Annotated in this window: 56 protein-coding genes and 1 pseudogene (2 of these 57 cut by a window edge); 27 read left to right on the plus strand and 30 right to left on the minus strand. The window is 67.2% G+C overall.

Annotated features, from left to right (window positions below; all coding sequences use genetic code 11):
- The 3 genes from VER16_RS04930 to VER16_RS04940 form a co-directional block, all read left to right on the plus strand.
- Positions 1-1,304, plus strand: partial view of a TonB-dependent siderophore receptor gene (locus tag VER16_RS04930; RefSeq protein ID WP_324805881.1) — the 3' portion only. It extends 886 nt beyond the left edge of the window; only the last 1,304 of its 2,190 coding nucleotides appear in the window; the start codon falls outside the window, past its left edge; its stop codon occupies positions 1,302-1,304.
- Between the two features lie 8 nt (positions 1,305-1,312).
- Positions 1,313-1,876, plus strand: a complete 564-nt coding sequence (gene pnuC, locus VER16_RS04935) for a nicotinamide riboside transporter PnuC (protein WP_324806279.1) — start codon at positions 1,313-1,315, stop codon at positions 1,874-1,876.
- 65 nt (positions 1,877-1,941) lie between these two features.
- On the plus strand, positions 1,942-2,094 hold the full coding sequence (locus tag VER16_RS04940) for a hypothetical protein (RefSeq protein WP_324805884.1): 153 nt from the start codon (positions 1,942-1,944) through the stop codon (positions 2,092-2,094).
- A gap of 60 nt (positions 2,095-2,154) precedes the next feature.
- Here VER16_RS04940 and VER16_RS04945 read toward each other — a convergent pair whose 3' ends face one another.
- The 3 genes from VER16_RS04945 to VER16_RS04955 all read right to left on the minus strand — a co-directional run bounded on the left by VER16_RS04945 (position 2,155) and on the right by VER16_RS04955 (position 3,796).
- Complete coding sequence (locus VER16_RS04945) at positions 2,155-3,129, minus strand: Dyp-type peroxidase (protein WP_324805885.1); 975 nt, start codon at positions 3,127-3,129, stop codon at positions 2,155-2,157.
- Between the two features lie 66 nt (positions 3,130-3,195).
- A complete protein-coding gene (locus tag VER16_RS04950; RefSeq protein WP_313144241.1) occupies positions 3,196-3,468 on the minus strand; it encodes a hypothetical protein in 273 nt (90 codons plus the stop codon).
- A gap of 4 nt (positions 3,469-3,472) precedes the next feature.
- Positions 3,473-3,796, minus strand: a complete 324-nt coding sequence (locus VER16_RS04955) for a hypothetical protein (RefSeq protein WP_324805888.1) — start codon at positions 3,794-3,796, stop codon at positions 3,473-3,475.
- A gap of 118 nt (positions 3,797-3,914) precedes the next feature.
- Between VER16_RS04955 and VER16_RS04960 the strand changes: the two genes are divergently transcribed.
- The 4 genes from VER16_RS04960 to VER16_RS04975 are packed head-to-tail and all read left to right on the plus strand — an operon-like array spanning position 3,915 to position 6,769.
- Positions 3,915-4,643 (plus strand): hypothetical protein, encoded by a 729-nt coding sequence (locus tag VER16_RS04960; protein WP_324805890.1) that lies wholly within the window; start codon positions 3,915-3,917, stop codon positions 4,641-4,643.
- A 12-nt stretch (positions 4,644-4,655) separates the two neighbouring features.
- On the plus strand, positions 4,656-5,159 hold the full coding sequence (locus tag VER16_RS04965; RefSeq protein ID WP_324805892.1) for a sigma-70 family RNA polymerase sigma factor: 504 nt from the start codon (positions 4,656-4,658) through the stop codon (positions 5,157-5,159).
- Positions 5,156-5,758, plus strand: coding sequence for a hypothetical protein (locus VER16_RS04970; protein WP_324805894.1), 603 nt, complete (start codon positions 5,156-5,158; stop codon positions 5,756-5,758). The genes VER16_RS04965 and VER16_RS04970 overlap by 4 nt, the downstream gene beginning before the upstream one ends.
- Before the next feature lie 48 nt (positions 5,759-5,806).
- On the plus strand, positions 5,807-6,769 hold the full coding sequence (locus tag VER16_RS04975) for a DUF6624 domain-containing protein (protein ID WP_324805896.1): 963 nt from the start codon (positions 5,807-5,809) through the stop codon (positions 6,767-6,769).
- Positions 6,770-6,886: 117 nt separating this feature from the next.
- Here the strand turns inward: VER16_RS04975 and VER16_RS04980 are convergent, their stop codons facing one another.
- Positions 6,887-7,459, minus strand: a complete 573-nt coding sequence (locus VER16_RS04980) for an Ax21 family protein (RefSeq protein WP_324806281.1) — start codon at positions 7,457-7,459, stop codon at positions 6,887-6,889.
- A gap of 269 nt (positions 7,460-7,728) precedes the next feature.
- Between VER16_RS04980 and VER16_RS04985 the strand changes: the two genes are divergently transcribed.
- Positions 7,729-9,051 (plus strand): chloride channel protein, encoded by a 1,323-nt coding sequence (locus VER16_RS04985; protein ID WP_324805898.1) that lies wholly within the window; start codon positions 7,729-7,731, stop codon positions 9,049-9,051.
- Here VER16_RS04985 and VER16_RS04990 read toward each other — a convergent pair whose 3' ends face one another.
- Complete coding sequence (locus VER16_RS04990) at positions 9,052-10,218, minus strand: MFS transporter (RefSeq protein ID WP_324805899.1); 1,167 nt, start codon at positions 10,216-10,218, stop codon at positions 9,052-9,054.
- 332 nt (positions 10,219-10,550) lie between these two features.
- On the opposite strand from VER16_RS04990, the gene efeU reads away from it, so the two are divergent.
- The 6 genes from efeU (at position 10,551) to VER16_RS05020 (ending at position 16,727) form a co-directional block, all read left to right on the plus strand.
- Positions 10,551-11,384, plus strand: a complete 834-nt coding sequence (gene efeU / locus VER16_RS04995; RefSeq protein WP_324805901.1) for an iron uptake transporter permease EfeU — start codon at positions 10,551-10,553, stop codon at positions 11,382-11,384.
- A gap of 9 nt (positions 11,385-11,393) precedes the next feature.
- Positions 11,394-12,590, plus strand: a complete 1,197-nt coding sequence (efeO, locus tag VER16_RS05000; RefSeq protein WP_324805903.1) for an iron uptake system protein EfeO — start codon at positions 11,394-11,396, stop codon at positions 12,588-12,590.
- Positions 12,591-12,594: 4 nt separating this feature from the next.
- Complete coding sequence (gene efeB / locus VER16_RS05005; RefSeq protein WP_324805905.1) at positions 12,595-13,956, plus strand: iron uptake transporter deferrochelatase/peroxidase subunit; 1,362 nt, start codon at positions 12,595-12,597, stop codon at positions 13,954-13,956.
- Positions 13,953-14,792, plus strand: a complete 840-nt coding sequence (efeO, locus tag VER16_RS05010) for an iron uptake system protein EfeO (RefSeq protein WP_324805907.1) — start codon at positions 13,953-13,955, stop codon at positions 14,790-14,792. The genes efeB and efeO (VER16_RS05010) overlap by 4 nt, the downstream gene beginning before the upstream one ends.
- Before the next feature lie 852 nt (positions 14,793-15,644).
- Complete coding sequence (locus VER16_RS05015; RefSeq protein ID WP_108763660.1) at positions 15,645-15,911, plus strand: hypothetical protein; 267 nt, start codon at positions 15,645-15,647, stop codon at positions 15,909-15,911.
- 120 nt (positions 15,912-16,031) lie between these two features.
- Positions 16,032-16,727: a L,D-transpeptidase gene (locus tag VER16_RS05020; RefSeq protein WP_324806283.1), complete on the plus strand. Its 696-nt coding sequence runs from the start codon at positions 16,032-16,034 to the stop codon at positions 16,725-16,727.
- A gap of 18 nt (positions 16,728-16,745) precedes the next feature.
- Here VER16_RS05020 and VER16_RS05025 read toward each other — a convergent pair whose 3' ends face one another.
- Both VER16_RS05025 and VER16_RS05030 read right to left on the minus strand, forming a co-directional pair.
- The gene (locus tag VER16_RS05025) at positions 16,746-17,618 is read right to left on the minus strand and encodes a methylenetetrahydrofolate reductase (protein WP_324805910.1); all 873 of its coding nucleotides are present in this window, start codon (positions 17,616-17,618) and stop codon (positions 16,746-16,748) included.
- Positions 17,618-18,529, minus strand: coding sequence for a LysR family transcriptional regulator (locus VER16_RS05030; RefSeq protein WP_324805912.1), 912 nt, complete (start codon positions 18,527-18,529; stop codon positions 17,618-17,620). Before VER16_RS05030 ends, VER16_RS05025 begins: the two co-directional genes overlap by 1 nt.
- Positions 18,530-18,604: 75 nt before the next feature.
- Between VER16_RS05030 and msuE the strand changes: the two genes are divergently transcribed.
- Genes msuE through VER16_RS05045 form a run of 3 tightly spaced genes read left to right on the plus strand, consistent with a single transcriptional unit; the run spans position 18,605 to position 21,266 of the window.
- The gene (gene msuE / locus VER16_RS05035; RefSeq protein WP_324805914.1) at positions 18,605-19,195 is read left to right on the plus strand and encodes an FMN reductase; all 591 of its coding nucleotides are present in this window, start codon (positions 18,605-18,607) and stop codon (positions 19,193-19,195) included.
- An 18-nt stretch (positions 19,196-19,213) separates the two neighbouring features.
- Positions 19,214-20,191: a DUF1852 domain-containing protein gene (locus VER16_RS05040; protein ID WP_324805915.1), complete on the plus strand. Its 978-nt coding sequence runs from the start codon at positions 19,214-19,216 to the stop codon at positions 20,189-20,191.
- A gap of 43 nt (positions 20,192-20,234) precedes the next feature.
- Complete coding sequence (locus VER16_RS05045) at positions 20,235-21,266, plus strand: methionine synthase (protein ID WP_324805917.1); 1,032 nt, start codon at positions 20,235-20,237, stop codon at positions 21,264-21,266.
- 80 nt (positions 21,267-21,346) lie between these two features.
- Here the strand turns inward: VER16_RS05045 and VER16_RS05050 are convergent, their stop codons facing one another.
- Complete coding sequence (locus VER16_RS05050; RefSeq protein ID WP_324805918.1) at positions 21,347-24,340, minus strand: TonB-dependent receptor; 2,994 nt, start codon at positions 24,338-24,340, stop codon at positions 21,347-21,349.
- Between the two features lie 802 nt (positions 24,341-25,142).
- On the opposite strand from VER16_RS05050, the gene VER16_RS05055 reads away from it, so the two are divergent.
- From VER16_RS05055 to VER16_RS05065, 3 genes are all read left to right on the plus strand, one after another.
- Entirely contained in the window at positions 25,143-25,700 is a 558-nt protein-coding gene (locus tag VER16_RS05055; RefSeq protein ID WP_324805920.1) for an HNH endonuclease signature motif containing protein, read from the plus strand.
- A 53-nt stretch (positions 25,701-25,753) separates the two neighbouring features.
- Positions 25,754-26,113 (plus strand): hypothetical protein, encoded by a 360-nt coding sequence (locus VER16_RS05060; RefSeq protein ID WP_324805922.1) that lies wholly within the window; start codon positions 25,754-25,756, stop codon positions 26,111-26,113.
- Positions 26,114-26,480: 367 nt separating this feature from the next.
- On the plus strand, positions 26,481-26,942 hold the full coding sequence (locus VER16_RS05065; protein WP_324805924.1) for a hypothetical protein: 462 nt from the start codon (positions 26,481-26,483) through the stop codon (positions 26,940-26,942).
- A 162-nt stretch (positions 26,943-27,104) separates the two neighbouring features.
- Here VER16_RS05065 and VER16_RS05070 read toward each other — a convergent pair whose 3' ends face one another.
- The 5 genes from VER16_RS05070 to VER16_RS05090 form a co-directional block, all read right to left on the minus strand.
- A complete protein-coding gene (locus tag VER16_RS05070) occupies positions 27,105-28,130 on the minus strand; it encodes an NAD(P)H-dependent glycerol-3-phosphate dehydrogenase (protein ID WP_324805926.1) in 1,026 nt (341 codons plus the stop codon).
- Between the two features lie 20 nt (positions 28,131-28,150).
- Complete coding sequence (gene secB / locus VER16_RS05075; protein WP_313207238.1) at positions 28,151-28,669, minus strand: protein-export chaperone SecB; 519 nt, start codon at positions 28,667-28,669, stop codon at positions 28,151-28,153.
- 100 nt (positions 28,670-28,769) lie between these two features.
- On the minus strand, positions 28,770-29,207 hold the full coding sequence (locus tag VER16_RS05080; protein WP_324805931.1) for a rhodanese-like domain-containing protein: 438 nt from the start codon (positions 29,205-29,207) through the stop codon (positions 28,770-28,772).
- Positions 29,208-29,264: 57 nt separating this feature from the next.
- Positions 29,265-29,696, minus strand: coding sequence for a hypothetical protein (locus VER16_RS05085; protein WP_324805933.1), 432 nt, complete (start codon positions 29,694-29,696; stop codon positions 29,265-29,267).
- Positions 29,697-29,728: 32 nt separating this feature from the next.
- Complete coding sequence (locus VER16_RS05090; RefSeq protein WP_324805935.1) at positions 29,729-30,196, minus strand: YiiD C-terminal domain-containing protein; 468 nt, start codon at positions 30,194-30,196, stop codon at positions 29,729-29,731.
- Positions 30,197-30,230: 34 nt separating this feature from the next.
- Between VER16_RS05090 and VER16_RS05095 the strand changes: the two genes are divergently transcribed.
- From VER16_RS05095 to VER16_RS05105, 3 genes and pseudogenes are all read left to right on the plus strand, one after another.
- Positions 30,231-31,019, plus strand: a complete 789-nt coding sequence (locus VER16_RS05095) for a uroporphyrinogen-III synthase (RefSeq protein WP_324805937.1) — start codon at positions 30,231-30,233, stop codon at positions 31,017-31,019.
- Positions 31,020-31,124: 105 nt separating this feature from the next.
- Positions 31,125-32,124, plus strand: a pseudogene (locus VER16_RS05100) (uroporphyrinogen-III C-methyltransferase).
- The gene (locus tag VER16_RS05105; RefSeq protein ID WP_324805939.1) at positions 32,121-33,416 is read left to right on the plus strand and encodes a heme biosynthesis protein HemY; all 1,296 of its coding nucleotides are present in this window, start codon (positions 32,121-32,123) and stop codon (positions 33,414-33,416) included. The pseudogene VER16_RS05100 and the gene VER16_RS05105 overlap by 4 nt, the downstream one beginning before the upstream one ends.
- Before the next feature lie 120 nt (positions 33,417-33,536).
- Here the strand turns inward: VER16_RS05105 and VER16_RS05110 are convergent, their stop codons facing one another.
- Entirely contained in the window at positions 33,537-34,832 is a 1,296-nt protein-coding gene (locus VER16_RS05110; protein ID WP_324805940.1) for an acetyl-CoA C-acetyltransferase, read from the minus strand.
- A 93-nt stretch (positions 34,833-34,925) separates the two neighbouring features.
- Between VER16_RS05110 and VER16_RS05115 the strand changes: the two genes are divergently transcribed.
- Positions 34,926-35,813: a hypothetical protein gene (locus tag VER16_RS05115; protein WP_324805941.1), complete on the plus strand. Its 888-nt coding sequence runs from the start codon at positions 34,926-34,928 to the stop codon at positions 35,811-35,813.
- Between the two features lie 105 nt (positions 35,814-35,918).
- Here VER16_RS05115 and VER16_RS05120 read toward each other — a convergent pair whose 3' ends face one another.
- The 11 genes from VER16_RS05120 to glnA form a co-directional block, all read right to left on the minus strand.
- Positions 35,919-36,548, minus strand: a complete 630-nt coding sequence (locus VER16_RS05120; RefSeq protein WP_324805943.1) for a superoxide dismutase family protein — start codon at positions 36,546-36,548, stop codon at positions 35,919-35,921.
- 31 nt (positions 36,549-36,579) lie between these two features.
- Positions 36,580-37,149 (minus strand): superoxide dismutase family protein, encoded by a 570-nt coding sequence (locus tag VER16_RS05125; RefSeq protein ID WP_324805945.1) that lies wholly within the window; start codon positions 37,147-37,149, stop codon positions 36,580-36,582.
- Positions 37,150-37,243: 94 nt separating this feature from the next.
- Positions 37,244-38,689 (minus strand): nitrogen regulation protein NR(I), encoded by a 1,446-nt coding sequence (gene ntrC / locus VER16_RS05130; protein ID WP_324805947.1) that lies wholly within the window; start codon positions 38,687-38,689, stop codon positions 37,244-37,246.
- Positions 38,682-39,743, minus strand: a complete 1,062-nt coding sequence (locus tag VER16_RS05135) for a two-component system sensor histidine kinase NtrB (RefSeq protein ID WP_324805949.1) — start codon at positions 39,741-39,743, stop codon at positions 38,682-38,684. The genes ntrC and VER16_RS05135 overlap by 8 nt, the downstream gene beginning before the upstream one ends.
- Before the next feature lie 112 nt (positions 39,744-39,855).
- Positions 39,856-41,901: a TonB-dependent receptor gene (locus VER16_RS05140; protein WP_324805951.1), complete on the minus strand. Its 2,046-nt coding sequence runs from the start codon at positions 41,899-41,901 to the stop codon at positions 39,856-39,858.
- Positions 41,902-42,037: 136 nt separating this feature from the next.
- The gene (locus VER16_RS05145; RefSeq protein WP_324805953.1) at positions 42,038-42,331 is read right to left on the minus strand and encodes a hypothetical protein; all 294 of its coding nucleotides are present in this window, start codon (positions 42,329-42,331) and stop codon (positions 42,038-42,040) included.
- Positions 42,332-42,439: 108 nt separating this feature from the next.
- Positions 42,440-43,594 carry a murein transglycosylase A gene (locus VER16_RS05150; RefSeq protein ID WP_324805955.1) on the minus strand — a complete coding sequence of 385 codons (1,155 nt, stop codon included), beginning with the start codon at positions 43,592-43,594 and terminating at the stop codon, positions 42,440-42,442.
- A 94-nt stretch (positions 43,595-43,688) separates the two neighbouring features.
- On the minus strand, positions 43,689-44,435 hold the full coding sequence (locus VER16_RS05155; RefSeq protein ID WP_324805957.1) for an N-acetylmuramoyl-L-alanine amidase: 747 nt from the start codon (positions 44,433-44,435) through the stop codon (positions 43,689-43,691).
- A gap of 154 nt (positions 44,436-44,589) precedes the next feature.
- Entirely contained in the window at positions 44,590-46,017 is a 1,428-nt protein-coding gene (locus tag VER16_RS05160) for an ammonium transporter (RefSeq protein WP_324805959.1), read from the minus strand.
- A 21-nt stretch (positions 46,018-46,038) separates the two neighbouring features.
- On the minus strand, positions 46,039-46,377 hold the full coding sequence (locus tag VER16_RS05165; RefSeq protein ID WP_004134334.1) for a P-II family nitrogen regulator: 339 nt from the start codon (positions 46,375-46,377) through the stop codon (positions 46,039-46,041).
- Between the two features lie 298 nt (positions 46,378-46,675).
- Positions 46,676-48,085: a type I glutamate--ammonia ligase gene (gene glnA, locus VER16_RS05170; protein ID WP_324805962.1), complete on the minus strand. Its 1,410-nt coding sequence runs from the start codon at positions 48,083-48,085 to the stop codon at positions 46,676-46,678.
- A gap of 223 nt (positions 48,086-48,308) precedes the next feature.
- Between glnA and VER16_RS05175 the strand changes: the two genes are divergently transcribed.
- The 3 genes from VER16_RS05175 (at position 48,309) to VER16_RS05185 (ending at position 50,710) form a co-directional block, all read left to right on the plus strand.
- Positions 48,309-49,103 carry an undecaprenyl-diphosphate phosphatase gene (locus VER16_RS05175; protein WP_079224666.1) on the plus strand — a complete coding sequence of 265 codons (795 nt, stop codon included), beginning with the start codon at positions 48,309-48,311 and terminating at the stop codon, positions 49,101-49,103.
- 74 nt (positions 49,104-49,177) lie between these two features.
- Complete coding sequence (locus tag VER16_RS05180; RefSeq protein WP_324805965.1) at positions 49,178-50,002, plus strand: META and DUF4377 domain-containing protein; 825 nt, start codon at positions 49,178-49,180, stop codon at positions 50,000-50,002.
- A 174-nt stretch (positions 50,003-50,176) separates the two neighbouring features.
- Entirely contained in the window at positions 50,177-50,710 is a 534-nt protein-coding gene (locus tag VER16_RS05185) for an NADPH-dependent FMN reductase (RefSeq protein WP_324805967.1), read from the plus strand.
- Positions 50,711-50,739: 29 nt separating this feature from the next.
- Here the strand turns inward: VER16_RS05185 and VER16_RS05190 are convergent, their stop codons facing one another.
- The 5 genes from VER16_RS05190 to VER16_RS05210 all read right to left on the minus strand — a co-directional run.
- Positions 50,740-51,348 carry a YbhB/YbcL family Raf kinase inhibitor-like protein gene (locus VER16_RS05190; RefSeq protein WP_324805969.1) on the minus strand — a complete coding sequence of 203 codons (609 nt, stop codon included), beginning with the start codon at positions 51,346-51,348 and terminating at the stop codon, positions 50,740-50,742.
- An 11-nt stretch (positions 51,349-51,359) separates the two neighbouring features.
- Positions 51,360-53,432 (minus strand): tetratricopeptide repeat protein, encoded by a 2,073-nt coding sequence (locus tag VER16_RS05195; RefSeq protein ID WP_324805971.1) that lies wholly within the window; start codon positions 53,430-53,432, stop codon positions 51,360-51,362.
- Positions 53,433-53,488: 56 nt separating this feature from the next.
- Complete coding sequence (locus VER16_RS05200; protein ID WP_324805973.1) at positions 53,489-54,523, minus strand: YheT family hydrolase; 1,035 nt, start codon at positions 54,521-54,523, stop codon at positions 53,489-53,491.
- Positions 54,524-54,530: 7 nt separating this feature from the next.
- Positions 54,531-55,322 carry a lysophospholipid acyltransferase family protein gene (locus tag VER16_RS05205; protein WP_324805975.1) on the minus strand — a complete coding sequence of 264 codons (792 nt, stop codon included), beginning with the start codon at positions 55,320-55,322 and terminating at the stop codon, positions 54,531-54,533.
- Positions 55,323-55,491: 169 nt separating this feature from the next.
- Positions 55,492-55,812, minus strand: the 3' end of a protein-coding gene (locus tag VER16_RS05210; RefSeq protein WP_324805977.1) for an MBL fold metallo-hydrolase. Its footprint extends 513 nt past the window's final position; the window shows 321 of its 834 coding nt (coding positions 514-834); its start codon lies beyond the right edge, outside the window; its stop codon occupies positions 55,492-55,494.

Here is a 55,812-nt window from a genome sequence, read left to right on the forward strand (position 1 = left end):
CCGCCCTGCACACCTACGATTTCAACGAACGCTGGCATTCGCGCGTGTCGGTGGGCTACAGCCGCTCGGTCATCGATGACAACGTGGCCTTCGCCTACGGCTGCTACTACACCGCGCAGTGCGCCGATGGCAGCACGCCGGGCAACTACTTCGCGCCCAATGGCGACTACGACATCTACGATTACCGCAGCCCGGACGACACCCGCCGCAACCAGCAGGCGCGCGCCGAGCTGCGCGGCCGTTTCGATACCGGCAGCATCGGCCATGAGCTGACCATCGGCGCCGACTATTTCCGCCGCACCGTCGACCGCCGCCCCAGCGTCAACGAGTACGTGGGCAGCGCCAACATCCATGATGCACAGGTGCCGGTGTACGAGCCCTCGCCGCTGCAGCCGGGCCCGTCCGCGCGCCGCCTGGACAGCCGCCAGACCGCCGTGTTCGCGCTGGACCGCATCAGCTTCGGTGATGACTGGCAGTGGCTGGCCGGTGGCCGCTTCGTGCGCCTGGACGAACGTGCCTATGACAAGCGTGGCAACCCGCAGCGACAGAGCCGCCTGTCGCGGTTCCTGCCGCAGACCGCGCTGGTGTGGAAGGCCAACGACCAGCTCAATGTGTATGGCAGCTACGTGCGCGGCATTTCGCTGGGCCAGGAAGCGCCGTTCTGGACCACCAACGCCGATGAATTCCTGCCGTCGGTGCAGTCGCGGCAGCTGGAAGTGGGCGTGAAGTACGTGCCGGTGCAGACCCTGACCCTGGGTGCAGCACTGTTCCGCATTTCCCAGCCGTACCAGTTCGCCCAGCCGGACGACAGCGAGGCGGGCTACACCTTCGTCCAGCAGGGTACGCAGACCCACAGCGGCCTGGAGCTGACCGCCAACGGCCAGCTGACCGATGCGCTGCAGATCGTCGCCAGCGCCAGCGTGCTGCAGGCACGCGCACGCGATGCAGGTACGCCGGCCTATGAGGGCCACCAGCTGGTGAACGTGCCCAAGGTGCGTGCCAGCGTGCACCTGGCCTATGCGCTGCCCTTCGTGCAGGGCCTGGATGTGACCGGTGGCTGGCGCTATGCGTCCTCCAACGTGGCCCGTGCCGATGGCAGCGTGCGTGCGCCGGACTACTCGGTGTTCGACGCTAGCCTGCGCTTCCAGCATCGCCTGCACGAGCGTGCGGTGACCTGGAACCTGTCGGTGGACAACGTCTTCAACCGCTTCTACTGGCGCGATACCGGCAGCAGCGGCGGTGATTACTACCTGTTCCCCGGTGCACCGCGACAGGCGCGCCTGTCGGTGACGTTCGCGCTGTGAGCGGCCCGCTGCTCGAATGGACCGCGGCGCTGTGCAGCGTGCTCGGCGTCTGGCTGATGGCCCGGCGCCGGCTGGCGGCTTGGCCGGTGGGCCTGCTGTCGGTGGCGCTGTACGGGCTGGTGTTTGCCGAGGCCAAGCTCTATTCGGACACGCTGCTGCAGGTCGCTTTCGGCGGCTTCCTGGTCTACGGCTGGGTCAACTGGCGCCAGCACGCGGCCGACGAGGGCAGCATCCGCATCGTACCGCTGGCGCACGGCAAGGCGCTGCGCGATCTGGCCATCGGCCTGTGTGGCGGCGTTGCCCTGGGTATGGCCATGCACAGCTTCACCGATGCGTCGCTGCCGTGGCTGGATGCGATGCTGACCGCGCTGAGCCTGGTCGGACAGTGGTGGCAGGCGCGTCGCCACGTGGCGTGCTGGTGGGTGTGGATCGGCGTGGACGTGGTCTATGTGGGCACGTATGTGTTCAAGTCGCTGCACGTGACCGCGGCGCTGTATGTGTTCTTCCTGGGCCTGGCCGTGTATGGCCTGCGTGCATGGAGCGCTGCGGCACGCGAGCAGGAGCTTCGGTAGCCGCCAACCTTGGTTGGCGTGCTTCTGCCAACCAAGGTTGGCATCTACCGGACGGCCATCCACGCATGGCGTGGATCTACTGGGCGGTGCATCCACGCATGGCGTGGATCTACTGGGCGGTGCATCCACGCGTGGCGTGGATCTACTGGGCGGTGCATCCACGCATGGCGTGGATCTACTGGGCGGTGCATCCACGCGTGGCGTGGATCTACTGGTAGGCGCCAACCTTGGTTGGCGCTCCCGCAGCGATCAGGCGTTCATCCACGCGTGGCGTGGGGTCATTCGCCCAGATCGGCAAGCACCCTGCGCGAGGGCGCGAAGAAGGTCACGCCGGTGATGGCAGTGGAAAAGTCCAGAATCCGGTCGTGCAGCGGGGCTGGGTTGCCGATGAACATGCGCTCGAGCATCTGCTCGATCACCCACAGCCGCCGCGTGTAGCCGATGAAATAGGTGCCGTACTCACCGCGCCCCGGGTTGGCGAACGGCATGTTGTCACGCAGGATCTCGTGCTCGCCGTCGGCATCCTCGATGGTGCACAGCGTCTTGTGTGACTTCTGCGCGTCGGCCGGTGCGTCGTCCAGCTCGATGTTGTCGTGCTTGGTGCGGCCGATGATCGCTTCCTGCGCTTCGGTCTTCTGCGCGCGCCAGGCATCGAGGTTGTGCAGGTACTTCTGCACCACCACGTAGCTGCCACCGGCATGCTCGGGGTCTTCATCGCCAACGATCGTGGCATCCGGCAGCGACAGCCCTTCCGGGTTGGCCGTGCCATCGACGAAATCCAGCAGGTCGCGGCCATCGAAGTAGCGGAAGCCAGCCACCTCATCCACGGTTTCCACGGCATCGCCGAAGGCCATCAGCAGGTTGCGCTCGAAGGCGACGATCAGGTCCATGGTGCGCGCGCGCACGTGGTACAGCAGATCCCCGGGGGTGGACACGGCGGTGTGGGTCGCGCCCTTGATCTCGCGGAACGGCTTCAGCTCGCGCGGTGGCATGCTGCCCACCACCGGTTCCCACACGCGGTGGCCGATGGCCACGTTGCAGGTGAAGGTGCGCTCGATATCGCGGATCGCGGTGTTCTTGATCAGGTCATCGGTGCTGCCCAGCACCTCGCGCACCCTCGCGATGGAATCCGCATCGTCCTTGACCTTCAGCACCAGGAAGGCCGCCGAGTGGGTCAACGGCGCAGTGATCTGCTGCGGCTCGTTGTCGCGCGTGTGGTTGAGGGCGGTGATCGGTGCGGGCTGGGAATTCACGGTACTTCCTGCTGGCTTCAGGCGGGCGATTCTAGCGGAAGCCTCCTGCCGACGACGGAGCGGTTCTCAGTTCGGCACGCCATCCAGCCACTGCGCCGCCAGCGCGCGCGCGTTCGCTTCGCTGTCGGTGAGCGAGTGGTCCCGCTGCACATTCCACCACGCCCCGCGCCATTGCGGCAGGCCGTCGCCACGCTGGTAGCGTTCAACCTGGTAGCGCGTGCCGTCGCGCAGGATCCGGGCAAGCCGAAGTCGATCCTGCGATACCAGGGTGTCAACGCAGCACCAGCGCGAGGACCCATCGGCCAGCAGCCACGCGCCGTCGATGTCGATCGTCTGCATGCGGCTATTGCCGGGTGATCTGGAACTGCGCTGGCCCCAGCCAGGCAATGCGCAGGAAGGGTCCGGCCAGCAGCCCACGCTCGCGCAGCCAGGCAAACACCTCGGCCGGGGACCATTCGCGGCCGGCAGCAAAAGCGATGCCCAGCACGGTCAGCGCAAGGAACAGCTGTGCCTTGTCCGCGTCGCCGTCGGTGTCACGCTGCAGCGCCGGGCCGTCCCCCCGGAAGCCCAGCGCCCGCAGCGCTGTGCGCGGGCCATCGTCGAGCAGCATCACCTGCACGGTGTCGCCGTCGGCGCGCTGCACATAGGCGGAAACAGGCGGTTCCATCTGGGGCATCTCCTTGGCTGCCTTCCAGTATGCCGCGGGACGGTGCTCTGCAGAGGGATGTCAGGTTTTTTCCGCCTGCGGCGTCTTCAGTCTCCAATACCTGCCGACTGGAGAGCACATGCACGCCACGGATACCGCCGACACCACCCACGCGACCACGCCCTGGCCGACCCGACGCCTGCTGCGCTGGCTGGCAAGCAGCGCGCGCATGCTGCGCAAGGCACCGCTGCGCCTGTTGCTGCTGGCCCTGCTGCCGATGCTGGTGGAGATCGCCCTGCAGCTGGGGGTGCCGGCCGCCGGTGTGGTGCTGTCCAAGCTGGTGGTGCCTCTGGTGTCGATGTGGGCCCTGCTGATGCTGGATGCGTTCGTCCGCGGTGGCCGCTTCGGCCCGTTGCAGGCGTGCCGTCGCCTGTGCGCACGGCCGGCGTCAGCCATCGCGCTGGCCTTGCTCTCGGCCCTGGTCTTCGCCAGCCAGGTCGCGATGGCCGGCGTGCTGGCCGGGCCTGCGGCCGCTGCGGCCTTCGCACTGGGCGACAGCGCGGTACTGGCCACCACGGTCACCCGCCTGCAGATCGCCCTGGTGCTGGCCAGCGGCCTGCCGCTGGGCATGCTGCTGCTGACCACGATGCCGCGCGCCCTGCTGGATGGCATTCCCGTGCCTGCCGCGCTGCGCGACAACCTGCGGCTGCTGCGCGACGGCTGGCGACCGCTGGGCGCGTACCTGCTGCTCAACGCCGTGCTGCTGGTCGCCCTGCCGTACCAGCCGTGGCTGCTGCTGCCCCTGCTGCTGCTCGGCTACGTATCCTATTGGGTCTACCGCGATGCCTTCGCGGACGGCATCGGCTGAGGAGCGGCACGGTTGCGCGACACGCAGTCCATCAACATCGCCGAAGTCCTGCAGGCGCACTGGCCGATGCTGGCGCGCATGGCCGGCAGCTATGCGCGGGATCCCGCGCGCCGTGATGACCTGCTGCAGGAGATCAGCATCGCCCTGTGGCAGGCACTGCCGCGCTGGCGTGGCGATGAAGGCACGCTGCGCGCTTTCATCGCCCGGGTAGCCCACAACCGCGCGATGGACGCACTGGCCAGCGAACAGAGGCACCGCGGCAACAGTCTCGACGAACATTTGCCCGACCCCGATGCAGATCCGCTGCAGCAGGCCGCACGTGCCCAGCAGCACGATGGTCTCCTGCTGGCCGTGCGACAGCTGCCACTGGGACTGCGCCAGGTGGTGCTGCTGGCGCTGGAAGGATTTTCACAACGCGAGATCGGACAGGCGCTGGCCCTGGAAGAAAATACCGTTGCCCAGCGCCTGAGCCGCGCACGACGGCAACTGCGCGAACGGATGGGAGGCAGCCGATGAACCCGGCAAGCGACAGCAACGAATGGAGCGATCTGCAGGCCCTGTGGCAGCAGCAGTCCGGCCCGCCTGCGGTGGATGTGGCCGCGCTGCAGCGCGAGGCGGAGCGTCGCAGCCGCTGGATCCGTCTGCGTTCAGCCTTTGAACTGCTGGTCACCACGGTGGCCGTGGCCAGTTGCGTGCGCGCTCTGCTCGACCCGCGCAGGCTGATTGCGCATGGGCTGCTGTGGGGCCTGATCGTGTTCGTGCTGGCTGTAGCCGGGTGGATCTTCGTGCAGCGGCGGCGGCAGTGGCAAAGCTGCCGCTTGGCCCCAGCCGCACTGCTGGCCTTCGAGCGCCAGCGCGCGCGCATTTCGATACGGATCTGGCGGCTCAACATCTGGCTGTCGCTGGCGGTCTGGACCGGACTGGTGTGGATGGCGCACACCGCAATGCAGGCTGGCCCCGACGCACCCGGGGCACTGCCACCACAGACCTGGGCACTGAACCTGGGGTTGAACGGCGCCGTGGTACTGGCCGCTGCGCTGGCTGGCGCCTGGGCCGGACGGCGCCGGCAGCGGCGCCTGAGCCGGCTTGCCGAGCTGGAAGGACAGCTTGAGTAGGGCGACGCCATGCGTGGATGATGTGTCCAGGACCACGATCGGCCACGCATGGCGTGGCTCTACTGCCTGCCCTTCAAGGAGGAAGACACGATGACATCCATCCGCACATCCACGCTCGCTCCGGCACTGCTCGCACTGCTGCTTGGCACGGCCGGCGGCGCTCATGCCGGCGAGGCCGGCACATTCTTCAGCGCCCTGCAGCAGTACCAGGACGACAACTTCAAAGGCTGTGCCGATACGCTTGGCGTGATGTATCAGCAGGGCGCAGGCTTTCCCGATGGCGGCGAACTGCTGCTGGTCGAGTGCGCCGCCGCTGCCGGTGACCACCCCGCCGCGATGGCCTATGCCGTTGCACTGGTCGAACAGGACCGGCTGCCCGTCGACGACCTGCTGCACAAGGACCGCCCTGGCCTGAACGCCCTGCGCGCCGAGGCAGCCTGGCAACCGCTGCTGGCGCGCGTGGATGCCGCACAGAAGCAGCGCGCCGCGCAGATGGACGAGCCGTTGCGCAAGGCGCTGCTCGAGCGTGAGGCCCGCGACCAGGCCGAGCAGCACGCGGCCATCGCTGACGGCGGCGGCGAAGCGTTCAAGCGCGTCGCTCCCGTGGCCCAGGCCAATGCGCAATGGCTGAAATCGGTGATCGCCGAGAAGGGGTGGCCGACACGTTCGAAGGTCGGCCGCGATGGTGCCAAGGCCGCCTGGCTGCTGGTGCAGCATGCCGACCAGGACCCCGCGTTCCAGGCAGAAGTGCTGCCACTGATCGAACAGGCCGCCAGGGCCGGCGAGGCCGACCGTGCCGACGTAGCCTTGCTGACCGATCGGGTGCTGGTGGCGCAGGGCAAACCGCAGCGCTACGGCAGCCAGTTCGTGCGGGGTGAGGACGGCGCGATGCGCTTGCGCCCCACCGAAGACATGCCTGGCCTGGATGCGCGACGCAGTGCGATGGGCCTGCCGTCGCTGGCGGATTACAAGGCCATGCTCGCCGAAACCTACGGCACGCCAGTACGCTGATCACCGCCGGGGGCGTGAAGGAAAAAAGAAGCCCGGCGCGAGGCCGGGCTTCGGGTGGCGTGCGGGAGAGAGAGAGAGAGCACACGCCGGTAACGCACTTTTACTGCACTGCTGTTCTTACCAGGTGAAGCGCGGACCCACGAACCACTCGCGGTCGCCGGCCTTGGCCAGCTTCACTTCGCCACTCAGGCCCCAGTTCGGGGTGAACTTGGCGGTGGCGCCGACGCGGCCGTAGAACTCGCCGTCCGGATCGATGCCGTGCTTCTTGCTGAAGTCCTCGTAGCCGGCCAGCGCGTAGCCTTCCAGGTACGGGTTGAAAGCGGTGCGCAGGCCCACTTCAGTGGAGTAGCCGTTGAAGTCCAGGCCGTGCTTCATGTCGAACTTCTGGTACGCAACACGGGCCACCAGGTCGGTGTTCGGTGCGATGCCGTAGTTGTAGCCGGCGCCGATGCGCCACTGGGCGACATCGTTCTTGAAGGTGTCGGTTTCCTGCTTGTTGTAGTCAGCGAAGACCGAGAAGTTCGGGTGCACGGCAACCGAGCCCTTGACACCCCAGCCATCGGCGTCGCCGCCCTTGGCATCGGTGTTCACATAACCGCCTTCAACATAGTTGTACGACAGGCCATCGGCAGCCGATGCAGCGAACGGCAGGGCAGCCAGCAGACCCAGGGCGAGCAGCGAATTCTTGATCATCGGGACACACCTTTAATTATTTTTGGTTTCGTCGGCCGCCTCCCGGGAGGGGGAGAGAAGAGGCGGTCGACAGGTGTGAATTATCCGTTTGCTGGTGAAATCGACCCTGAATATTGAACTGACCAGTACATGAATGAAGTTGCTGTTCAGGGAACTCTGATGATCACCGCACGACGCTGCCCTCAGCCCTTCCCACCGCTTCAGGCAAGGCCAACGACCCTGGCGCTGCCTTTCGCCCACGCGCCCTGCTGGCCATACTCATCGCCATGATCGACCCCCAACGACTCCGGACGCATCTGCTCACCCAGCTGCGCAGCGAAGCCTGGCGCCGCCGTGCTGCGTTATGGATCGGCGCGGTGGCGGTGGCCCTGGTGGCCATCCTGTTCGCCAAGACAAGCGATGCGGCCTTCGGTCTGTTCCGCCGCGCGATCGAGCATTCGCCCTGGTGGGCACTGCTGCTCACGCCCGGCATCTTCGCGCTGCTTGCATGGCTGACCAGCGGTGCGCTGCGCCCCACCCGTGGCAGCGGCATTCCGCAGGTCATCGCCGCGCTGGACAAGCCCGATGAGGCATTCCGGAAGACCAATCTGTCCCCGGCGGTATCGGCCGGCAAGCTGCTGCTGACTTCACTGTCACTGCTGGGCGGTGCCTCGGTGGGCCGCGAGGGCCCCACCGTGCATGTGGGTGCCAGCCTGATGTACCTGTTTGGCCGCTGGTTCGGCTTCAAGGACCCGCGCGAACTGTCGCACTTCCTGCTGGCCGGTGGTGCCGCCGGTATCGCGGCGGCGTTCAACACGCCGCTGGCGGGCATCGTGTTCGCCATCGAGGAACTGAGCGGCCGCTTCGAGCATCGCTTTTCCGGCACACTGCTGACGGCGGTAATCGTGGGCGGTGTGGTATCGCTGGGGCTGCTGGGCAACTACACGTATTTCGGCCACGTCAGCGCGCGCCTGCCGCTGGGCCAGGGCTGGCTGGCCATCCTGCTCTGCGGCGTGGTGGCAGGCCTGCTGGGCGGCCTGTTTGCACGCATGGTACTGGCCAGCGTGGCCGGACGTCCGCGCTGGCTGGGCACGCTTCGCCAGCGCCACCCAGTGCTGCTGGCAGCGGCCTGCGGGCTTGTGGTCGTCAGCCTTGCGCTGGTGTTCGGCGACGGTGCGTTCGGCACCGGCTACGAACAGGCACGCAGCCTGGTGCAGGGCCAAGCGGTGGTCGGCCATGAATTCGGGCTGATGAAGCTGCTGGCCAACCTGGCCTCTTACATCGCCGGCATTCCGGGTGGACTGTTCTCACCTGCGCTGGCGGTAGGTGCCGGTCTTGGCCACAACCTGGCCGTGCTGATGCCCGGCGTGGACCCGCGCGCGTTCGTGCTGCTGGGCATGTGCGCCTATCTCACCGGGGTGACCCAGGCGCCGCTCACCTCGGCGGTCATTTCGCTGGAACTGACCGACAGCGGCGATCTGCTGCTGCCGATCCTGGCCACGGTGCTGATTGCACGCGGCGTGTCCGGGCTGGTCTGCCGGGTGCCGATCTATCGTGGTCTGGCCGAGCAGCTGCTGCCGCCGCCGCACAGGACCGGGAGCGGCGCCTGATCAGCGCGCGTCAAACCGCTGCGCGCTGGCCGGGCTTGCCCGCGCTGCCAGCACCAGTGCGGCAGCGGTCACGCCGGCCATCGCCACCCACGCGACACTGAGGTCGCCCACGGTGTCGCGGATCGAACCGGCCACAAATGGCAGCACGCCCCCCACCAGATAGCCCACGCCCTGCACGAACGACACCAGGATGCCGGCCTTGGCCGGCTGGCTGCAGTGGTCCATCACCAGGATGAGGGTCATCGGGAACAGGCCGCCGATCGACAGGCCCAGCAGGCACATCAGCAGCCACGGCGCATGCATCGGCGCAAGGCCGATCAGCACATAGGTGAGCGCGGTGGCGGCCAGGAACAGCGCCAGCAGCACGCGACGGTCACGGAAGCGCGGTGCCAGCCAGGAAACCAGGAAGCCTCCGGCCACTTCGGACAGGCTCAACGCCGCCAGCATGAAGCCGGCCTCGTTGGCGCGCACACCTGCTTCCATCATGTACGGCGCGATCCACGCCAGGCACAGCGTGTAGCAGCTGCTGGACACGCAGAACAGCGCCACCAGCAGCCAGGTGCGGCCATGCTGCCAGGGACGGAATGCGGGGGGTGTGACTGCCTTGGCGGACGTGCCGGTGGAAGGTGCATCGGCGTGCCCGCTGTTGGGCAGCCACAGCACGATGCCGGCGATGGCCAGCACGGCCCAGAACGCCATCGTGCCCTGCCAGTCCAGCCAGTGCAGCAGGGCCGATGCGCTGGCGGCCGCCAATGCCGCGCCGCCCATGATCATGCTCACGTACAGGCCCATCAGCAGGTCGACGCGGTGCGGGAAGCGGGTCTTGATGTAGCCGGGAATGAGCGACTGCACGATGCCGATGCCCAGGCCGGCGGCCACGCTGGAGCCCATCAGCCACAGCGGTTCATGCGACGCCAGTTTGGCCAGCGCCGAGGCGGCCGTGAGGGCCAGGCCCATGGCCACGCCGCGCCGATAGCCCATGCGATAGACCAGGCCGCCGGCCATGGCGATCAGGCCCATGGCCATCATCGGCAGGCTGGTGAGCCAGCCGATCTGTTCGAAGCTCATGCCATTGCTGGCACGGATGGCATCGGTGAGCAGGCTGACCACGGCCAGCACGGGGCGCAGGTTGAGGCCGACCAGCAGGAGGGCCAGGACCGGGATCAACCCGGGACGCGAAGTTGCAGGTGGTTTCATTTCATGCGGCCGCAGGCAGCAGCCGGTCTTCCTTGTGCGATCGGTACGGAGCCGTGCGGCACGCAGTGCCGGAGAGAAAGGTGCGCAGGCGCACGCTCAGCATCAGAGGCGATGCCACGGGGCGCGCATGATACCAAACGTGGCCTGCACGCCCTTCCAGGGTGGCGCGGCCGTACCCGCGCACAGGCCGTTACAAAGTGTTCCGCCGTCCCCCCTGCGGAACGCCCCGGCAAGGAGTAGAATGCGATTCATTCGCATTAAGGCGCCATGGATGACCGGTGCCCCTTCCCCGGATTCCGTCCATGCTCGTTCCGTTCCTCATCATGCTCCGCGAGGGCATCGAAGCTGCCCTCATCGTCGGCATCATCGCCGGCTACCTGCGCCAGAGTGGCCGCCAGGGGTTGATGCCCTTCATCTGGGTGGGCGTGTTCCTGGCCATCGCACTGTCCCTGTTTGCCGGTGCCGCGCTGCAGCTGATGGCCGCCGAATTCCCGCAGAAACAGCAGGAACTGTTCGAGGGCGTGGTCGGCCTGATCGCCGTGGCGATGCTCACTTCCATGGTGTTCTGGATGCGCGGCGCGGCGCAGTCCATCAAGGGCAACCTGCAGAACTCGGTGGACCGCGCCCTGCTCCACCAGGGTGGCCCGGCCTGGGCACTGATCGGCGTGGTGTTCCTGGCCGTGGCCCGCGAGGGACTGGAATCGGTGTTCTTCCTGCTGGCCATCTTCCAGCAGAGCCACAGCTGGCAGGCGCCGGTGGGCGCACTGCTGGGCACGCTGGTGGCGGTGGCCATCGGCTACGGGCTGTACCTGGGCGGTGTGCGCCTGGACCTGCGCCGCTTCTTCCGCCTCACCGGGCTGTTCATCCTGCTGGTGGCCGCCGGCCTGTTGGCGGGCGTGCTGCGCAAGTTCCACGAAGCCGGCCTCTGGAACCACCTGCAGCAGGTGGTGGTGGACCTGAGCGGCACGCTGCCGCTGGACAGCCCGCTGGGTGCGCTGCTGTCGGGCCTGTTCGGCTACCAGGAAGCACCGGTGGTGGGCGAGGTGATCGTCTACGTCGGCTTCCTGCTGGTCACCGTCCTGCTGTTCCTGCGCCCGGCCGCTGCGCCACCGGCGCGTCCCGTTGCTTCTGCCTGAGCCCTGCCGATGTCGCCTGCCTCCCGCTCTCCCTCCCTTCTGCTGCGCCTGGCCGTGGGTGGCTCGGGCCTGCTTGCCTTGGCCGCTTTGGGAGCCTTCTGGTGGGCCTCCAACAAAGCCAGCCAGCGCGCACCCGATACCTCCGCGCAGACGGTTACCGTCACCATCGAGGGCAATGCCTGCACGCCCAACGACATCACCGTGCCGGCCGGGCGCACGACCTTCGCCATCGTCAACCACAGCCAGCGTGCGCTGGAATGGGAAATCCTCGATGGCGTGATGGTGGTGGAAGAGCGCGAGAACATCGCGCCGGGCTTCACCCAGACCATGACCGTGAAGCTGCAGCCGGGCACCTATGAAATCACCTGCGGGCTGTTGAGCAACCCGCGTGGCACGCTCACCGTCACTCCGTCGGCAGCCTCCGATGCAGAGGCCGCGCGTCCTTCGCTGGTGGCCTACGTGGGCGCGCTGGCCGAGTACCGCGTGTACCTGGTGCTGGAAGCTGGCACGCTGCAGGACCTGGCCGCGCAGCTGCGTGAAGCCCTGGCGGCCGGCGACCGTGCACAGGCACAGGCGCTGCATGCGCAGGCGTCGGCCTCCTACGGCCGCATCGAGCCGATGGCCGAACTGTTTGCCGATCTGGACACCGCACTGAACGCACGCGCGGCGTACTACGAGAAACGCGAAGCCGACCCCGCCTTCAGCGGGCTGCACCGGGTGCAGGCCGTGCTTGCAGGAACGGCGGACGTTGCTGCACTGAAGGCAGCGGTGCCGGTGGCCGAGCGCCTGCAGAGCGACGCCGGCACCCTGGGTGAACGCCTGCGCCAGCTGGAGATCCCGCCGCAGCGATTGTCGGTGTCCAATGCACGCCTGCTGCACCGTGTGGCCGATTACATCAAACACGGCCGGGGCGATATTGCCGCCGATGAGGTGGCCCACCTGCAGGGCCTGCAGCAGGGCACGGCGAAGATCCAGACGCTGCTGGCACCGCTGCTGGCCAAGGCCAAGCCTGCGCTGCAGCAGGACATCGCCAGCCAGCTGACGACGCTGGGCACTGCCTTGGAGCTGCCGGCCGGCGACGACGAAACCGCCGAACCGGCACCCGCCGTGGCGCTGCCCGCAACGCAGCGCGTGACACTGGCGGCGCAGCTGCAGCAACTGGCCGCGCAGCTGGACCAGGTCAACGCCGCCCTGGGCCTGGAGTGATCCGATGAGCCGTACGCCCTCGCAACCCCCGCAGTCACCCTCGCGGCGTCGCCTGCTTGGCGGCCTGGGCGTGGCCGGCGCGGCACTGGCCGCCAGCCCGCTGGCCGCTGCTGCAACGCGTGCCGGCGCTGCGCCCGATGCAGACACCGGCCACGTCACCGATGCGCCGTTGAGCGCACACAGCGATCAGCACGTCGCGTGGCTGGGCCAGCACCAGGCCGGCATTACCACGCCGCGCCCGGCGTCGGGTCTGCTGGCTTCGTTCTATGTGCTGGCCGAAGACCGCCCCGCGCTGGAGCGCTTGTTCCGCCTGCTCACCGATCGCATCGCCTTCCTCACCGAAGGCGGCGACGAACCGGTGCTGGACCCGAAGCTGCCACCGGCCAGCTCCGGCCTGCTCGGCCCGCATATCAGCCCCGACGCGCTGACCATCACCGTGTCGCTGGGCGAGAGCCTGTTCGATGATCGTTTCGGCCTGGCCGCGCTGAAGCCGCTGCACCTGCAGCAGATGCGCGCCCATCCCAATGATGCGCTCGATGCCAGCCTGTGCCACGGCGATCTGTCCATCCAGTTCTGCGCCAACACGCCCGACACCCACCTCAACGCGCTGCGCGACATCATCAAGAACACGCCCGATCTGCTCAGCCTGGCCTGGAAGCAGGAAGGTACGGTGCCGCCGGTACCGGCCGTGCGTGGGCAGCCGCCGCAGAGCGCACGCAACTTCCTCGGCTTCCGCGATGGCTCGGCCAACCCCGATGCCGCCGACGCGCGGCAGATGGACACGCTGGTGTGGGTGGGCGCGGAGCGTGGCGAGCCCACCTGGGCCGTAGGCGGCAGTTACCAGGCCGTGCGCATCATCCGCAACTTCGTGGAGCGCTGGGACCGCACGCCACTGCAGGAACAGGAAGCCATCATGGGCCGCCGCAAGGCCGATGGCGCGCCGCTGGATGGCGGCCGCGACGAGCATGCCGTACCGGATTTCAGCCGGGATCCGCACGGCCAGCGCACGCCGATGGATGCCCACATCCGCCTGGCCAACCCGCGCACCGCGGACACCGCACGCAACCTGATCCTGCGCAGGCCGTTCAACTATTCCAACGGCGTGACCCGCTCCGGGCAGCTGGACATGGGCCTGCTCTTCATCTGCTACCAGGCCGATCTGGAACAGGGCTTCCTGGCCGTGCAGCGACGTCTGGATGGCGAGCCGCTGGAGGAATACATCAAGCCGGTCGGCGGCGGCTTCTTCTACACCCTGCCCGGCGTACGCGACCGCGGCGACTGGCTGGGCAGCGCCCTGCTGCAGGCCGCCGACGCCGTTGCGCCCGCGCCCACCCAACCCGCTTCAGACCAAGGACCTTCCGCATGACCCTGCACGGACCCTGCCTCGCGCTTTCCCTCACCCTGGCCGCTGCCAGCCTGGCGGCTGCAACTTCGGCACAGGCCGCTGCGCCGTCGCCGCTGCAGATGGTTGGCCCGGTGGCCGAGTACAAGCTGTACGTGGCCGGCAACGTGCGCACCTTGGTCGCCGACACCCGCGTATTCGTCGCCGCCATCAAGGCTGGCGACGTGGAAAAAGCCAAGGCGCTGTACCCGTCCACGCGCACCAGCTACGAGAAAATCGAGCCGGTGGCCGAACTGTTCAGCGACATGGACAGCGCCATCGATTCGCGCGCCGATGACCATGAGAAGGCCGAGAAGGATCCGGCGTTCGGTGGCTTCCACCGCATCGAATACGCGCTGTGGACGCAGAAGACCACCAAGGACATCGAGCCGGTGGCCGACAAGCTGCTGGCCGACGTGCTGACACTGCAGAAGCGCCTGACCGCGCTGACCTTCCCGCCGGAAAAGGTGGTGGGCGGTGCAGCCGTGCTGATGGAGGAAGTGGCGGCCACCAAGATTTCCGGCGAAGAGAACCGCTACAGCCACACCGATCTGTGGGATTTCCAGGCCAATTTCGAAGGCTCCTACAGGATCGTGGAACTGCTGCGCCCGCTGCTGGTGAAGCAGGACAAGGCGTTCGTGGAAAAGACCGATGCCAACTTCAAGGCCGTGTTCGACACCCTGGCCAAATACCGCACCGCCGACGGTGGTTTCCAGACCTACGCCAAGCTGAGCGAACGTGACCGCCGCATGCTGTCGGGCAAGGTGAACACCCTGGCCGAGGATCTGTCGCGCGTGCGCGGGATGCTGGGATTGAACTGAGAGAAGCGCGCGGATGGCGCATGAACTGACCTGGTAGGTGCCAACCCTGGTTGGCGCTCTCCAACGTCACGGCCGACCCAGGTCGGCATCCATCAAAGCAGAATTGAACTGCTCTGGTAGGTGCCAACCTTGGTTGGCACTCTCCAACGTCACGGCCGACCCAGGTCGGCATCCATCAAAGCAGATCTGCACAACTGAACTGCTCTGGTAGGTGCCAACCTTGGTTGGCACTCTCCAACGTCACGGCCGACCAAGGTCGGCATCCATCAAAGCAGATCTGCACAACTGAACTGATCTGGTAGGCGCCAACCCTGGTTGGCGCTCTGCAACGTCACGGCCGACCAAGGTCGGCATCCATCAAAGCAGATCTGCACAACTGAACTGCTCTGGTAGGTGCCAACCTTGGTTGGCGCTCTTCAACCGCACGGGCGACCAAGGTCGGCATCCATCAAAGCAGATCTGCACAACTGAACTGCTCTGGTAGGTGCCAACCTTGGTTGGCGCTCTTCAACCGCACGGGCGACCAGGATCGGCGTCCATCAGAGCAGATCTGCACAACGTTTCAGGCTATCAGCGGCGCTCTGCTGCTACAAACGCACACACGCGAATCACGCTGCACGCTGCGCTCTTTCTGCCGTTCCAGATGTCACCGCACATCAGACACACCGCATGTTCATCGACCTGTGCGGGTAGCACATGCATGCCTCGCGCAGCTGAATTCGCGGCAAATTGAACATGACTGCGCGCTCTTCACAGCGCCTGCACGTCCAGCAACTGCAGCTGAAAAGGCATTCATGGAACTAACAAAAAGCCCGCTATATTCCAGACTCCCCAGACGAAGGAGGGAGTGCAATGACCCTTTCCACGCAGCACCTGAAGATCGCCCGTCCCCTTGGCGTCGCCATCCTGGCCCTCAGCCTTGGCGCGTGCGCCAGCTACAAGGAAGACTTCGCGAAGGTCAATTCGCGTCTCGACGCACTTGATGTGAAGGTACAGGGCGCGGCGCAGAGCGCCGAGTCCGCCAACCAGTCCGCACAGCAGGCCAACCAGCGCCTGGACCAGATCGAAGGTCGCGTGCAGAGGCTGGAAACCGCTCCCCGCCGTACCCCGCGCGGCTGAAGCTGAATTGGGAGCCAGTGGCTGCAATGGCCACTGGCTCCCTTCAATGACCGTCTTCACTCGAGGAATCGCGCCATCCGTACGTACACCTCCCCCGCAATCCGCACTGCCTGCACCGCGCTGACCCTTGCGCTGGCACTGGCATGCACCGGCGTGGCCAGCGCCAAGGGCGCCAAGGATGCCGCTACGCAACCCACCGCCGCCGTTGATGAGCTGCCGCAGGGCCAGGAAGTGTCCGACACGGTGATCGAACTGGCCGGCTGGGTGGTCGCCAGCAAGGACAGCGAGGGCTATCCCTTCGCGATCATGGACAAGGCCGCCGCACAGGTGCTGATCTTCGGCAGTGACGGCAAGCTGCGCGGCGCCGCACCGGCGCTGTTTGGTTCGGCCAAGGGCGATCACTCCGCCCCGAACGTGGCCAAGCTCGCCCTGAGCGCGATTCCAGGCCACGACCGCACCACCCCCGCAGGCCGCTTCATTGGTGGCTTCGGCCCGTCCGACGACGCCGGCCGTGTGTTGTGGGTGGACTACGATTCGGCCGTCTCGATGCACCCGCTGCCGCCGGGCACCCCGAAAGAAAAGCGCGCCCAGCGGCTGGCGACACCGACGCCGGACGACAACCGTGTCACCCACGGCTGCATCAATGTCAGCCCCAGCTTCTACGAGCAGGTCGTCCAGTCCACATTCGAGAAGGGCGGCGTGTTCTATGTGCTGCCGGACAAGGACTCGCTGGAGAAGACCTTCCCCGAGTTCGCGCAGAGCCGCGCGAAGGCCGAACATGACGACAGCAAGGACGCGCGCTCGGCCAGCAAGTAAGGCGTGCGCGCGCCCTGATTACGAGCGTGTGCCGGCGCTCTGACGCTGCCGGTACTGCGCCAGCCAATCCAGCGACGGCGCGATGCCGCCGAACGGGAAGAAGTGCGGGCTGACCGGACCGTGCGCTTCACTGAGCCCACCCACCAGGCGATCAACGAACACATCCGGCCCCGCCGTGCCCAGAAGGCGGCCGATCGAGATGCCGTACCGCGCCAGCATCGATGCGCTGGCACCCACGCCACACATCGCTGCATAGCGCAGCAGCCGCGTCACGCTGGCCGGACCGGGCACGCCCACCAGCACCGGATGGCCGATGCCGCGCGCACGCAGTGCATCCAGCCACGCCAGCACGATGTCAGCATCGAAGGCGAACTGGGTGATGATCTTCGGCGCCATGCCACGCGCTTCGATGGCCTGGCACTTGCGCTCCAGCACCTGCCAGCGCTCGGCGTCACTCATCAGCGGATGGCCTTCCGGGTGGCCGCCTACGGCAACCACCTTGATGCCTGCACGTTCCAGCAGGCCGGTCTCGATGAGGGATGCACTGTCGGCAAACGGCCCGGCAGGCGTGGCCAGATCACCGGCAATCAGCAGGCATTGCTCGACACCGGCCTCGCCCACCGCACGCGCGATGAAGCGTTCCAGCGCGGCCTGCGAACCGATGCGGCGCGCGGACAGGTGTGGCATCGGCTGCAGCCCCAGCGCACGCACCGTGCGTGCTGCGGCCAGACGCGCATCATCGTCTTCGCTGGCCAGGTAGGGAATCGAGATCATCGTTCCCGGTACGATGCGAGCCACCTCGGCAACCAGCGCGGGCATGGCTTTCGCGCTGACTTCCAGCGAACAGGCATCGATGTAGGCACGCGCACCGCGCCCGGATGCTGCGGACATCACTCGCCCCCGCGCAGCGTGCCGGCGAGGGAGCTGCCGCGGGCCAGTTCGACGAAGGCCTGCAGGTAATCAGTGCCGGTGTCGGCCTCGCGCGCGCCCAGGTAGATCTGCTTGGGAATGCCCTTGGCCCCCAACCGCACCGGCACCACGTCCATGCGTGCCGCGTACTCCTCCACCAGCCAGCGCGGCATGGCGGCCACGCCGCGGCCGCTGGCCACCATCTGCATCATGATGTCGGTGGTTTCGATGGCCTTGTGGCGGCGTGGGGTGACCCCGGCCGGCAGCAGGAACTGGTTGTAGATGTCCAGGCGCTCGAACGGCACCGGGTAGCTGATCAGCACTTCCTGGGTCAGCTGGCGCGGCTTCACGTAGTCCGCCTTGGCCAATGCGTGACGCTTGGCCACCACCAGCACCTGCTCGTAATCGAACACCGGCACGAACGTCAGGCCCGGTTTCAACAGCGGGTCGGGCGTCACCAGCAGGTCGATCTCGTAGCCGAACAGGGCGCCGATGCCACCAAACTGGAATTTCTGCTTCACGTCCACATCCACGTCCGGCCAGGCCGCCAGGTAGGGCGAGACGATCTTCAGCAGCCACTGGTAGCAGGGGTGGCATTCCATGCCGATGCGCAGCGAGCCGCGCTCGCCCTGGGCGAACTGGCCCAGCCGCTCCTCGGCCAGATCAAGCTGCGGCAGTACCCGGTTGGCCACGGCCAGCAGGTACTGGCCGGCCTGGGTCAGGCGCAGGCTGCGGCCTTCGCGCAGCCAGACATCGGTGCCCAGCTGCTGCTCCAGCTTCTTCATGCTGTGGCTCAACGCCGACTGGGTCAGGTTGAGCACGCCCGCAGCGGCGGTCAGCGAGCCCTGCAGCTCGACCTGCTGCACGATGCTCAGGTGGATCCGTTCCAGCATGTCGATGAATCCCATTCATGGATGTGTGAAGTAAAACCATTTTACGTCATGGGAGGGCCTGTCTAGGATCGGGTCATGCCTGCTCCCCACCGCCCCCTCCGTATCGTCGCCGTCTCCGGCGGACTGCAGCGTCCCTCGCGGGCCGCCACCCTGTGCGAACACCTGCTGGACCTCATGGGTGAGCACGTGCCGAGCGAGACGCACCTGATCGAACTGGGCCAGCTGGCCCCGCAGCTGGCCGGTGCGCTGTGGCGCTCGCAGCTGCCCGAGGCCGCCGAACAGGCGCTGGCCACGGTCGAACAGGCCGACGTGCTGGTGGTCGCCACGCCGGTCTACCGCGGCTCCTACACCGGCCTGTTCAAGCACTTCTTCGATTTCATCCACCAGGATGCGCTGGTTGATACCCCCACTCTGCTGGCCGCCACCGGCGGCAGCGAGCGCCACGCGCTGATGATCGACCACCAGCTGCGGCCACTTTTCAGCTTCTTCCAGGCCCGCACCCTGCCGCTGGGTGTCTACGCCACCGACAAGGATTTCGCCGATGGCCGCGTGCAGGACGAGGCCCTGCTGCAGCGCGCACGCCTGGCCGTGCAGCGGGCACTGCCGCTGCTGGCGCTGTCCCACCGCTCAACGCCTGCGCCCGCCGAAACCGCCGACGCCCTCTAAGTAACTGGACTGCTGCCTATGACCACCGACGCCTTCACCTTTCGCATCACCCGCATCCCGTTCAACGAGGATTACCAGCCGGCCGACGGTACGCGCATCACCACCAACTTCGCCAACCTGGCGCGCGGCGCCTCGCGCCAGGAGAACCTGCGCAACACCCTGGGCATGATCAACAACCGCTTCAATGATCTGGCGCACTGGGACAACCCGAATGCCGATCGCTACGCGGTCGAGCTGGACATCATCTCGGTGGAGATGCACATCGATGGCGCTGAGGACAGCGATCCGTTCCCGCTGATCGAAGTGCTGCGCCCGACCATTGTCGATACCCGCACCGGCACGCGTACCGAGGGCATCGTCGGCAACAACTTCTCCTCCTATGTGCGTGACTACGATTTCAGCGTCGTGCTGCCGGCCAGCAACGAAGGCAAGGCGACGTTCGCCATCCCTGAAGGCTTCGGCGACCTGCACGGCAAGCTGTTCAAGCATTTCCTGGGGTCCGACGCCTACCGCGCCAGCTTCAGCAAGGCACCGGTCATCTGCATCAGCGTGTCCAGCAGCAAGACCTACCACCGCACCGAAAACCAGCATCCCATCCTCGGCGTGGAGTACCGCCAGGGCGAGTTCTCGCCCACCGACCAGTACTTCGACAAGATGGGCCTGCAGGTGCGCTACTTCATGCCGCCAGGCAGCGTCGCGCCGCTGGCGTTCTACTTCCAGGGCGACCTGCTGGGTGATTACTCGAACCTGGAACTGATCGGCACCATCAGCACCATGGAAGCGTTCCAGAAGATCTACCGCCCGGAGATCTACAACGCCAATTCGGTGGCCGGCAAGGTCTACCAGCCCAGTCTGAAGCACCAGGATTACTCGTCCACCCGCATCGTCTACGACCGCGAAGAGCGCAGCCAGCTGGCCGTCAAACAGGGCCGGTTCACTGAAGAACATTTCATCAAGCCTTACCGCGCCGTGCTTGAGCAGTGGGCTGCCCGCTGATCCCTCGCTTCTCCCTTCCCCAGGACACAAGACCCCGCACACGATGAAGAAACTACTGCCCACCTCCACCGCTGGCAGCCTGCCCAAGCCCTCCTGGCTGGCCGAGCCCGAAAAGCTCTGGTCGCCCTGGAAACTGCAGGATGACGTACTGACCGAAGGCAAGCAGGATGCGCTGCTGCTGGCGCTGCAGGAGCAGCAGCTTGCCGGCATCGACATCGTCAGCGACGGCGAACAGACCCGGCAGCATTTCGTCACCACCTTCATCGAACACCTCGACGGCGTTGACTTCGACAAGCGCGAGACCGTGCGCATCCGCAACCGCTACGACGCCAGCGTGCCGACCGTGGTCGGTGCAGTCAGCCGCCCGAAGCCGGTGTTCGTCGACGATGCGAAGTTCCTGCGCAGCAAGACCACGCAGCCGATCAAGTGGGCCCTGCCCGGCCCGATGACCATGATCGACACGCTGTACGACGCGCACTACAAGAGCCGCGAGAAGCTGGCCTGGGAATTCGCCAGGATCCTCAACGAGGAAGCGAAGGAACTGGAAGCAGCCGGCGTGGATATCATCCAGTTCGACGAACCTGCCTTCAACGTGTTCTTCGACGAAGTGAACGAGTGGGGCGTTGCCACGCTGGAACGCGCGATTGAAGGCTTGAAGTGCGAGACCGCCGTGCACATCTGCTACGGCTACGGCATCAAGGCCAACACCGACTGGAAGCAGACGCTGGGTTCGGAATGGCGCCAGTACGAGGAGTCCTTCCCGAAGCTGCAGAAATCCAGCATCGACCTCATCTCGCTGGAATGCCACAACTCGCACGTGCCGATCGACCTGATCGAGCTGGTGCGCGGCAAGAAGGTGATGGTGGGCGCCATCGACGTGGCCTCCAGCAAGGTGGAAACGCCGGAAGAAGTGGCCAATACCCTGCGCAAGGCGCTGCAGTTCGTGGATGCGGACAAGCTCTACCCCTGCACGAACTGCGGCATGGCGCCGCTGTCGCGCGAGGTGGCGCGCGGCAAGCTGCGTGCGCTCAGTGCCGGCGCGCAGATCGTGCGCGAGGAACTGGCCGGGCGGTGACGGCGGTACAGCCGAGCATGGGCTCGGCTCTACACGGCTTTGCGACCACGGTAGCGTCGGGCCATGCCCGACCCACTCCCTCAGTAGTCGTAACTCACGCTCACCCGCAGCGAGCGCGGTGCCTGGCGCACGGTGGCCGCGCCGTACAGCGGGTCAGGCTGGCCCGGGTCCAGCTCGGAATACGGCGATTTCCACAGCGCCACCTGGCTGTTGAACACGTTGAACACATCCAGGTTGAAGCCTAGGCGGCCCTCGGCGGCGGCCGGGCGGTAGGACACGCCCAGGTCCAGCTGCTTCAGCCACGGCAGCCGCCCCTGGCTGCCCGGAGGCGCCGGCTGGCCGTTGTAGAAGTGGTAGGCGATGCCATAGCCGGAGGGATCCTCGAAGTCAGGGCCATACGAACCCAGCGCGCTGAACGGCGTACCCGAGATCACCCGCACATTGGCCGAGACCAGCCATTCCGGCGTCAGCTGGTAGTAGCCGTGCAGCTTGAACTGGTGGGTGTGGTCGTTGCTCTGCGGCCCGTTGGTGTGCTCCATCAGCTGGGCGTAATCCCAGGCCTGCGTGGTCGACACCGCCGTCTGGCCGATGCCCGACAGCAGCTGGCCTTCAGTGGTGCCGTAGCTGCGCGACCAGGTGTAGTCCGCACGGCCGTACCAGCGGCCATCGAACGGATGTTCCAGCGACAGGTTCACCGCGTAGTAGTTGCGCTTGAACTTCGGGAAGCCCATCTCGGCATTGGTCAGCGGCACGCTCACGTAATTGCCGCTGGTGTCGACCAGATTGAAGGTGTTCGCGCGACCGGGGTTGATCAGCCAGCAGCTGACCGGGTTGCTGTCCTTGGTGACGTTGTAGCCAAGGCTGCTGGCCTTGCCGAGTACCGCATCGATATCGCAGTAGTCATCCACGCCGCTGCGCAGCACGCGATAGGTCGCCTTCGCGCCGTACACCCAGTCCTGGCCCAGCGCCTTGGTGAAGCCAAGGATGAACTCATCCTGGAAGGACGGTTTGATGCCAGAGGTGGCCACCGTCTTCGCGTCCGGCAGCAGACCATAGTTGTTGTTGGACGACACCGCATCGGAGAACTGGGTAAGGTCGGTCGGGTAGCCGTTGCTGTCGATACCACCGTAGGTGTAGTACGTGGAGGTGGCCAGCGTGGCACCGGCCGCATTGAACGCGGGGTTCAACGGCAGCGCCAGATAGTAGCGGCCCACGTTGCCGAACACCTTGAAGCGGCCGTCACCGCCGACATCCCAGCTGAAGCCCAGGCGCGGCGCCCACTGCCCGCTGGTCTGCTTGATGTAGGCGTCGCCGTCGCGGTTGTAGTTGGTGAACTGGTCCAGGCGCAGGCCCAGGTTCAGCAGCAGGCGGTCGGTCACCTGCCAGTTGTCCTCAATGTACTGCGCCCGCTGCGACGCGCGTACCGAGGCCAGTGCACTGTAGATGTATTGGCGCACGTAGTAGCCGTCTTCACCATTACGGATGCCACCGGTAGCGGGCACGCCCAGGCCGGTATTGATCGGCACGTTCGGGTTCGACTGGCCATAGATCCAGTAGTAGCCATCGGCCGAGGCCACCGAACCCCGGTTGAGCGCACGTGCGTTCTGGTTGTCGATGCCCACGGTGATGCTGTGGTCGCCCAGGACATAGTTCGCATCCAGGCGCAGGTTGTTGCTGCGGTTGCCACGCGCCGGATCGACCAGCAGCGAGGTGGTCTGCGCGTTGGTGATCGGCGTGCCGCCGTTGAGCGCAGGGTTCTGCAGGTTGGCGCTGTTGATGTAGGTCAGGCTGCCGTTGTAGGCCGGGTTGCCGATGTAGTCATCGGTCTTCATCTCACCGTACTGCGCGCTCACGGTGAGGCGGTCGGTCAGGTAGCCGGTGTACTTGGCCGTCCACAGGTCGCCGCCGGTCTTGGTGGTGTCTTCCTTGCCGCGCTGCGCACCACGGGTCAGCGTGTCGTAGTCGTAAGCGAAGATGTCGCCGCGGAAGACATTGCGGCTGGACGCACCGGTCAGTTCCAGCAGGTGGTTGTCGGTGATGTTCCAGTCCAGCTTGGCGTACCAGCGCGGACGGTTGTACTCATACTTCGAGTAGGAGTTGGTCGCCTCGACATTCTTGACGTCGGTGCCTTCGCGGCGCTCCAGCTCGTAGGAGCCGAAGAAGAACAGCTTGTCTTCAACCAACGGGCCGCCGGCGTAGATGCTCTGGGTGGTCACCCACTCGCGGTCCTTGCTCTCCGGTGAATACAGCGCACCGTTGCCGGGGTAGCGCACGTCGTCCTTGTCCGAGCGGGTGGAGGCTGGTTCCCAGGTGAACTGTCCACCGAAGTGCCAGTCGTTGGTACCGCGCTTGCCAACGGCATTGATGACGCCACCATCGGAGCGACCGTACTTGGCACTGTATCCACCGGTGTAGATTTCCTGCTGGTCGATGCTGCCATAAGGCAGCGTCAGGCCACCGAGGCCGCGCAGCGGATCGGTGCTGTTGAAGCCGTTGATGTAGTAAGCGTTCTCGGCCGCCGACGAACCGCCGAAGCTGACCAGCTGCGCGCCGGTCGGGCCGGCATAGCTGCCGTTGCCACCGTTGCCGACCACGCCCGGTGCAAGCTGGGCGATGGCCTCGGCCGAGCGGCCCAGCGGCAGGCGCTGCAGCTGCTCGGCGGTGATCACCGTGCGCGAGTCAACGCTGCTGACATCGATCGCGGCGGCCGCGCGGTCGGCGCTGACCTGCACGCCATCCAGGCGCGTGACCTCGCCGAACGACACTTCGGTGCTGGTACCCACCGTCAGCGCAACGCCCTCACGGGTCTGCAGCACCTTGCCGCCGGCATCGCGCGCTTCCACGGAATAGCGGCCCAGCGGCAGCTGGCCGATGGTGTAGCGGCCGCGCGCGTCCACCGTCACCTCACGGGTGAGGCCGGTGTCGCTGCGGACGAAGATGCGATGCGCCGAAGGGGGCGCGAGGCCGGCGATGGCGCCGGTGGTGGACTGGGCATGCAGTGCGGGGGACGCGGTGGCAAGCAACACCGCCAACGCCAGCAATCGCGGGCGCAGTGAGGAACGAGCAATCGTCATCGTGGGGAATACGGGTAGTGGGGGAAGCGCTGCCTGTTTGCCTTGCGAAGCGCAGCAGACATTGCAGGTTCATTAACCCCGCTCAAGGCCCAATGCTGAAATGCCAGGTGGTTATGTGCTGCTGGCGAATGGCGATACACGTGCGGTGCAAGCAGGGGCCTCGGATCTGCCTGGCACGCCCTGACATGCAGAGACGCTAGACTGCATGTTGATGCCAGGACGGAATCGTCGCTCAGATGCATACGCAGAAGACCTCGAGCCAGTACCGCGACAATCGTGTTCGATGGACGCTCTTCGGCGCGGCGTCTCTGATGGTGCTGGTCCTGCTTATTGCACTGGCGGCCTTTCTGTCTTTGGTTCCAAGGTCATGGCGCGAGGGTCCCCGCACCGTCGGCTCGACCTGTACGCAGAGCTTCGGAGGCTCCCCTGAATCGTCAGGTGGCGCAGCGATCGAGGTGGCGACCGGCCTTACCAAGACCTGCGGCTATGCATACGCGGTCCGGCCCGGTGGCGGTGGCGGTGGCACTCATTACCTGCTCACGCTGGCTGAGACCGAGGTCGATGCCGGATCGAGGGTTCGGGTCACACTCACCTCCCACGATACCTGGCGCAGGCAGGACTGGGTCAGCTGCAGCATCCAGGGTCCCGCCAAGCTGCGGAGCACACAGCTGGCGGTGGATGTATCGCCACGCACAACACGGGTCGAGGTTGTGACTTCAATGCACGGCGGTGGACGATATGCCATGCGGGGCGTCACCTTGCGACCCTCGACAGTGACCGGCGCAAGTTCTGCTGATTGGCCGTGCGCGCGATACAGCCAGGATTACAAGTAAAGACCAGCCGAAACCCGACCTGCGCCGTCTGCGGCAGGGGCTGGACCTCTGTGCCGCCGCGCCCTGACACGCGCTACAGGTACCCTTGGACCAAGGGGCATAAGATTCCCATCTATCACGGGGGATCCTATTCCATCGACAATATCCAGGCAGAGGATGCGCGTGCAATTTCCGCCGAAGCGCTGGACGCCTCGGATCTACCCAGCACGCCCAACCAGGAGATTTTCGTGGCATCAGATCAAGAGCGTTTCTCCCTTGCATTCAGTTTCATTCTTGAAAGCGGCGCAGAAATATTCCCTGTAAAGATGAAGCGTCGCAGCAGTGGAAACGTGGCTTTCCGTATTTCAGCGGGGGGCATCGGCGGAAACACGCTGCAGCAATGCGAAGAAGTTGATGAGAGCGCCATGATTCGCAAGGTACTGAGCGAGAATTACGCCGTCAGATGTTCCTCGAAGGATGGCTCCATCCGCGGCTTGTACAAGCAAGGTCAGCGCTCGGTCCGTGAGGTAAGGCGACACGCAATCTGACACATCCTCAAGTTGTTTATTCCCACCCATACATCATCTACAAGAGCGAACCCATGGCAGTCAGTAATGAGAAGGATCTCGGTGAGGCACTCAAGAATGAAAATGAAACGATAGAGATCGAAGGCGATCTGGCAAGGAAGGTCATCAGAATCAAGGCAACCGGCAAGGTTGCATGGGCGATCGCCCTGGGCGCAATCGCCGTAGCGGTGATTGTTGCGCTCGGCACCGGAGGTACGGCTACTCCGGCCAGTGCAGTCGTTGGTGTAGGCGCAGTATCAATCCTTGGGGTATCCACTGCCACGTCTGCGGTTGCTATCGCCATAGCAGCTGGTAGCGTCGGTGCGCTCAACTCTCTGCGCAGATACAGGATCACTTCCAACACAGGTGGAAGGCTCGTTCTGTCGCGTAAGTGAGCGGATGTGCAGGACGACCTCCGCTCTGTCGCTATCGGCATGCAATGGTCTCTTGTCGTGCATCGGCATCTTCGACGCATGTCGCAAATTGCCCGACCGCCGTCGAGCCTTGCGGCGCATGCGTTTGGCGCGGCTCAACAGCATGCAAGAATGCTGAAAACGTCTTGTGTCGAATGCGGTTTGCAACTTGTCTGATGGGCGCTGCCCCAGTACGCAGGTACAGATGGCGTGCCACCGACAACGGGTGGCCGGGCCTCGAAAACCCGTCAGATTGAGTACGTTGTTTGCGCTTGCCAGCCGGCGTCACCTGCATGGCGCCGGCTGGCAATCCGTCTGCCGGCCATGGCGGGCGGAGCGTGGAGGCCCTGTGCCTGCCGGTCTGTACTCAATCTTCCGGTTTTCGAGCCACGTCTCCGCCCGCCACCTCTGTGTGGCGGCTACCGTCTGTTCTGCACGGAGTTCTCGCCATGACCACACCGACGTTTTCCGGACACACCCCGCCAACACCGAACGTGACGATGCGCCCGACATCGTCCGCGACTGCAGCGCCTTCATCCACGCACTGAAACGTATCGGCAGTGGCGTTGCTGCCGATGGCCAGCCCTGGCCGGAATCGAATCTGCGCGTCGGCCGCCGTATCGCCCTTGCCGATGCGGACTGCGCACGCGCCGGCCTGGCCATCGTTCTGGAACTGCTGCTGGCCGCCGAGCGCATCCGCCAGAACGGGCCGAATGAGGATTACCCCGGTGACCGGGTGATGGAAGGCTTGGCGATGGCAGCGCTGGCGCTGAACGCACAAGCCAGCGCGCGCATGCGCCCTGAGGGGTGACGCCCGGTGCCAGCGTTCCGCCGGGCATGGCCCGGCGCTACCGCATCGCCGAGGTAGATCCACGCCATGCGTGGACGGACCACGCGCGGTGCCGTTGCCAACCAAGATTTGGCAGCCACCAGAAGCAAAAAAAACCCCGGCGCGTGGCCGGGGCTTTTCGATTCACTTGAACAGCGTGTCCGGATACTCCGGCTTCTGTTCCCGCGCCAGCAGGGCGCGCAGGCCTTCTGCAGGCGTCTGCTCGCCGTGCAGCACGGCACGCACACGATCAGAGATGGGCAGGTCGATGCCATGGCGGCGCGCCTGTCGCATCACTTCGTCGGCGGTCTGCACCGATTCCACCACCTGGCCGATCTCGCGCACGGCATCCTGCAGCGTCTGCCCACGGCCCAGGGCCAGGCCCAAGCGGCGGTTACGCGACAGGTCGCCGGTGCAGGTCAGCACCAGGTCGCCCAGGCCGGCCAGGCCCATCAGGGTTTCCGGCTTGGCACCGATGGCGGCGGCCAGCCGCAGCATCTCGTTCAGACCACGCGTGATCAGGCCGGCACGGGCGTTCAAGCCCAGCTGCATGCCATCGGCCACGCCGGTGGCCACGGCCAGCACGTTCTTCATCGCGCCGCCCAGCTCGGCACCCACCATGTCATCGCCCGTATAGGCGCGGAACGCCGGGCCATGCATGGCTTCGGCCACGGTCTGCGCGAACTCCGGCACGTCGCCGTGCACGGTGATGGCGGTGGGCAGGCCCAGGGTCACTTCCTTGGCGAACGACGGCCCGGTGACCACGGCCAGCGGCACGTCGTCACCCAGGATCTCGCGCGCCACTTCATGCAGGAAGCGGCCCGAACCGGGTTCAAAACCCTTGGTGGCCCACGCCACGCCGGCACCGGCCGGACGCAGCGGTGCCAGCGCACGCACGGTTTCGTTGAACGCGTGCGACGGGGTCACCACCAGCACCCAGGCGGCATCCTGCAGGGCGGCTGCCATGTCGGTGGTCGCACGCAGGCTGTCCGGCAGGGGGATGCCCGGCAGGTAACGCGGGTTCTCGTGGCGCTGGTCGATGGCGTCGACCACGGCGGCATCGCGCCCCCACAGCACGGTCGGGTGACCGTGCCGGGCAAGCAGGGTGGCCAGCGCGGTTCCCCAGGAACCGGCGCCAAGCACGGCAATCTTGTCAGCGGTAGTGCTCATCCGTGACGTCGCAGGGGGGATCAGGCGTTGCCGGCCGGCTCGGAGTCAGCCAGCGACGGTGCGTCGCCCTGCTCCTGGCGCTGGCGCAGGGTTTCTGCGTACAGGCCTTCGAAGTTGATCGGCTGCAGGAAGAACGGCGGGAAGCCGCCGGCCTGGATCAGGTCGCTGACCAGCTGGCGCACGTACGGGAACAGGATGTTCGGGCACTGGGTGCCGAGCAGCACGTCGATCGACTGCGGGTCCAGGCCGACCAGGCCGAACACGCCAGCCTGCTTCACTTCGGCCACGTAGGCGGTGCGCTCACCGGCCTGGCAGGTCAGGGTGACGGCCAGCACGACTTCGAAGGCGTTCTCGCCCAGGCGCTGCACCTGCTGGTTCAGGTTGAGCTGCAGTTCCGGCTGCACCTGGTCATTGAAGATGGTCGGGGCATTCGGCGACTCGAAGGAAACGTCCTTGACGTAGATCTTCTCGACGGTGAACGCGGGGCCGTTGGCGGCATCGACCGGCGCGACGGCGCCGTTGGTGGTCTCTTCGGACATTTCCAGTAACTCCAATGAATGCAATGAAAACGAGTGTCGAACTACAGGGTTGGGGGCGGCGGCAGGCCCATACAAGGCCGGTTCCGCCATCCCGCTGCGATCAGTTGCGGCCCTTGACCAGCGGCAACTCGGCCTGCTGCCAGGCGGGAATGCCGCCGTCCAGCACGAAGACCTTCTCGAAACCGGCCTTCTTCAGCGCCTTGGCGGCGGTTTCAGAGGCGTTGCCGCTGCGGCACACCAGTACCACCGGGCTCTGTTTGGCGTTGGCCACCAGCTTGTGCTCTGCACCGAAGGCGCTGGCCTGGGCGCTGCGGCTGCCGGCGATGTGGCCCTTTTCGAAGTCAGCGCTGGGCGACAGATCGACCACGACCGCGCCACCGGCATTCATCAGGTGGGTCAGCTCGGCCGGCTTGATGCCCTTGTAGCCCCGAAACAGGCGGCGGGTTTCGGTGACGATGAGGGCCACGGTCAGGCCGACCAGGGCCGCAGACAGCATCGGGTTTCGGCCTGCAAAGGCCAGCAACTCTTCGTAATTCACTCAGGTCACGGGTCGATTAAGCGGGCGCCGATTGTCGCACAAGCCGCAGGGGGCCCGTCACTGCCCCTTCCACAGGTCCGGCAGGCCGGCCGACTGCCACCAGCGCTTGGCCTCGGCATCCCAGCGCCAGCGCTCGACCACCACCACGGTGCGCTCGGCCTGGGTGTTCTGGTTGATCACCCCGATTTCCACCCGGCGCTCGACCTCGCCCCCTTCCAGCGAGGCGCTGCTGCGCTCGCGGTAGGAGGACACGCGCAGCTGCGCGTAGCGGTTGAGTTCGAATTCGGTGATCGGCTTGTCCTTGCGCAGCTGCGGGTCCAGGTAGCCGATGGCATCGTCCATGCTGCCCCAGCGGATGGTGGCGCCGTAGGCGATCTGGGTCTCTTCCAGCAGCTTGCGCTGCTTGCGGGTGAGGTCGCCGCCGGCCGCACTGGCCACGGCGCTGACCAGCAGCAGGGAGCACATCAGGATCTGGATCAGGCGGCGCATCGGTGGTTTCCCCAGGACGTCAGCCTGCCATCCTACCCTTTGGCGAAGGCAACGAAGCGACCGCTCAGCTCGGCGGCCGAGCGGCCATCGGCGCCCGGCTGGCGGGCGACGATGCTGATGCGGGCCTTGCCGCGCTGGCGGAAGGTGGCCAGGAAGGTGTCCCAGCTGCTGGCTTCGGCGGTTTCAGCGTGGGCGTGCAGGTCTTCGTAGACCGGGGCCAGGTAGCGCAGGTTGCTGTCGGCCACGTAGACCTCGGCATCGTGCCCGGCCAGGCGCAGGCGCAGGCTGACCAGGGCCCAGCCGGACAGGGTGAGCACCGAGGCCAGGCTGCCACCGAAGGCGTTGCCCTTGTCGTTGACGTTGGCCGCCAGCGGCGCGGTGATGCGCAGCACGCCGTCGGCATAGCCGTCCAGGCGGATCTGCATCGCACGGACCGCCGGCATGCAGTCAAGCACGTCCTGCAGGGCGGCCAGCGAGGAGGTCAGGGCATCAGCGGACATCGAGCAGCAACCACGACAACGAAGGGCCCGCATAATGACGTCAATGGCCAACCATACGATACCCACTGGCTGGACCCTGATTTCGCTGCGCCCGCAGGGGCAGCATGCCGGGCTGAGGCAGGCTGCGGCCAGGCTGGGCGGGGCCACCGTGGCATTGCCGCCGTGGCGGCTGCAGCGCCTGCAGGGCGCGGCGGTCGAACAGCGGCTGAACCAGGCGCTGGCCTGCACGCGCGTGGTGTTCACCAGCCCGGCTGCGGTCGAGGCCGCTGCGGCGCTGCGTGCCCTGCCCGCGACCCAGCGCGGCCCGTGGCTGACCGTGGGCGAAGGCACCGCGCGCGCCCTGCACGCGCAGGGCATCGCCGAGGTGCATGCGCCGCAGCGCATGGACAGCGAAGGCCTGCTGGGCCTGCCGGTGCTGGCCGATGTGCGCGGCATGCAGATCGGCCTGGTGACCGCGCCGGGCGGCCGTGGGCTGATTGCCGCGCAGTTGGAAGCGGCCGGAGCGCGGATCGTTCGCGCCGACGTCTACCAACGGGTGCCGCTGCGGGTATCACGGCGAAGTCTGGCGCAATTGGCTCGCTCGGCCACACCGTGGCTGCTGGCGGTCAGCAGCGGCGAAGCATTGCAGCGGGTTTGGCAGCAGTTGTCCCCCGGTTGGCAGCAGCGCTTGGCTGAACAGGCCATCGTGCTGGCGGCCAGCGCGCGCCTGGCCGAGCAGGCGCAGGCCCTGGGGCTGGCCCGCGTAGTGCGCAGCGAAGGGCCCACTGTCACCCAGATGACGGCGGCCGCACACGCCGCACTCACTGCCCCGGCAGCGACCTGAACAGGCGCCCGGCGCACGCTTGCCGGGGTCATCGCCAACAGGGATGCTGTGCCGTAACGCTGCCTGCCGGAACCGATCCGGCGACGCCGCCGACAAGGAAGCCTGATGAACGAAACCCTGCCACCTGCCCCGACCCGCCGCCCCCCGCGCTGGCTGCTGCCGCTTGCCGTGGTGATGGTGCTGGGCGCCGGTGGCTATGCCGGCTGGCACTACTGGCAGCAACAGCAGCGCGACCGGGCGGCACAGGCGCAGACCACGGACGTGCAGCTGAAGGCTGGAGGCTACCGTCGAGGCCCTGCGCCGCGACCAGCGCGCGACCAGCCAGCGCCTGCAGGATGCGGCCGCCACCAACCGCGTGCTGCGCGATGAAATGCTGGGTCTGTCCCAGCGCAGCGCGCTGCTGGAAGAGAACCTGACCCGGCTGACCGAAAGTGCCAACCAGGGCCGCCAGGCCGTGCAGCGCGACGAGGCCGAGCTGCTGCTGACCCAGGCCGCGCAACGGCTGGCCTTTGCCGACGATGTGGAAGGTGCGCGCCGCCTGTATGCGCAGGCCGCCACCGCGTTGGCCGATCTGCCGGACAACGAAGGCCTGAACCTGCGCCAGGCGCTGGTGCAGGAACGCGACGCGCTGGATGCACTGGGCACAGGCCCGCGCGTGCAGGCGCTGCATCGCTTGGATGCGGTGGCCCGGGCGCTGCAGGGCCTGCCTTCGGAACTGCCGCCCTCGCCGGCCGAAGCAGCTGCCAAGCCGTGGTGGCAATCGGCGCTGGCCCCGTTCGTGGATATCACTCCCAGCCGCCTGAATGGCCCGCTGACCCAGGCCGAACGCACCGCCGCCGATGACGCGCTGCAGCTGGAACTGACCCTGGCACGCGCGGCGATCGAGCGTGGCGACCGCAGTGGCCGCGATGCCGCGCTGGACCGCGTGGCCCATTGGGCGCAGCGGCGCTGGCCGGATTCACCGGGCCTGCGCGCACAACATGCTGAACTTCAGGCCTTGCGCCAGGCCCCCCTGCAGGCCGAGAGCAGCGTGCTTGGCAGCACCCTGCAACAACTGCGGCCCCAGACCAGCGCTCCCAGACCGACCGGAGGTAATACCCAATGAAACCGCTGCAATCCCTGGTCGTGCTGCTGCTGGCCGTGGCCATCGGCGTGGTCGCCGCGCAATGGCTGGGCACCGATGACCTGAACCGCTACGGCGAGGTGACCCTGCGCTACGGCGGCTACGACTACCACAGCAACCTGCCCAAGGTGGCCCTGCTGTCGGTGATCGGCGTGCTGGTGCTGTGGCTGCTGTGGAGCCTGGTCGCGGCACCGTTCCGCGCCTGGGGCCGCTACCGCCGCAAGCAGGGCCGCGTGCGCCTGATCGATGGCCTGCAGGCCTACGAACACGGCCACTGGCAGCGCGCGGAAAAGCTGCTGGATGGCGCGGCGGCCGACCCGGAGGTGAGCGCGGTGGCGCTGGCCAATGCGGTACGCAGTGCGCAGTCGCGCGCCGATGCCGCCGCAGGCGAAACACTGCTGCAGCGCCTGGGCGAGCGCGATGCGACGCTGCAGGCGCTGTTGCGCGCCGAACAGCTGCTGGCGCGTGATCTGCCAGTGGATGCGATCAATGTGCTGGACGCTGCGGCGATCCAGCCACTGCCGCCGCGCGGCCTGTGGCTGCGCACCGAAGCGCTGGCCCAGGCCGGTCGCGCGCACGAGGCTTACGGCCAGCTGGGTGCGTTGCGGCAGAGCAAGGTGCTGCCAGCGGACGCCAACAGTGAACTGGAAGCCCGCCTGGCCGCGCAGGCCCTGCTGGAAGCGGGCGACGTGAACGCGCTGGCGGCGCAGTGGGAAGCCACGCCGAAAGCGCTACGACCGACTCCGGACGTGGTGGCCGCCTATGCCACCCGCGCCGTGGCCCTTGATTGGGACGAACCGGCGCTGCTGGCCGTGGAACAGGCGCTGGACCATCGCTGGAACGACGAGCTGGTGGGACTGTACGGTCGCCTGCCCGCCGAGCGCCTGGCCACCCGCCAGGCGAACCTGGCGCGTTGGCGCAACGTGCACGAGGATTCGGCCGCGCTGCGCCTGGCGCAGGGCCGTATCGCCCTGGCCCAGCAGCAGTGGGATGCCGCCGATGCGTTCCTGCACGAGGCCATCGCCGCCGGTGCCGGTGCGCCGGCCTGGGAGGCACTGGGTGAAGCGTTTGCCCAGCGCGGCGAACATGCGCTCGCCGCGCAGTGCCTGGCCAATGCGCTGCGCCTGCAGCGTGGCGAGGACAGCGTGGCCCTGGTGCATGCCGCTGATTCCGTGCCGCGCAACACGGTGGAAGAGCTGCCCATCGCTGCGCAGCCGCCGGTGTATGACGCCAATGAGGTGCGCGACGAGTTCGGCAACCCGCGGGTACCGTGACCGTCGATGCATCGCGCAACGAAAACGCCGCCCGATGGGCGGCGTTTTTGTTGACCTGGTAGTCGCCAACCTTGGTTGGCGCTCGGGATTGCCGGCCAGCGGCCGGCACTACCGTTGCGATCAGCGTTCGACGATCGCCACTACGCCCATGCCACCGGCGGTGCAGATCGACACCAGCGCGCGGCCACCGCCGCGTTCGGCCAGCTGCTTGGCGGCCGTCGCGATCACGCGCGCGCCGGTGGCAGCAAACGGGTGGCCGGTGGCCAGCGACGAACCCAGCAGGTTGATCTTGTCCGGGTCGATGCGACCCATCGGTGCATCCAGGCCCAGGCGGTTGCGGCAGTAATCCTCGCTCTCCCACGCACGCAGGGTGCACAGCACCTGCGCGGCGAAGGCTTCGTGGATCTCGTAGATGTCGAAGTCCTGCAGGGTCAGGCCGTTGCGCTTGAGCATCTCCGGCACGGCCACGGTTGGTGCCATCAGCAGGCCTTCGCCGTGCACGAAATCCACCGCCGACACGTGGGCATCACGCAGGTAGGCCTGCGGCTCGTGGCCGTGCGCGCAGGCCCATTCCTCGCTGGCCAGCAGCACCGCGGCGGCACCATCGGTGAGCGGGGTGGAATTGGCGGCGGTCAGCGTGCCACGGCCGGACACCTTGTCGAAGGCCGGCTTCAGCGTGGCCAGCTTTTCCAGCGAGGTGTCGGCGCGCAGGATGTTGTCACGCTCGACGCCACGGAACGGCGCGATCAGATCATTGAAGAAACCGCGCTCATAGGCGGCGGCCAGCTTCTTGTGCGAGGACACCGCCCATTCGTCCTGCGAATCGCGCGAGATGTTCCATTCCTTGGCCATGTCCTCGCAGTGGTCGCCCATGCTCTTGCCGGTGCGCGGCTCGGCCACGCCGGGAAATTCGGGCTTGAGTTCGGAGAGCTTGAAGCCGGAGGTCAGCGCGCGGATCTTGTCGCCGGTGCTCTTGGCCCGGTTGGCAGCCAGCAGGCGCGCGCGCAGCTTCTTGCCGTAGACGATCGGCACGTCGGAGGTGGTGTCCGAGCCGCCGCCGATGCCCGATTCGATCTGCCCCAGGGCGATCTTGTTGGCCACCGTGATGATGCTGTCCAGCGAGGTGCCACAGGCGCGCTGCAGGGTGATGCCCGGGGTCAAAGGCGACAATCCGGAGGAGAGCGTGGCTTCGCGGCCCAGATTCCAGTCGCTGGAATGCTTGATGACCGCGCCCATGGCCACTTCACCCAGCTGCTGGCCGTGCAGGCCGAAGCGTTCGACCAGCGCGCCCAGCGTCCGCACCGACATGCCGAGATTGCCGACATCCGAATACGCGGTGTTCTGGCGGCAGAACGGAATGCGGACGCCACCGAGGATGGCGACGGGACGAGCGTTGGGCATGGAGATACCTGGCATGGATGAGGGTGTCTGCAACATGGCCTGCACGACGGAGCAGGCATAATGGCGCCAAGTGTAGCTGCCGCCCTGTGATGGGCCAACCGTGGAACCATGAGCAAACCCGACCCCGCGATGAATGCCCCTGGCGTGCTGGCCCTGGAACTGGCCAACGGCGAAATCCCCCGCCAGGCGGTGCTCAGCGCCGACCAGGCCGGCGAACTGGCCGAGCGTATCGGCCGTGACCTGGCCAAGCTGGTGCCGCAGGTGGCTGAGCTGGACCTGGTGTTCGCCGCCGCCCATTTCGACCCCGCCGAAGTCCTGCGCCCGGGCTGGCCGATCCACCGCCGCCTTGAAGAACTGCAGATGCGCGCCCCGGGCCGCAACCGGGGCCCGCGCCTGCTGGCCTTTGGTGCCGGCGCCGATGGTGAAGTGCCGCTGCCGTTCCAGGCCGATGCGACCCTGGTAGGCGGTGGCCTGCGCGTGGTGCCCTTCCTGCTGACCGGCAGCGACGTGGCCACCACTGCGGCCGTGGCCGATGCGCTGGAAGACGTGCTGCTGGCCAATGGCATGGCCCATGCCGATACGGCGCTGATGGCGCAGAACAGCTTCGGTGCCCGCATCGAGCACGCGCGCTACTTCACCGTGAATGATCTGGCCGCGATGATGTCGATGCAGTACGACAACCAGGGCCTGGCCGCGCTGTGGCCGCTGATCGAGACCGCGATCCTGGCCCCCGGCCAGGACGAGTGGCTGGACAACGCCCCGGAGCCGCTGCTGCGCTATACGCAGGGCGAGGCGCGCATGGCGCTGTTCGATCCAGCCGGCTGGTGCGCGTACTACAACCACAGCAAGGGCGACTGCGACCGCCTGCAGGGCATCTACGAGCAGTTCCTGATGCGCCAGCGGCAGATGGCCGCGGTGCTGGAAGCGCACGGCGTGCCGGTGCTGTTCGTGCATTGCGAGGCAGGGCAGGACGCGCGCGAGCTGCTGGCGCGCTGATCCACAACGCCCGTGCGGGTGGTTGTAGAGCCGAGCCCATGCTCGGCTCAGGCCGCCTGCAGAGCAGCCGAGCATGGGCTCGGCTCTACAGGAAGCGGTTGTGCCTTACGGGGCCTTCTGGATGACCGCGCAGGCCAGGCGCGCACCGGCGTTGCCGGTCGGCTGGGTGTGGTAATCGTCCGCATCGGCGTGGACGATCAGGCCGCGGCCGATGATGTCGAAGTCATCACCCTTGCCGATGTTGACGTTGCTCGAGACCGGGCTGTCGATGGTGGCCACGCCCTTGTCGTCGGCCTTGATGTTGGGCATGTCGCCGCCGTGGTGCGGATCGGCCGAAACGTTGCCGTGGTCCTGCTTGCCCGGATTGAAGTGGCCACCGGCGCTCATGCCGTCCGGCGCGCTGCAGTCGCCCTTCTCGTGGATGTGGAAGCCGTGCTCGCTGCCCGGCTTCAGGCCGGTGATCTGGCCGGTCACGTGCACCTTGCCGTCGACGACCTTGAAGGTGACGCTGCCCTTGGTCTCGTTGCCCTGGGTCGGTGCCAGTTCGGCGCTGGCCGTGGCATCGGTGGCCGGGGCGGCTTCGGTGGCCGGGGCAGCGGCCGGATCAGCCGGTGCTGCCGAGCCTTCGGCCGGGGTGGCGGCCGGGGCTTCCGGGGCCGCTGCCGGCTGCTGGTTGCAGGCCGCCAGGCCCAGGGCGGCGATGGCCGCGAACAGCGAGGTATGGATCAGACGCATGGAACTCTCCTTGGAATGATGCCCGTGGCGATCAGCGGGTAACCCGGATCACACCGCAGGCGATGCGGACGCCGGCATTGCCGGCGGGCTGGCTGCGATAATCATCGGCGTTGGCATGCACGACCAGTGCACGTCCGGCGATATCGGTGGCGGCGCCTCCCCCAAGGGTAACGCCCTTCAGGTGCACATCGACATTCGCGCGGCCCTGGGCGTCGGCCTGCAGGTTGTCGATGTCGCCCAGTTGGTGCTTGCCGCTGCCGGCACGGCCATGCGCGCTGCCCCCGGGATTGAAGTGGTTGCCGGCGCTGCTGGCATCCACCGCGCTGCAGTCACCGCGCTCGTGGATATGGAAACCCGCCTGCTGCATCGGCTGCAGGCCACCGACCAGGCCGGTCAGGTGCACGCCACCGCTTTCGGTCTTCAGCACCAGGCGGCCACTGACGATGCTGGCCGAGGCCGGCGCCAGGTTGGCTTCGGCCAGCTGGGCCACCGGCGTGGTGACCACCGGCGGCGGCGTGGGCTGCGGCTTCTGCGGTGCGCTGCCACAGGCAGACAGCAGCACGGCGGCGGACAGCGGCAGGATGGCAAAGGACAGGCGCATCAGGGAACTCCTTGCAGGGAACACTACGGACGGCATCGTCCATGGCGGATCAACAGTTCGGCAAGCGGGCGCGAGGACCGCGTGCAGGGGCCGTTCAATGGCCCCCGCGGCGGCGGCCGGCGCCCAGTTTGCGGGTCAGCGTGTTACGGCCCAGGCCGAGCCGTGCGGCGGCTTCGGCGCGTCGGCCATGGGTGATCTGCAACGCGGCTTCCAGCAGGGCGTGGTCCACGCGCTCGCGCACCTGCGCATGCAGGCCTTCGGTGCCTTCGGCCAGCTGCCGTCGTGCCCACTCGGACAGCAGCGTTTCCCACTGGCCGGGGTCACCCCCTGCGTTGCTTCGGCGGCTGCGCGGCCGGTTCAGCGCGGTATCGACATCGGCCACGCCGATGGTGTCGGCGGCGGCGAGCGCGGCCATGCGCCAGCAGACGTTCTCCAGTTCGCGCACGTTGCCCGGCCAGTCGTGCTCGCGCAGCGCCTGCAGGGCGGCGGCGGTGAGCCGCTTCGGCGGTGTATCCAGCTTGTGCGCGGCAGCGGCCAGGAAGGTGGTGGCCAGCTGCGCGATGTCTTCGCGGCGGTCGCGCAGCGGCGGCAGCTGCAGGCGCACCACGTCCAGGCGATGCAGCAGGTCGGCGCGGAATTTGCCCTGCGTGACCAGCCCCTCCAGATCCTGGTGGGTCGCCGCTACCACGCGCACGTCCACATGGATCAGTTCGCGGCCACCGACGCGGAAGAATTCGCCCTGGGCCAGCACGCGCAGCAGGCGCGTCTGCAGGGGCAGCGGCATGTCGCCGATTTCATCGAGGAACAGCGTGCCGCCGTTGGCCTGCTCGAAGCGGCCGATGTGGCGGCGCTGGGCACCGGTGAACGCGCCGGCCTCGTGGCCGAACAGTTCGCTTTCCAGCAGTTCGGCCGGAATGGCGGCGGTGTTGAGCGCCACGAACGGCCCCTGCGCACGCGGCGATTCGCGATGCAGGGCGTTGGCCACCAGCTCCTTGCCGGTGCCGGTTTCGCCGGTGATGAGCACCGCCAGCGGTGCCTGCGCCAGGCGACCGATGGCGCGGAACAGCGCGCGCATCGGAGGTGTATCGCCTACCAGCTGCGGCGGCTGGTCGCTGGGCGTCTCGGCCACCGGGGTGGGCGCGGCCAGTGCCGGCGCCACGGCGGGCAGCACGCGCTGGGCCAGCGCCACCGCATCGTCCAGGTCAAAGGGTTTGGACAGGAACTCATGCGCGCCACCACGGAACGCCCCGGCCGTGCTGGCGACATCGGTGTAGGCCGACATCACCACCACCGGCAGCTGCGGCAGCGCGGCCTTCAGCTTGTCCAGCAGCACCAGGCCGTCGTCGCCGGGCATGCGCACATCGGTGAACAGCAACGCGGGTGCCGGGCCTTCGTTCAAGGCCTGCAGCGCAGGGGCGGCACTGTCGAAATCGACAACCTGGTAGCCGGCCTCGCGCAGCGCGGTGCACAGCACGAAGCGCACGGCGCGGTCATCGTCGACCACCCAGATGCGCTGCGCGGAGGTGGGGGAATCAGACATCGCGCGGGGCCTCCTCGGCCGGGGCGGCGCCGTTGCCGATCGGCAGCAGCAGGGTGAACACGGTATGGCCCGGCCGCGAGCGGTAGGTGAGCGTGCCGCGGTGTTCGCGCGCCACCTGCTGGGCCAGCGCCAAGCCGAGGCCAGTGCCTTCGGCGCGGCCACTGACCAGCGGCAGGAACAGGTGCTCGGCCAGTTCCTCGGGCACGCCACGGCCGTCGTCGGCAATTTCCAGGCGCAGCGCCAGGGTGTGCAGCTGTTCGGCAATGCGCGCGCCATGCTCCACGCGCGTACGCAGGGTGATGACCCCGGCGCCGGCCTGGATGGCGTTGCGCACCAGGTTCCACACCGCCTGGGTGAGGCGGTCGGCATCGCCATCGAGTTCGGGAATGCTGGGGTCGTAGTCGCGCTGCAGGCGCACGGCCCAGCCAGCCTCGCTCTCGGCCAGACGCAGCACGCGTTCCAGCGAGGCGTGGATGTTCAGCGGCGCATGCGGTGCGGCCGGGGCCGGCGACAGCAGCTGGTCGAGCAGGCCATTGAGGCGTTCGATCTCCGAGCCGATCAGCTCGATCAGCTCGCGCTCGCTGGCATCGCGCTGGGCGGCGCGGCGGGCCAGCAGCTGCGCCGCGCCCTTCAGCCCGGCCAGCGGATTGCGCAGCTCGTGGGCCAGACCCTTCAGCGCGGCACTGAGCGCGCTGGGCAGGGCCTGGGTCGGGTCGAGGCCCGGGAATTCGTCGACCGGATGTGCTTCCAGCAGCCAGCCGCCATCGTCGCGCCGGCTCATCCAGCCCTCGGCGAAGCGCGCGCCCTCGCCCGGCAGGGCCAGCGCCAGGCGGTGCAGCCGCAGGCTGTCGCGCTCATCGCGGGCGAGGAAATGGGCCAGCGCCTCGCCCTGCACTTCCAGCGCGGCCAGCGGCTGGCCGATCAGGCGGCGGATGCTGACGCCCAGCCAGCGGGCGAAGGCGGGATTGCAGCCAATGATGCGGCCATCGGCCCCGGCCCAGGCCAGCGGCGTGCCGAGGGCATCGAGGGACGGCGGGGGTGAGGGGTCGGACATTGCACCAATGTAGTGCAAAACGGGGGTCCGGGGTCGGCTCCCTTTCCGTCAGGAAAGGGCTCTGACCCCTGCAGGTCGAGCAAGCTCGACCACTACCGGATGTGTGGCCGGGCTACAGCTTCATGTTCAGGCCGACGAACACGCTGCGGCCCGGGGCCGGCGAGAACATCGGGCGGGCGCTGTCCCAGAAGAAGCTGTCGTACCAGGCGTAGGCGTATTCGCGGCCGGTGACGTTCTTCAGCTGCAGGTCCACGCTCCAGCGCGGGTTGATCTGGTACGCGGCGCTGAGGTCGAGCACGGCGAAGCCGCCGAACTTGCCGGCCTCGTTGCGCTCTTCCAGGTAGTAGTCGCCTTGTGCGCGGGCCTGCAGGCCGAGGCGCAGTGCATCACTGGCGCGGTAGTCCACGCTCAGGTTGCTGATGTGGCGCGGGGTGGCCGCCACTTCCCTGCCCTGCAGCGAAATGCTGGCATCGCGGTCATCGCGGGTGATCTTCGCTTCCTGGTAGGCGTGCGACGCCCACACCGTCCAGTCATCGCCCAGCTGCAGGCTCAGCTGCGCATCCACGCCGCGGCGGCGGGTCTTGCCCAGGGTGACCGTGGTGCCGGTGGCCGGCATGTTGGACACCTCGTTTTCCGCATCCTGCTGCCACACCGCCACGCGCGCCTGGCTGCCGGCGAACGGCTGGAACTTCAGGCCCAGCTCCATGCCGGTGTTGGTGGACGGCTGCATCGGCGCCTGCCCCGGGGTGAGGTAGGCCGGCGCGGTGGAGCCGGTCAGCACCTGGAAGGTGCGGCCCCAGTTGGCATAGACATGGGTGGTCTGGCCCAGGCTGTGGATGACGCTCAGCTTGGGCTGGCCGATGGTGCCGTAGTCCTGCAGGCGGCCGCTGACGCCGTTCATCAGGTGCGTGCTGCCACTGAAGCGGTCGATACGGTAGGCCGGCACGATCTTCCACGCCTCGGCCGGTTGGTAGATGGCCTGCACGTAGGCGCCCCAGTTGTCGAAGCTGTGGCGGTCATCGTTCTGCACGCGCGCCGGTGCCTGGCTGAAATCGGTGGGTTCTGCGTAGGCGTAGCGCTCGCGGATGTAGCCGTTGTCCTGCTGCTCGTAGTTCAGGCCGCCTTCGACGGTGAGCGCGGGGCTGGCCTGCCAGGTGAGCGTGCTGAGCAGGCCGGTCTGGCGCTCATCCCACACGCGGCGCTGGCGCGGCAGGTTGCCGGTGGGCAGATCGCTGAAGGTGACCCGGCGGTCGTCTTCATAGCGGTTGTAGTACAGCCGCGTGCCGAAGGTCACCGCGTCGGACAGCTTCAGGTCGACGTGCGCGGCGATCTGCCGCATGTCGCGGTCATCGCCATCGTTGCCGTTGCGCAGGTCGCTGCCACGACGATGCGTGCGCAGTTCGTCGGCCGTCATGAAGCCGGGTTCGTCCGCTTCGTGGTGGTAGACGCGTGCGGTCAGGCCCACGCGCAGGCCGTCGTCCAGCGAGCCATGGAACCACTTGCCGCCCAGCGAGTACTTCTTCGAGGTGTCGTGGTCGCGGTAGCCATCGCTGGCCTGGGTGCCGATGAAGTAGTTCTGCGCGAACCCATTGCTTTCGCGGCCGATCGCCAACTGCGCATCACGGGTGTTGTAGCTGCCGTAGGCCAGCCGCGCATCGGTGTAGTTGCCGCCCTGGCGCGTACCGAAGTTCACGTTGCCGCCGATGTTGTGCAGGCCATAGCGCGGGTCGTTGGTCCCGCGCACCACTTCGATATAGCTGATTTCCAGCGGAAACAGCATGTCGATGAAGCGCTGGTTGCCGCTGTTGACGTTGCTGGGGATGCCGTCGATGAGGGTCTTGATGGCGTTGAGGTAACCCTCGCCGTTGAAGGCGCGGAAGCTGACCTTGCCTGATTCGGCACCCTGCCGCGTTTCGGTGAGCTGGATACCGGGCATCTGCCCCAGCAGTTCCCAGCTGTGCGCGACGTTGCGGTCTTCGATCTGGTCCGCGCCGAGCACGTCCACCGAGGTCAGCACCTGGTGTGCGCTGAGCTGGCCTTCGCCGTGCTGGTGCACCTGCACCTTGCCGAGGGTGAGCGCGGCATCGGCGGACTGTGCGAACGCTTCAGGGGCGAACGGAGCGGCCGCGAGGGCGGCCACCAGCGTGGGAGTCTTCATGGGGGTGGAAGGGCGCGGATGAAATGTAATTATATAACATTTTACGCACGAAGCCCGTAGAGTCGAGCTAGCTCGACTGCCGTTGCCGGGAGCAGTCGAGCATGGCTCGACTCTACAAAGCGGGGTGGAGCGGTGGTTACACCGGGTAGCCGGTGGCTTCCCTGGCCTTCTTCCAGGCGCTTTCAAATTCGCGCGCGGAGATTTCGTCGTCTTCGTCAAAATCCAGGAACGAGACGGGCTGGTCGGCCAGCAGGAAACGGTCATCACTGTGGGCATGCTCATCGGCCCAGACCATCTTGGTGCCGTAGATTTCCACCTGGCGCACGATCTTCTCGCCGCGGGCTTCCATCAGCACGTTGCCCTTGCCCAGGCCCGATTCGGCCCAGTGCTTGTAGTACTTCCTGGCGGTGTTGTTCTTGATGTTCTTCATTGCAGGGGTCCTGGCCGCAGCGGCGGCCGGAGAGTTCGGAATGGCGCCATTATCAGCCATCCGGGGCCAGAGCCCTTGCCTGCTGCAAGGGATCCGCCCCCTGCCGGTTCAGTTCGGCAGGGGCGCGCCCTTCGGCCACAGCATCCAGAGGTTGCCCTTCTGCTTCATGTCACCGGCCAGCTTGCCGGCGGCGTCGCCACTGCCCCAGTACAGATCGGCACGTACTTCACCGGCGATGGCACCGCCGGTGTCCTGCGCGGCCACCGGGCGCACCAACGGGCTGCCATCCGGGCGCGTGGTGGACAGCCACAGCAGGCTGCCCAGCGGCACCACGCTGCGGTCCACCGCCACGCTGTAGCCTGCGGTCAGCGGCACGTTCAGCGAACCGCGCGGGCCTTCCGGGCTGTCGGCATTGCGCACGAAGAACACGTAGCTGGGGTTGCTGCGCAGCAGCTCCGGCACGCGCGCCGGGTGCAGCTTCGCCCATGCGCGGATCGCGTCCATGGTGACGTCTTCCTTCTTCAGCTCGCCCTGGTCCACCAGCCAGCGGCCGATGGCGCGGTAGGGGTGGCCGTTCTGGTCGGCATAGGCCAGCCGCACCTGGCTGCCATCGGCCAGGCGCACGCGGCCCGAGCCCTGGATCTGCAGCAGCTGCAGGTCCATCGGGTCGGTCAGCCAAGCCAGCACAGGCGCTTTGGAACCTTTGCTGGCGATGGTGGCGGCGTCGTCGTAGGGCTTGAGCACCTTGCCGTCGAGGCGGCCACGCAGGCGCTTGCCCTTCAGCTCGGGGTAGAGGCTGTCCAGCTGCACCACGATCAGATCGTCGGGCGTGCCATACACCGGCACTGTGGCGGTGGCCGTGCGGGTCAGGCTGCCGGGGTAGATGGGTTCGTAGTAGCCGGTGATCAGGCCATCGGCCTGCTGGCCACCGGCGCGCAGTGCGTACACATCGAGGTCGCGCTGCAGGAACTGGCGGATGGCCGCCGGGTCCTTGTCGGACACGGTGGCGGCGGTCGCGCAGGGCTGGACCCAGACCGCATCGTTCTTCAGCCTGGTGCAGCTGCTGCGCCAGGCGACAAAGCCGGCCTGCAGGTCGGTATCGGAGACCGTCGGCAGCACTTTCCAGTCGACCTTGGCGTAGGTGGCTGCAGCGGGCTTGGCGGCCACGGGGGCACCGGGACGGGTGCCGGTGGTGGCGCAGCCGGCGAGCAGGGCAACGGCCAGGACGGTGAGGAGCGCGCGCGGCGACGTAACAGTGATCATCGTCGCAATGTAGTGGGGCCGGTGGTGGCCCGGCAACCTTCGGTAGCGCCAGGCCATGCCCGCCGCTACCGGCAATCCGGCCCTGCGCTGTCTGCTACGGTGTCTGCAGCAGCAGCGAATGCAGGATGCGGGCGTCCTCGGCATCCAGCGTCTTCGGCAGGTCGTCGCTGCCGCGGAAGCGGCGATGGAAGGCAGCGACCGCCGCGTCACGATCCTCCAGCGGGTAGCCGAATCGGGCCATCGCATTCCAAGCGTCGAAGCCTTCCGGTGCGGGACCATCACTGGCGCGCGGCCACACGCCGAAGCCGGCCTCGGCCAGCTGCTGCCACGGGAAGAAACGGCTGGGGTCGGCCTTGCGGGTGGGCGCGAGATCGGCGTGGCCGATCACCTGCCGCGGCGGGATGTTCAGGCGCTCGGTGAGGTCACGCAGCAGCAGGATCAGCGATGCAATCTGCGCCGGCGCGAACGGCGTGCTGCCGTTGTTGTCCAGTTCGATGCCGATGGAGGCCGAGTTGAGATCGGTGATGGTGCCCCAGCGGCCGGAGCCCGCATGCCATGCGCGGCGCTCGTCGCTGACCAGCTGATAGCGGTGGCCATCGGCACCGATGAGGTAATGCGCACTGACCCGGCCACCGCTGTTGGCGGTGCGCAGCGTGTGCAGGCTCTGCTGCACCGAATCCTGTTCGGTGTGGTGGATGACGATGACGACCGGATCGCGCGCGTTCTGGTTTGGCGATGGCACCCAGGTGGCCAGCGGATTGCGGCTTTCGTGCGGGGTGGAAGCACAGGCGGCCAGCAGCAGGCAGGCCGAGAGCATCAGGGGAGTGCGGATCGGGTGCATGCGTTCGATTGTGCGCGATCACGCGCGACGATGCATGCCTGGGGTAGATCCACGCCATGCGTGGAGGGCGCTGCAGGAAGTGCCAGGCAAGCGTGGCACCTGCCATGCCATGTGCCAGATGGCGGGCGACCTTCGCAGGCCGCCCGCCGTTGAATCAGGCCTCGTAGGCCGATTCACCGTGCGACGTGACATCCAGGCCGGTACGTTCGGCCTCTTCGGTCACGCGCAGGCCGACCACCACCTTCACCAGCAGCAGGATGGCCGCGGTGACCACCGCCGACCAGACCACGGTGAGGCCGACGCTGACCACCTGCACCCACACCTGGTGGCCGATATCCAGATCGGCCTTGGTGCCGCCCAGCGACTGCGCGCTGAACACACCGGTGAGGATGGCACCGACGATGCCGCCCACGCCGTGCACACCGAACACGTCGGCGGTGTCGTCCACCTTCAGCAGGCGCTTCAGGCCGGTGACGCCCCACACGCAGACCACACCGGCGACCAGGCCGATGACGATGGCGCCCAGCGGGCCCACGGTGCCGCAGGCCGGGGTGATGCCGACCAGGCCGGCCACCGCACCCGAGGCGGCACCCAGTGCCGACGGCTTGCCCTTGGTGATCGCCTCGACCAGGGTCCAGCCCAGCACTGCAGCAGCCGTGGCCAGCACGGTGTTGAGGAAGGCCAGCGAAGCGACGGTGTCGGCCGCCGCGGCCGAGCCGGCGTTGAAGCCGAACCAGCCCACCCACAGCAGCATCGCGCCGATGTAGGTGAACGGCACGTTGTGCGGCTTCAGCGCGGTCTGGCCATAGCCCAGTCGCTTGCCGAGGAACCAGGCGCCGACCAGGCCGGCCACGCCCGCGTTGATGTGCACCACGGTGCCACCGGCGAAGTCGATCGCGCCCATTTCACCCAGGTAACCGCCACCCCAGACGATGTGTGCCATCGGGATGTAGCTGAGGGTGAACCACAGCGCCGAGAACAGCAGCACCGCGCGGAACTTGATGCGTTCGGCGAAGGCGCCGACGATCAGCGCGGTGGTGATGCCGGCGAAGGTCGACTGGAAGGCGACGAACAGGTAATCCGGCAGGCCCTTGATGGGCGTGTTGCCGACCGAATCGGGGGTGAAGCCCTTCAGGAACGCGAACTCGGTGAATGAGCCGAAGAACGGATTGCCGGCGCTGAACACCGCGCTGTAGCCATAGGCCACCCACAGCAGCAGCACCAGCGAGAACACCACCAGGATCTGGCTGAGCACCGACAGCACGTTCTTGGACCGCACCAGGCCGCCGTAGAACAGGGCCAGGCCCGGCACCACCATCAGCAGCACCAGCAGGGTGGAGGTCAGCATCCAGGCCACGTCGCCGTGGTCGAAGGCGGGGGCTGCCGCTTCTGCAGCGGCCGGGGCAGCGGCCACCGGAGCCTGCAGCGGCTCGACCGCGACCGGTTCGGTGGGCAGCGGCGAGACCTGGGCCTGGGCGTGGGCAGTGCCCGGCCAGGCACCTGCGGCCAGCGCGCTGAGCAGCATCAACAGGCACACCAGATGGAACCGGGCTTGCCACCCGGTGAGAAGGCGCATCTTCATTGGGGGAGTCTCCGGAAGGGGTTACAGCGCGTCGGCACCGATTTCGCCGGTGCGGATACGGATGACCTGCTCGACGGCAGTGACGAAGATCTTGCCGTCGCCGATCTTGCCGGTGCCTGCAGACGATTGGATCGCTTCGATCACCGCGTCGGCACGCTCGTCGGTGACCACGGTTTCGATCTTGATCTTGGGCAGGAAATCGACGACGTACTCGGCGCCGCGATACAGCTCGGTGTGGCCCTTCTGGCGACCGAAACCTTTTACTTCGGTCACGGTGATGCCCGACACGCCAGCGTCGGAGAGGGCCTCGCGGACCTCGTCGAGCTTGAACGGTCGGATGATGGCGGAGATCAGTTTCATGCGCATGTCCCGATGGTGGATGGGGCCACCGCGTCAACGCGCGATGGCATCAGGCAACCACGGGCCATCGTGCTGATGGCCGTGGCTGTTGCACCGGACACGTAATGGGCCGGGACGGCCGTGCCTCTCTCCTTGCACGGCCGACGCGGGAGGGAGGGCGGCCCATGTCGCGTATCCGGTCTCTCTTGCCCCTGGATCAGCGGACCAACGGTCCGCTCTACAACGGCGGCTCCCCAGCCGCAGAGAACGGAGGCGATGGCGGCGGGTGGGAGGGGTACCCACCGCCATCACCGCCCGGTCAGCTGGCGTAGTACAGCTGGTATTCCAGCGGGTGGGTCGCCGCGCGGAACTTGGTCACTTCCTGCATCTTCAGCGCGATGTAACCGTCGATGAAGTCATCGCTCATCACGCCGCCGGCCTTGAGGAACTCGCGGTCCTTGTCCAGCGCTTCCAGGGCCTGGTCCAGCGAGGAGCAGACCTGCGGGATCAGCTTTTCTTCTTCCGGCGGCAGGTCGTACAGATCCTTGTCGCTCGGTGCGCCCGGGTCGATCTGGTTCTTGATGCCGTCCAGGCCGGCCATCATCAGCGCGGTGAAGGTCAGGTAGCCCGACTGGATCGGATCGGGGAAGCGCATTTCGATGCGGCGTGCCTTCGGGTTGGACACCCACGGAATGCGGCACGAGGCCGAACGGTTGCGGGCCGAGTAGGCCAGCATCACCGGGGCTTCGAAGCCCGGCACCAGGCGCTTGTAGCTGTTGGTGCCCGAGTTGGCGAAGGCGTTGATGGCCTTGGCGTGCTTGAAGATGCCGCCGATGTACCACAGCGCCAGCTGGCTCAGGCCGCCGTAGCCGTCACCGGAGAACAGGTTGGTGCCGCCCTTGGACAGCGACTGGTGCACGTGCATGCCGCTGCCGTTGTCGCCGACGATCGGCTTGGGCATGAAGGTGACGGTCTTGCCGTTGCGGTGCGCCACGTTCTTGATGACGTACTTCATGCGCAGCAGTTCGTCGGCCTTCTGCACCAGGGTGCTGAACTTGGTGCCGATTTCGCACTGGCCGGCGGTGGCCACTTCGTGGTGCTGCACTTCCACTTCGATGCCGACCTGTTCCAGGGTCTTGCACATTTCAGCGCGCAGGTCGTGCAGGGTATCGGTCGGCGGAACGGGGAAGTAACCACCCTTCACGCCCGGACGGTAGCCGCTGTTGGCGCCGTCGTACTTGGCACCGCTGTTCCAGGCGGCTTCTTCCGAATCGACCTTGAAGAAGGTGTTGCCCATTTCATTGGCGAAACGGACCGAATCGAAGATGAAGAATTCCGGCTCCGGGCCGAAGAACGCGGTTTCGGCAATGCCGGAGGACTTCAGGTAGGCCTCGGCGCGCTTGGCGATGCCGCGCGGGCAGCGGCCGTACGGCTGCATGGTGGCCGGGTCGAGGATGTCGCAGCTGATGACGATGGTCGGATCGGCGTAGAACGGATCGACGTAGGCGCTGGTGGTGTCGGGCAGCAGGACCATGTCCGATTCGTTGATGCCCTTCCAGCCGGCAATGGAGCTGCCGTCGAACATCTTGCCTTCTTCGAACAGCGACGGTTCGATGATGCTGACCGGGAAGGTGACGTGCTGCTCGACGCCACGCATATCCACGAAACGCAGATCGACAAACTCGATCTGGTTGTCCTTGATCAGCTTCTCAACGTTTTCCACGGACATCGGTACGACCTCGGATGGGGATGAATGCCTGATGAGGTGTAGCAACGACCGTGCCAACTTTTTATGAATCGCAAGTCATTGATTTTCAATGTCTCGCCCCAGCGCGGTGCAGGTCAGCGCGCACCAAAGGGGTGCATGCACCACCGCGCGCACCCGTTTGGTGCGGCAGGGATCGTCTATCCTCTCGACCTTCCTTCTTCCGCTGCCCGCATCCACGCCCTCCATGTCCGATCTGCTCTCCGCCCTGTTGCTGGGCATTCTTGAAGGCCTCACCGAATTCCTGCCGATCTCCAGCACCGGCCACCTGCTGATTGCCCAGCACTGGCTGGGCGCGCGTTCGGACTTCTTCAACATCATCATCCAGGCCGGCGCGATCCTGGCCGTGGTGCTGGTGTTCCGCCAGCGCCTGCTGCAGCTGGCCACCGGCTTCGGCCAGCGCGAAAACCGCGAGTACGTGTTCAAGCTGGGCGCGGCCTTCCTGGTGACCGCCGTGGTCGGCCTGGTGGTGCGCAAGGCCGGCTGGTCGCTGCCGGAAACCGTGGGCCCGGTGGCCTGGGCGCTGATCATCGGCGGCGTCTGGATGCTGCTGGTGGAGGCCTACACCGCACGCCTGCCCGACCGTGACCAGGTGACCTGGACGGTGGCGATCGGCGTGGGCCTGGCGCAGGTGGTGGCCGGCGTGTTCCCCGGCACCTCGCGTTCGGCCTCGGCGATCTTCCTGGCCATGCTGCTGGGCCTGAGCCGCCGCGCGGCTGCGGCCGAGTTCGTGTTCCTGCTGGGCATTCCCACCATGTTCGCCGCCAGCGCCTACACCTTCCTGGAACTGGCCAAGGAAGGAAACCTGGCCAGCGAGAACTGGACCGACGTCGGCGTGGCCTTCGTTGCCGCCGCCATCACCGGCTTCGTCGTAGTGAAGTGGCTGATGGGCTACATCAAGTCGCACAAATTCACCGCGTTTGCCGTCTACCGCATCGCCCTCGGCGCTGCATTGCTGCTGTGGTTGCCTGCCGGTAGCTGAACAACGCCGGGACCGGGCAACCCCATTCCCGGTCCCGACCCGTTTTTCCAGGTTCCTCAAGGAGACTCACCACCATGAACCGCACGCTCACCCTGCTCCTCCCGCTGGCCCTGCTGGCCGCCTGCAGCCAGCCCCCGGCACCCGCCGGTACCGGCGGCGACGACGTGGCCCCGGCCGCCACCAAGGCAGCGGACCAGCAGACGCTGGCGCACCTGGATGCGCAGCGCCTGCAGAGCCAGCACTGGTTGCTGAAGCAGGCCACCGCGGCCGACGGCACGCGCATCGATGCGCTGTTCGCCCGCGCTGACAAGCCCGTCACCCTGGACTTCGCCGATGGCCGCCTGTCGGTGAGCAACACCTGCAACCGCCTGGGCGGTGGTTACACGTTGGAGAACGGCACGCTGAAGGTGGGCGCGATGGCATCGACCATGATGGCCTGCACCGACAAGGCGCTGATGGCGCTGGATGAAGCGGTGTCCAGCCGCCTGCAGGGCGAACTGAAGGCCGCGCCGGATGCCGATGGCACGCTGAGCCTGACCACCGGCAAGGGCGACGTGCTGGTGTTCGCACCGGAACCGACCGCCGAAACCCGCTACGGCGGCCCGGGCGAAACCGTGTTCCTGGAAGTGGCCGCGAAGACCCAGAAGTGCTCGCACCCGCTGATTCCGGATTACCAGTGCCTGCAGGTGCGTGAGGTGAAGTTCGACGACAAGGGCCTGAAGCAGGGCGAGCCGGGCAAGTTCGAGAACTTCTACGGCAACATCGAGGGCTACACCCACGAAGACGGCGTGCGCAACGTGGTGCGGGTGAAGCGCTTCGCGGTGAAGAACCCGCCGGCCGACGCGCCGTCGCAGGCGTACGTGCTGGATATGGTGGTCGAGTCGGCGACCGGGAAGTAACGCCGATCACCGCGGGGTAGAGCCGGCTGTCAGTCGGCTCGCTTCTGTAGCGTCGAGCCCTGCTCGACTGTGCCGAAAGCAGTCGAGCATGGCTCGACGCTACAGAAAGCCCAGCCGAGCATGGCTCGGCTCTACAGATAAAGGGGCGCACGCCTGCGTGCTAGCCTTGCGGCGATGAAGATTCTCGCCATCTCCGGCAGCGTGCGCCGGCAATCCACCAACACCGCGCTGCTACGGGCGCTGCAGGCCATCGCACCGATAGGCATGGCGCTGGAGGTCTACATCGGCATCGGCGATCTGCCCGTGTTCTCGCCCGATCTCGAAGGCGCCGATGAGCCGTGCAGCGTCACCGCCTTCAAGGCGGCGATCGCGCAGAGCGACGGCGTGCTGGTGTGCAGCCCGGAGTACGTGCGCGGCATTCCCGGCGGCCTGAAGAACGCCATTGATTGGCTGGTCTCCGGCGACCAGATCGTGGGTCGGCCGATTGCGCTGGTGCATGCCTCGCATCGTGGCGAGGACATGCTGCAGGCACTGCGTGCGGTGCTGTCCACCGTAAGTTCGGGGTTCAGTGCCGAACTGTTCCTGCGTGTGCCGGTACTGGGCCTGGAGCCGCAGCAGGTGGCCGATGTGCTGGGCTCGGAGGCGCATCGGACTGAGGCCGATGCGTTTCTGGCGGGGTTTGCTGGGTATTGCCGTTCGCCTTTGTAGAGTCGAGCAAGCTCGACTCTACCTGGGGGTTACAGCGCCGGGTTCAGTGTGTAGGTGCCGTGCAGCGTGGCTTCGGCCAGCACGTGGCCGTGCATGGCGCGGTAGGCATCGGCGGCGGTGAAGCGCGGCGGCAGGTCCAGCGTCGCCACGTCCAGCGCGAACACGCGGAAGAAGTAACGGTGCACGCGCTCGTCGTTGAACGGCGGGTAGGGGCCGTCGTAGCCCAGGTAATCGCCGGCCATCTCCGGGTTGCCGGCAAACCAGCCGGTGAAATCGTTCACGCCCTGGCGGCTGCCGGCCGGGCCGGCCGGTGCCGGCTTGCCCTTGGCGACGAAACCATCACTGCAGCTGCCCGCCGCGATCTCCTGCACCGATGCCGGGATATCGGCCATCACCCAGTGCACGAAATCACAGCGCGGCTGGTCGCGCGGCACCGTCATGTCGCTGCGCCCGACCGTGTCAGGCACGGTCGGCACGTCCGGGTCCACGCACACCAGCAGGAACGAACGGGCACCCTCGGGCACCCCGCTCCACGCCAGCTGCGGGTTGCGGTTGGGGGCGAAACCCTGGGCATCACCGGCCGCGAATTCGCGGTCGATGGCTGCGGCAGGGGTGATGCTGTTGCTGCTCAACTGCATGCGCTGGCTCCTCAGGCTTCGGGATAGCCCAGCCGCACCGCGACCGGGGTCAACAGTTCGAACGCGGCACCCATCACGTCGGTGTAGCGGCGCCAGTGCCCGGCCGGGAGACGCGGCGGACCGATGCGCTCGGCCGGCGGGATCGGGGTATTGAACAGCTCCTGCAGCATGCCGGCGACCACGCGCGGATCATCGCGCACCTCGTCGATGCGCATCAGGATGTGCGGGTACAGGTCCTGCTCGTGCAGGGTCGCGACCTGGGCCATCGAACGCGCCAGCCACTCGGCCACTTCGGCCACGTTGTTGACCACGAACGGGGCCGGCGCGCCGTAGGCGATCCAGTCCAGCAGCATGTCGCGCGGGTCGCGCAGCACCACCAGCAGGCGCCCCTGCGGCAGATGCGGGCGCAGCGACCACAGCAGGGCGTTGTCCCACCACAGCAGCCAGTCGATGACGGTGTCGCTCTGCACGCCACGCGTGCGCAGCGCGTCACGCCAGCCACTCACCAGGCCTTCCGGACTGAGATCGCCCGAGGCCAGCTTCTGCAGGGTGAAATAGTTCTGGAAGGCGTCATCCGGCGGGGTCTGCGCGAAACGGTCGCTGCGCATCACCGGGCTGGCCCCGGTGAGGGTGACGGCCACGCGCTCGACGCCCGAGCCCGGCGCGCCCCACAGGAAGATCGGTGCGGATGCGGCGGCTTCGGCATCGACCTCACCCAGATCGGGCCAGTGCGGCGGTGCCTTTGCCTGCGGCGGCAGCGGCAGGCGCTGGGCGTTCTGCTCAGCATGCAGTTCCAGCCAGGTGCGCAGCGCTTCGCGCGGCTGGCCGGCCTGGTCCTGCACCTCGCCCAGCCAGGTGCGCAGCTCACGGCCAGCCGCCTCCGGCGCGGCGTCGATCAGCCCCTGCACGTGGGCAACGGCGGCGGCCGGGTCACGCGCCAGCAGGGCGGTGACCAGGCGGGTTTCGCCGCTGATACGGCCCGGCTCCAGTGCGATGATGCGACGGGCCATCGCCTCCACGGCATCGGCTTCGCCGGCGGCTTCATGCAGGCGCAGGCGTGCTTCCAGTGCCGGCACGAAGTCGGGCATGGCGTCGATCCAGCGGTCGGCCACGGCCACCGCGCCCGGGCTGCCGAAGCCCTCCGGCGCCAGTCGAGCCAGCCACAGATGCGGCAGCTGCGGGTGTTCGGCCAGCACCGCATCCAGTTCGGCGCGGGCTTCCTCTTCGCGGCCCAGGCACTGCCAGCAGGCCAGCAGCAGCTCGACCACGCGGCGGTCGTCCGGGTGGGTCTTCAGCATCGGCCGCAGCTGTTCCAGCGCCTGCATCGGCTGGTCGGCCTGCAGGGCGATCTCGGCACCGAGACGCTGCAGCGCTGGCGTATCCAGGCCAGGCACCTGCAGCGCCTGCTGCAGCTGCTGGTGGGCGGCCTCGACATTGCCCTGGCGCAGCGCCAGCTGCACCACCAGGCCATGCAGGCTGGTCATTGCCGGGTTGATCTCCAGGACACGACGGAAGGCCTGCTCGGCGAAAGCCAGCATGTCCTTGGCCAGGTAGGCCGAGCCCAGCGCGTACAGCACGCGCGGGTCATGGGTCATCTGCCGGGCGGCTTCGGACAGCAGCTGCAGGGCACGGTCGGCATCGTCGCGGCGCAGGGCCACCATGCCCTGCAGGGCCAGCACTTCCGGGTGCTCCGGTTCCAGCCTGGCCGCCATCGTGGTCTGGCGCGCGGCACTGTCGATGTCATTGCGGCCGATCGCCAGATGGGCCTGCATCAGGTAGGCCTCAAACGCGTTCGGGTTCAGATCGGTGGTGCGCAGCAGGGCTTCGTCGGCACCTTCGAAGTGGCGCAGGGCCAGCAGCAGGCCGGCCTGCTGCAGGTGCAGCTGTGCATCATCGGGGGCCAGCTGCAATGCCTGCTGCAGGGCCTCCATCGCGGCCTCGGCCTGGCCCTGCTGCTGCAGCGCAAGCGCCAGCCAGCGGTGGGCCTGGGCCTGGCCGGGTTCGTCGTGCGCCCACGCCTGTGCCAGCTGCACGGCCTGTGCGGTGTCGTTCTGGCGCAGGGCCTGGAGAATCTGGTCTTGCATGGCAGTCCGGTTCAATGGCAAACCCGCATTGTAGCGGCCTGCGCGCCGGTGCCGGTTCAGCCCGCCAGCACCCGCTGCAGGCGCTGGGCCACCCAGCGTTCGGAGAAGCCGTCGCCACGCCAGTTTTCAAGGAACCCGCAGTGGCCGCCCCAGCAGGCGGTTTCCAGCCGCGCCTGCTGCGGCAGCTGCCAGTCGTTGAAGGTCGAATAGGGAATCACCGGATCATCCTGGGCCATCAGGATATCGGCCGGCACCTGCAGGGTGGACAGGCGGTCGCCGGCAATCGAGTAGCCATCGAAATACGCCTGCAGCGAGCCGAAATCGGTATGCCGCTCGACCAGCCAGGTGGTCAGCGCGCGGATGTCCAGCTTCAGCACGCGGTCGTCGCAGTCGCTCAGTTCCGGGAACAGGTCGCGCTTGCGGCGCAGCGAACCGGCCCATTTGCGGCGGAAATACCAGTCGTACATCGCCGGGCCGCTCTGGATGCTGTCCATGGTCAGCGCCGGATCCAGCACCGGGCATACCGAGGCCACCCGCTGCAGCGGCACGCCGGCACCCGGCGCGCGCAGGGCCAGCCGCAGCACGAAGTTGCCGCCCAGCGAATAGCCTGCGGCCACCAGCGGCAGGTCCGGCCAGCGCCGCGCGATGTCACCGGCCGCCTGTACCACTTCATCGATGCGGTTGGAGTGGAAGATGCCGGGATTGAGGTGGTGGGTGTTGCCGTGGTCGCGGAAGTTAAGCCGCACCACGTCGAAGCCCTGGTCGATCATGCGCGCGGCCGCCATGCGCATGTAACTGGATTCGGCGCTGCCTTCCCAGCCGTGCAGCAGCAGGGCCATGCCCTTGGGCTCGCGGCCTTCGATATGGCTGTGCCAGCCCTGCAGGCGCACGCCGTCGCCGCCGTCGAGGATCAGCTCTTCGCTGACCGCACCGGTGGCGGCCAGCAGCAGCAGGCCGCGCTGCAGGCGCATGCGGCTGGAACTGAGCATGGACTGCAGGTGCGGATTGCGCAGCCAGCGCGGCGGCTGGTAGTCAGCCGCATGCAGCGTCGGCGCACCGGCGTCCAGCAGGGGTGGCGGGATCAGTGCCACCGCACGCTCACTGCCCGCTCATCGCCGCCACGATGCGCGCGCGCGAGGTTTCCGCGATGCGTCGGCGGCCTTCCAGGTCCTGGGCACCGATCGGTGCCAGGAAGTGCACTTCCGCACGTCGTGCCGGCTCGCCGAGCAGGCGCAGGAAATTGGCGAAGAAACTCTCGCCCGGGCCGAAGGCCACGATGGTCTGGGCGTCGCCATGGGTGCCGTAGACCAGCGCCACCGGCTGCACCGGCACGCCGGTTTCAACCGCGGCCTGGAAGATGCGCGCATGGAACGGGCCCACTTCGTGGCCGCCGCGGGTACGTCCTTCCGGGAACACGCCCACCGCCTTGCCATCACGCAGGCGGTCGGCCATCACCTGCATCACCCCACCGAGCGATTCGGTATTGCCACGCTGGTGGAAGATGGTCTGGCCACGCGCGGCCAGCCAGCCCACCAGCGGCCAGCTGGCGATCTCGCGCTTGGCGACGAAGCCCATCATGCGCTGGCTGTGCAGGATGCAGATATCCACCCAGCTGACGTGGTTGGCGACGAACAGCACCGCGCCCGGCAGCGCCGAACCGATCTGCACCAGGCGGAAGCCGAAGATCCACATCAGGCCGCCCTGCCACCAGTTGACGACCTTGGCGCCGAAGGTGGCATCACCCACGCGCAGTTCGCCCCACGGCGGAAGCATGCCGATGAGGATCAACGGCAGGAACACGGTGATGTGGACCAACAGCAGCGGTACGCGGTACAGGTAACGGCACACACGCGCCACGCCGCCACGGGGGGCCGGAGTGGGGGAAGTCATCCGCGCACGATACCGGACGGTTGCAGCCGCTGCCAGCCGATTCTGGCCATAAGTCCTATTGACCACGGCCATGGGCGGGAACACGGTGTCCTGTTGGCGGGGATGGTGGGGGGGTAGAGTCGAGCTTGCCCGACTGGCCGGGCCTGACAGCAGTCGAGCAAGCTCGACGCTACCGGGTGGCGGCGGGGCGCCATTGCCCGCAATGGGCCGGTACCAGCTGCAGGCCGGTCACCTGGCGCTGGATGTGCTGCAGCCGCTGCAGGGTCTGCCGGTAGCTGCCGGTGTGACCCAGCAGGGCGGTGACCAGCCTCGGTGGTGGCACGCCATCGGTGATGGCAGCACTGGACCAGGCCGCGTCGGCTACCAAAAACACCGGGCGGCCGTGGGCATCCTCGAACAACAGGCCATGCTGGCCCACCGCGTGGCCAGGCAGTGGCACCGCCAGCAGGCTGCGGTCGCCCAGCACGTCGCGGCCACGGCCGAAGGCATC

This window comes from Stenotrophomonas sp. (assembly GCF_035634915.1).
Taxonomy (GTDB): domain Bacteria; phylum Pseudomonadota; class Gammaproteobacteria; order Xanthomonadales; family Xanthomonadaceae; genus Stenotrophomonas.

Coding starts and splice junctions, on each gene's coding strand:
- VER16_RS04940 (WP_324805884.1), top strand. CDS start 1,942: ATGGCGTGGATCTACTGGGCGGTGCATCCACGCATGGCGTGGATCTAC.
- VER16_RS04950 (WP_313144241.1), bottom strand. CDS start 3,468: ATGCAGACGATCGACATCGACGGCGCGTGGCTGCTGGCCGATGGGTCC.
- VER16_RS04955 (WP_324805888.1), bottom strand. CDS start 3,796: ATGGAACCGCCTGTTTCCGCCTATGTGCAGCGCGCCGACGGCGACACC.
- VER16_RS04960 (WP_324805890.1), top strand. CDS start 3,915: ATGCACGCCACGGATACCGCCGACACCACCCACGCGACCACGCCCTGG.
- VER16_RS04970 (WP_324805894.1), top strand. CDS start 5,156: ATGAACCCGGCAAGCGACAGCAACGAATGGAGCGATCTGCAGGCCCTG.
- VER16_RS04975 (WP_324805896.1), top strand. CDS start 5,807: ATGGCGTGGCTCTACTGCCTGCCCTTCAAGGAGGAAGACACGATGACA.
- VER16_RS04985 (WP_324805898.1), top strand. CDS start 7,729: ATGATCGACCCCCAACGACTCCGGACGCATCTGCTCACCCAGCTGCGC.
- efeU (WP_324805901.1), top strand. CDS start 10,551: ATGCTCGTTCCGTTCCTCATCATGCTCCGCGAGGGCATCGAAGCTGCC.
- efeO (WP_324805903.1), top strand. CDS start 11,394: ATGTCGCCTGCCTCCCGCTCTCCCTCCCTTCTGCTGCGCCTGGCCGTG.
- efeB (WP_324805905.1), top strand. CDS start 12,595: ATGAGCCGTACGCCCTCGCAACCCCCGCAGTCACCCTCGCGGCGTCGC.
- efeO (WP_324805907.1), top strand. CDS start 13,953: ATGACCCTGCACGGACCCTGCCTCGCGCTTTCCCTCACCCTGGCCGCT.
- VER16_RS05015 (WP_108763660.1), top strand. CDS start 15,645: ATGACCCTTTCCACGCAGCACCTGAAGATCGCCCGTCCCCTTGGCGTC.
- VER16_RS05025 (WP_324805910.1), bottom strand. CDS start 17,618: ATGTCCGCAGCATCCGGGCGCGGTGCGCGTGCCTACATCGATGCCTGT.
- VER16_RS05030 (WP_324805912.1), bottom strand. CDS start 18,529: ATGCTGGAACGGATCCACCTGAGCATCGTGCAGCAGGTCGAGCTGCAG.
- msuE (WP_324805914.1), top strand. CDS start 18,605: ATGCCTGCTCCCCACCGCCCCCTCCGTATCGTCGCCGTCTCCGGCGGA.
- VER16_RS05040 (WP_324805915.1), top strand. CDS start 19,214: ATGACCACCGACGCCTTCACCTTTCGCATCACCCGCATCCCGTTCAAC.
- VER16_RS05045 (WP_324805917.1), top strand. CDS start 20,235: ATGAAGAAACTACTGCCCACCTCCACCGCTGGCAGCCTGCCCAAGCCC.
- VER16_RS05050 (WP_324805918.1), bottom strand. CDS start 24,340: ATGACGATTGCTCGTTCCTCACTGCGCCCGCGATTGCTGGCGTTGGCG.
- VER16_RS05060 (WP_324805922.1), top strand. CDS start 25,754: ATGGCAGTCAGTAATGAGAAGGATCTCGGTGAGGCACTCAAGAATGAA.
- VER16_RS05070 (WP_324805926.1), bottom strand. CDS start 28,130: ATGAGCACTACCGCTGACAAGATTGCCGTGCTTGGCGCCGGTTCCTGG.
- secB (WP_313207238.1), bottom strand. CDS start 28,669: ATGTCCGAAGAGACCACCAACGGCGCCGTCGCGCCGGTCGATGCCGCC.
- VER16_RS05085 (WP_324805933.1), bottom strand. CDS start 29,696: ATGCGCCGCCTGATCCAGATCCTGATGTGCTCCCTGCTGCTGGTCAGC.
- VER16_RS05090 (WP_324805935.1), bottom strand. CDS start 30,196: ATGTCCGCTGATGCCCTGACCTCCTCGCTGGCCGCCCTGCAGGACGTG.
- VER16_RS05095 (WP_324805937.1), top strand. CDS start 30,231: ATGACGTCAATGGCCAACCATACGATACCCACTGGCTGGACCCTGATT.
- VER16_RS05105 (WP_324805939.1), top strand. CDS start 32,121: ATGAAACCGCTGCAATCCCTGGTCGTGCTGCTGCTGGCCGTGGCCATC.
- VER16_RS05110 (WP_324805940.1), bottom strand. CDS start 34,832: ATGCCAGGTATCTCCATGCCCAACGCTCGTCCCGTCGCCATCCTCGGT.
- VER16_RS05115 (WP_324805941.1), top strand. CDS start 34,926: ATGAGCAAACCCGACCCCGCGATGAATGCCCCTGGCGTGCTGGCCCTG.
- VER16_RS05120 (WP_324805943.1), bottom strand. CDS start 36,548: ATGCGTCTGATCCATACCTCGCTGTTCGCGGCCATCGCCGCCCTGGGC.
- VER16_RS05125 (WP_324805945.1), bottom strand. CDS start 37,149: ATGCGCCTGTCCTTTGCCATCCTGCCGCTGTCCGCCGCCGTGCTGCTG.
- ntrC (WP_324805947.1), bottom strand. CDS start 38,689: ATGTCTGATTCCCCCACCTCCGCGCAGCGCATCTGGGTGGTCGACGAT.
- VER16_RS05135 (WP_324805949.1), bottom strand. CDS start 39,743: ATGTCCGACCCCTCACCCCCGCCGTCCCTCGATGCCCTCGGCACGCCG.
- VER16_RS05140 (WP_324805951.1), bottom strand. CDS start 41,901: ATGAAGACTCCCACGCTGGTGGCCGCCCTCGCGGCCGCTCCGTTCGCC.
- VER16_RS05145 (WP_324805953.1), bottom strand. CDS start 42,331: ATGAAGAACATCAAGAACAACACCGCCAGGAAGTACTACAAGCACTGG.
- VER16_RS05150 (WP_324805955.1), bottom strand. CDS start 43,594: ATGATCACTGTTACGTCGCCGCGCGCGCTCCTCACCGTCCTGGCCGTT.
- VER16_RS05155 (WP_324805957.1), bottom strand. CDS start 44,435: ATGCACCCGATCCGCACTCCCCTGATGCTCTCGGCCTGCCTGCTGCTG.
- VER16_RS05160 (WP_324805959.1), bottom strand. CDS start 46,017: ATGAAGATGCGCCTTCTCACCGGGTGGCAAGCCCGGTTCCATCTGGTG.
- VER16_RS05165 (WP_004134334.1), bottom strand. CDS start 46,377: ATGAAACTGATCTCCGCCATCATCCGACCGTTCAAGCTCGACGAGGTC.
- glnA (WP_324805962.1), bottom strand. CDS start 48,085: ATGTCCGTGGAAAACGTTGAGAAGCTGATCAAGGACAACCAGATCGAG.
- VER16_RS05175 (WP_079224666.1), top strand. CDS start 48,309: ATGTCCGATCTGCTCTCCGCCCTGTTGCTGGGCATTCTTGAAGGCCTC.
- VER16_RS05180 (WP_324805965.1), top strand. CDS start 49,178: ATGAACCGCACGCTCACCCTGCTCCTCCCGCTGGCCCTGCTGGCCGCC.
- VER16_RS05185 (WP_324805967.1), top strand. CDS start 50,177: ATGAAGATTCTCGCCATCTCCGGCAGCGTGCGCCGGCAATCCACCAAC.
- VER16_RS05190 (WP_324805969.1), bottom strand. CDS start 51,348: ATGCAGTTGAGCAGCAACAGCATCACCCCTGCCGCAGCCATCGACCGC.
- VER16_RS05195 (WP_324805971.1), bottom strand. CDS start 53,432: ATGCAAGACCAGATTCTCCAGGCCCTGCGCCAGAACGACACCGCACAG.
- VER16_RS05205 (WP_324805975.1), bottom strand. CDS start 55,322: ATGACTTCCCCCACTCCGGCCCCCCGTGGCGGCGTGGCGCGTGTGTGC.